The sequence below is a fragment of the Pseudomonas sp. I2 genome (assembly GCF_040984075.1).
GTDB classification, from domain to species: Bacteria; Pseudomonadota; Gammaproteobacteria; order Pseudomonadales; family Pseudomonadaceae; genus Aquipseudomonas; species Aquipseudomonas guariconensis_B.
Window position 1 is genome coordinate 56,225 of sequence record NZ_JBCGFQ010000014.1, and the last position, 54,576, is coordinate 110,800.

Here is a 54,576-nt window from a genome sequence, read left to right on the forward strand (position 1 = left end):
AATCAGCAGCGAAGACAGCCGCGGCACGCATCGCCTGCAACAGCTCGGGATGCGTATCGCGCGGCTGATCTCGCCGATCCTGTGAAGCGGATCAGCGGTAGAGGTCCTCACGGGTCCAGGGCAGGTCGTGGTGCCCATCCGCGTAGGGCTTAACTGCCAGGATCTGGTGCAGGTTGATCCATCCCTTGGAGAACGCATAGGCACAACCGGCCAGGTACAGGCGCCAGATACGCAAGGTCTTTTCCGGCACCAGTGCCGCGGCCTTGTGCAACTGGTTCTCCAGGTTCTCGCTCCAGTGGTTGAGGGTCTTGGCGTAGTGCAGGCGCAAGCTCTCCACATCCACCACCTCGAGCCCGGCCTCGCAGATCCGCGCGCTGATCATCGACAGGTGCGGCAGCTCGCCATGGGGGAAGACATAGCGGTCGATGAAGTCGCCCGCGCCCCGCCCTACCGGCCGGCCATCCACATGCTTGGCGGTGATGCCATGGTTCATCACCAGGCCACCTTCGCGTACGGCGCCGAACAGCTTCTGGCAGTACAGCTCCAGGTTGGCGTGGCCGACGTGTTCGAACATGCCGACACTGACCACCTTGTCGAAACGGCCGTCCTGGGGCAGGTCGCGGTAGTCGAGGATCTGCAGGTCGACCTGGTTGGCCAGCCCCTCCTCCTTGACCCGCTGGCGTCCCAGCTTGAGCTGCTCCTTGCTCAGGGTGATGCCGAACACCTTGGCACCGTACTCACGGGCGGCGAAGCGCGCCAGCCCGCCCCAGCCACAGCCGACATCGAGCAGGTAATCACCGGCCTGCAGGCGCAACTTGCGGCACAGGTGGTCGAACTTGTTCTGCTGGGCCTCGTCGAGGGTATTGTCCGGCTCGCGGAAATAGGCACAGGAATAGGCCATGTCCTGGTCGAGCCAGAGCTGGTAGAAGGCATTGGACACGTCATAGTGATAGGAGATGGCCTCGGCGTCCGTGTCCTTGTCGTGGGCGGTGCGGACCGGTGGAGCCTGGTCTTCGTCGCTGAGCAAAGCTTCGCTGAGCTCGTCGCAGACCCGGATGGCTTCGCCGATATCGCCTTCCAGCTCCAGCTTGCCTTCGACGAAGGCGGTGCCCAGTTCGTCCATGCTCGGATGGGTCAGCTGGCTGATCAGCTGAGGTTCCTTGACCAGGATGGTGACCTGCGGGCTAGGCCCCAGGTCGAACTGGTTGCCGTCCCACAGCTTCAGGCGCAAAGGCAAGTGCAGGCTCTGCAACGCAGGTGGAAGTTGCGCAAGCATGAATGACCCTCCCTTTCATTTTCCGAGCGTCGCCATCAATTTTGGGACGCCACCGGAACAGGGTAGTTCATTCATACGAAGTTTCCGTTAATCGAGACCATAGTCTAGAACTATCTGGCCTAACCAAGTCACGGATTGTATACAATTTTTGGCGCCCGGACTAATCTTGTGCTCCTTCGCTTCCTCACTCCTGGAGTAATCCCATGAAATCCTATGATGTGGTGATCATCGGCGGCGGCCCGGGCGGCTACAACGCCGCCATCCGTGCCGGCCAACTGGGCCTGAGCGTCGCATGCGTCGAAGGCCGGTCGACCCTCGGTGGCACCTGCCTGAACGTCGGGTGCATGCCCTCCAAGGCCCTACTGCACGCCTCGGAGCTCTACGAAGCGGCCAGTGGCGGCGAGCTCGCCCACCTGGGCATCGAGGTCACGCCGACGCTGAACCTGGCCCAGATGATGAAGCAGAAAGACGAGAGCGTGAGCGGCCTGACCAAGGGTATCGAATACCTGTTCCGCAAGAACAAGGTCGACTGGGTCAAGGGCTGGGGCCGCCTCGACGGCGTCGGCAAGGTCATCGTCAAGGCCGAGGATGGCAGCGAAACCACCCTGCAAGCCAAGGACATCGTCATCGCCACCGGCTCCGAACCCACTCCGCTGCCGGGCGTGACCATCGACAACCAGCGCATCATCGACTCCACCGGTGCCCTGGCCCTGCCGCAGGTTCCCAAGCACTTGGTGGTCATCGGTGCCGGCGTGATCGGCCTGGAGCTGGGTTCGGTGTGGCGTCGCCTGGGCAGCGAGGTGACGGTCATCGAGTACCTCGATCGCATCTGCCCCGGCACCGACGAAGAAACCGCCAAGACCCTGCAAAAGGCCTTGGCCAAGCAAGGCATGGCCTTCAAGCTCGGCAGCAAGGTAACCCAGGCCACGGCCTCGGCCGATGGCGTCAGCCTGACCCTGGAGCCGGCCGCCGGCGGTACCGCCGAAACCCTGCAAGCCGACTATGTGCTGGTCGCCATCGGCCGCCGGCCCTATACCCAGGGCTTGAACCTGGAAAGCGTCGGCCTTGCGACCGACAAACGCGGCATGCTGGCCAACGACCACCACCGCACCTCGGTGCCCGGCATCTGGGTGATCGGCGACGTCACCTCAGGCCCGATGCTGGCGCACAAGGCCGAGGACGAGGCAGTGTCGTGCATCGAGCGCATCGCCGGCAAGGCGCACGAGGTCAACTACAACCTGATTCCCGGCGTCATCTATACCCGCCCGGAGCTGGCCAGCGTGGGCAAGACCGAAGAACAGCTCAAGGCCGAAGGCCGTGCCTACAAGGTCGGCAAGTTCCCCTTCACCGCCAACAGCCGGGCCAAGATCAACCACGAGACCGAAGGCTTCGCCAAGGTCATTGCCGACGCCAACACCGACGAAGTGCTGGGCGTACACTTGGTCGGCCCGAGCGTGAGCGAGATGATCGGCGAGTTCTGCGTGGCCATGGAGTTCTCGGCCTCGGCCGAAGACATCGCCCTCACCTGCCACCCGCACCCGACCCGTTCCGAGGCGCTGCGCCAGGCCGCGATGAATGTGGACGGCATGGCGATGCAGATCTGAAATCGAGTGGGAGGCGGGCTCACACCCGCCGTCCTTCACACTACCGCACAGCCAAGGTCGCCACCGTGCAATTGCTGGTCGCCGCTGTGCGGTTTTTCGTTTCAGGCTGTCCGTAACGTGAGCAGCAGCCACCGCCGCGCGGGGCCCCATGACATAACAACGATAAGGAGAGGTCATGAAGCTATCGATCACAGCGGCCACCTGCGCCGCACTGTTGAGCGTCGCCAGCGGAGCCTGGGCCGCCGAGCCGGCCGCCTGCCAGAATGTGCGCATGGGGTCGGTGAACTGGACCGATGTAGTGGCCAGCAGCGCAGTGGCCGAAGCCCTGCTCGACAGCCTGGGCTACAAGGTAAAGCAGACCAGCGCCTCGCAGCAGATCATCCTCGCTGGCATGGCCGAGAAACGCCTCGACCTCTTCCTCGGCTACTGGCAGCCCACCATGCAGTCGGTGGCCAAGCCCTATCTGGACAAGCAGCAGATCGACGTCATCAGCCCCGCCACCCTGAGTGACGCACAGTCTACCTATGCCGTGCCCGCCTATGTCTATGACGCGGGCCTGAAGACCTTCGCCGATATCGCCAAATTCCGCGACAAGCTGAACAACCGGATCTACTTGATCGAGCCGGGCAGCGGCATGAACCGCATCACTGCGCAGATGATCGCCGACGATAAGTTCGGCCTGAAAGGCTTCCAGGGCGTCGAGTCCAGCGAGGCCGGCATGCTCACGGCGGTGAAGCGCGCTGTCAATCAACAGAAGTGGGTGGTGTTCGCCGGCTGGAAACCACACCCGATGAACCTTCAGATCGACATGAAATACCTCTCCGGCAGCGACGATGCATTCGGCCCGAACGAAGGCTCCGCCACGGTCTCGATCATGACCGCCGCAGGCTACCAACAGCAGTGCGGCAACGTTGCCAAACTGCTGCACAACCTGCGCTTCACCAGCGAGGGCGTCAGCCAGGTGATGGAGCCCATCCTGGACCGCACCGCGCCGCTGGACGCCGCCCGAGCCTGGCTCAAGGCCCATCCCGAACAGGTTTCGGCCTGGCTCGCTGGGGTGACCACCTTCGACGGCAAGCCAGCCGATGCGGCGCTGGTCGCCGGTCAGTAATGGCCTGCTACCCGCTATCGACCGGTATGGCGGCCTTCGTCGAGCGCACGCTCGCCTTCGGTGTGGCCGATTCCTCGATCACCGCACAACGTGCCGCCTATTCGCGCATGGCTGCAGCCTTCACCCCGCCTCGCCCGGCAGGTTTGCAGACACGCGACCTGAAGCGGGCCGGGCTGGCACCGTTGCGGCTGTTTCACCCGGCACGCCCGGCACCGCCCAGCGGCTGGCCTGCGGCGCTGTTTCTCCACGGCGGAGGCTGGACGCTCGGCGATCTCGACTCACACATGTTCTTCTGCGCCGAACTGGCCGTACGGCTGGGGCTGCTGGTAGTAGCGGTGGACTACCGACTCGCGCCGGAGCATCCCTTCCCCGCCGCCTTGGACGACAGCCTCGCGGCCTGGCGCGCCCTGCGTGACGGCCTACTTGACGAACCCATCGACCGCACACGGATGGTGGTCGTCGGCGACAGCGCCGGCGGCAACCTTGCCGCCGCCCTGTGCTTGGCGCTGCGTGATGCCGATGAAGAGCAGCCACGCATCCAGGCACTGATCTACCCGGCCCTGGGTGATGAGGACACAGCTTCGCGTCGCGAGTGTGCGGATGCCCCGCTGCTGTCTATCGAGGATATGCAGGCTTGCCTGGACGCCTACCTGCCCGAGCCCATCCAGAGCCACCTGGCCTTGCCACTGCGCGCCCGCCACTTCATCGGGCTGGCGCCAGCCATCATCAGCGTCGCCGAGTTCGACCCTCTACGCGACGACGGCTTGCACTATGCCGAACGGCTACGCCGCGATGGCGTGGCGGTAGACTATTTCCCAGGCCCAGGGCTGGTCCATGGCTGCCTGCGGGCGAGGGATCTACCGGAGGTGGATCGACTGTACGAGGCACTGTTCGATTCGCTGGCAGGCAGACTGGCGTGAGCGGTTAGGGCCTGAGTACCGATACAGGTCGCTCAAGAATGACGGCGAAAGATCGTTGGAACTAAGAGACGAGCGCTACAGGAGGGAGACCAGGGGGCTCACCTCCTGCTGCGACAGTTTTTATGGCTCAGCGGCAGTTTTAACTCTCTAAAACCACCACCACGCCTTCCCTACCCCGTTACTCCACCGTCACCGACTTGGCCAGGTTACGCGGCTGGTCAACGTCAGTGCCCTTGAGCACCGCCACATAGTACGACAACAGCTGCAGCGGAATGGTATAGAGGATCGGTGCCAGGGCATCGACGATGTGTGGCACCTTGATCACATGGGTACCTTCGCCGTTGCTCATGCCCGACTGCTCGTCGGCGAACACCACCAGCTCACCACCCCGGGCGCGCACTTCCTGCAGGTTGGACTTGAGCTTTTCCAGCAGTTCGTTGTTCGGCGCCACGGTGACCACCGGCATGTCGCTGTCCACCAGCGCCAGCGGGCCATGCTTGAGCTCACCGGCCGGGTAGGCCTCGGCGTGGATGTAGGAGATCTCCTTGAGCTTGAGCGCGCCCTCCATCGCCACCGGGTACTGCGCACCACGGCCGAGGAACAGAGTGTGGTGCTTGTCGGCGAACAGCTCGGCGGTCTTCTCGACGATACCGTCCATCGCCAGTGCCTCGCCCAGGCGTGCCGGTAGGCGACGCAGCTCTTCCACCAACTCGGCCTCGACGCCGGCGGCCAGGCTGCCACGCACCTGGCCCAGGGCCAGGGTCAGCAGCATCAGCGACACCAGCTGGGTGGTGAAGGCCTTGGTCGAGGCCACGCCGATCTCGGGGCCTGCCAGGGTCAGCAGGGTCAGGTCGGACTCGCGCACCAGCGAGCTGATGCCGACGTTGCAGATCGCCAGGCTGCCGAGGAAACCCAGCTCCTTGGCATTACGCAGGGCAGCCAGGGTGTCGGCGGTCTCGCCCGACTGGGAGATGGAGACGAACAGGGTGTCCGGTTGCACCACCACCTTGCGGTAACGGAACTCGCTGGCCACTTCCACCTGGCACGGGATGCCGGCCAGGCCTTCCAGCCAGTAACGGGCGACCATGCCAGCGTGGTAGCTGGTGCCGCAGGCGACGATCTGTACATTGCGGACCTTGGCGAACAGTTCGGCAGCCTGCGGGCCGAAGGCCTGGACCATGACATGGTCCTTGCCCAGGCGGCCTTCCAGGGTGCGCTGGACCACGGTTGGCTGCTCATGGATCTCCTTGAGCATGAAGTGGCGATAGGCGCCCTTGTCCGCCGCCTCGGCGCCTTCGTGGTACTGCACGATTTCGCGCTGGACCTTGTGGCCGGCCTGGTCCCAGACGCTCACCTGGTCACGACGGATCTCGGCGATGTCGCCTTCTTCCAGGTACATGAAACGGTCGGTGACCTGGCGCAGGGCCAACTGGTCGGACGCGAGGAAGTTCTCGCCGTGACCCAGGCCGATCACCAGCGGGCTGCCACTGCGCGCGGCGACCAGGCGGTCCGGCTGCTGCGTGCTGATCAGCGCCAGGCCATAGGCGCCGTGCAGGCGCTTGACCGCGGCCTTGAGTGCATCGGCCAGGTCCGCGACGCTCTTGAGGGTGTGGTGGATCAGGTGGACGATGACCTCGGTATCGGTTTCCGAGGCGAAGACGTAGCCCTGGCCCTTGAGCTCCTCGCGCAGGGCCTCGTGGTTCTCGATGATGCCGTTGTGCACCACCGCCACCTCGTGGCCGGAGAAGTGCGGGTGGGCATTGTTCTCGCTCGGCGCGCCATGGGTGGCCCAGCGGGTATGGGCGATGCCCAGCTGGCCGGCCAGGGGCTCGGCGGCCAGGGCGGCCTCCAGTTCGCTGACCTTGCCGATGCGGCGACGCCGCTCCAGTTGGCCCTGCGGGGTGAGAACGGCCAGGCCGGCGCTGTCGTACCCACGGTATTCCAGACGCTTGAGGCCCTCGATGAGGATGGCTGTGACATTGCGCTCGGCTACGGCACCGACGATTCCACACATGGTTATTGCTCCTGGCTGATCGCGGCGCAGATCAGGTTGATGCCGCGGGCTTGAATCTGTTCGCGTGCCTCCATCGGCAGGCGTTCGTCTGTAATCAGGGTGTTGACGCTGCTCCAGGGCAGCTCGAGGTTGGGGATCTTGCGCCCGACCTTGTCCGACTCGACCATGACGATCACTTCCCGGGCAACTTCCGCCATCACCCGGCTGAGGCCGAGCAATTCGTTGAAGGTGGTGGTGCCGCGGTTGAGGTCGATGCCATCGGCACCGATGAACAACTGGTCGAAATCGTATGAGCGTAGTACCTGCTCGGCGACCTGGCCTTGGAAGGACTCGGAATGCGGGTCCCAGGTACCGCCGGTCATCAACAGCACCGGCTCGTGCTCCAGCTCGCTGATGGCACGGGCCACGTTCAGGGAGTTGGTCATCACCACCAGGCCAGGTTGCCGGCCCAGTTCCGGGATCATCGCAGCGGTGGTGCTGCCGCTGTCGATGATGATGCGTGCATGCTCGCGGATACGCCCCACCGCCGCCTTGGCGATCGCTTGCTTGTAGCGCGATACCGGCTGCACGGTTTCGACGAGCATTTCCTGCGGAACGGTGACCGCGCCACCGTAGCGACGCAGCAACAGGCCGTTGGCTTCGAGGGCGGCGAGGTCCTTGCGGATGGTCACTTCCGAGGTTTCGAAACGCTTGGCCAGGGCATCCACACTCACCTCGCCCTGCTCGTTGAGCAAGGCCAGGATGTTGTGACGGCGTTGAGGCGTGTTTCGTTTCGACATGACAGATTAAGTTTCGATTCGAAAGATAATGATCGCAATCAAAACCTAAGAAAGCAGCTTCGTCAAGGCGAATGCATCAGAATGTAGGTTGTGGATAATTTTTCGACCGCGTCGGCTTCTTCGCGGGCAAGCCCGCTCCCACAAGACGCTGCACACCGCATCATTTGCGATGGGCTCGGAGCCTGTAGGAGCGGGCTTGCCCGCGAAGCAGTCGACAAGGCCAACAAAAGCCGACTTATTCACATAAGTCGGCTTTGCATTGAGGCGCCTGTGGATAACTGTCAGTTCTTCTTGATCTTCTCCGGCCGCTTCCAGCCTTCGATATTACGCTGTCGTGCACGGGCCACAGCCAGCTGCCCGGCCTCGACAGCCTGGGTGATGGTGGAACCCGCGGCAGTCGTGGCGCCATCCTTGATTTCCACAGGTGCCACCAGCGAGTTGTTCGAACCGATGAACACATCCTCGCCCATGACCGTCTTGAACTTGTTGGCACCGTCGTAGTTGCAGGTGATGGTGCCGGCACCGATGTTGGTGCGCGCACCGACCTCGGCATCGCCCAGGTAGGTCAGGTGGCCGGCCTTGGCGCCCTCGCCCAGGTGTGCGTTCTTCAGCTCGACGAAGTTACCCACGTGGGCCTTGGCTTCCAGCACGCTGCCCGGACGCAGGCGGGCGAACGGGCCGGCATCGCTGCCCTCGCCCAGCACGGCACCTTCGATGTGGCTGTTGGCCTTGACCACCACGCCCTTGCGCAGGGTGCTGTCCTTGATCACGCAGTTAGGGCCGATCTGCACATCGTCCTCGATCACCACCTTGCCTTCGAGGATCACGTTGATGTCGATCAGCACGTCGCGGCCGACCGTCACCTCACCGCGTACATCGAAACGTGCCGGATCGCGCAGGGTCACGCCCTGAGCCATCAGGCGTCGGCCTTCGCGCAACTGGTAATGGCGCTCGAGCTCGGAAAGCTGGCGGCGATCGTTGGCCCCCTGCACTTCCATCGGGTCATGGGGCTGCTCGGTGGCGACCACCAGCCCGTCGCCTACGGCCATGGCGATCACGTCGGTCAGGTAATACTCACCCTGGGCGTTGTCGTTGGACAACCGCCCCAGCCAGTCGGCCAGGCGTGCGGCAGGCACGGCGAGGATGCCGGTATTGCCTTCCTTGATCGCCTTCTGCGCTTCGCTGGCATCCTTGTGCTCGACGATCGCTGCCACCTGGCCCTGGCCGTCGCGCACGATGCGGCCATAGCCGGTCGGGTCGTCGAGGTTGACGGTGAGCAACCCCAGTTGCGTGTCGCTGACCTTGGCCAGCAGGCGCTGCAGGGTATCGACCTCGATCAGCGGCACATCGCCGTAGAGCACCAGCACCGTCTCGGCACTCAGCGCCGGCAGGGCCTGCGCCACGGCGTGGCCAGTACCGAGCTGCTTGTCCTGCATGACGAAGTTCAGGTCGTCGGCGGCCAGGCGCTCTCGCACCTGCTCGGCACCGTGGCCGATGACCACATGGATGCCCTTGGGCTGCAGCTGGCGTGCGCTGTGGATAACATGGCCAAGCATGGAATTGCCAGCGACGGGGTGCAGTACCTTGGGCAACGCCGAACGCATGCGAGTCCCTTGGCCTGCGGCGAGAATAACGATATCGAGAGACATTGACTGGCTACCAATCCTGGGCGGTCAGTGACATGACCGGCTTTGTGGGGTGACGAAAAAAGAAAAAGGGTAGCCGATGGCTACCCTTTTTCTCAATCTGCCTGAAGCCTGCGGTATCAGCCGCCGAACTTCTTGCGGATCTGCTGGACGGTGCGCAGCTGGGCTGCGGCCTCGGCCAGGCGTGCGGCGGCGGCACTGTAGTCGAAATCCGCGCCTTTTTCATGCAGGGCCTTCTCAGCAGCCTTGACGGCTTCCTGAGCGGAGGCTTCGTCCAGGTCGGCGGCACGTTGCACGGTATCGGCGAGTACCTTGACCATGTTCGGCTGCACTTCGAGGAAACCACCGGAGATGTAGAACACCTCGCGATCGCCACCCTGCTTGGTCAGCGTGATCGGACCTGGCTTCAGATTGGTGATCAGCGGCGCGTGGCCTGGAGCGATACCCAGATCGCCCAGGTTGCCGTGCGCAACCACCATCTCGACCAGACCGGAGAAGATCTCTCCTTCCGCGCTGACGATATCGCAATGGACTGTCATAGCCATCTGCTTGCCTCAACCTGATTAGCGCCCCTTGCGGGGCGCCGGGATTACAGTTTCTTGGCTTTCTCGATCGCTTCGTCGATGCTGCCGACCATGTAGAACGCTTGTTCTGGCAGGTGGTCGTAGTCACCTTTGAGGATGCCGCTGAAGCCAGCGATGGTGTCTTTCAGGGAAACGTACTTGCCTGGCGAGCCGGTGAAGACCTCGGCCACGAAGAACGGCTGCGACAGGAAGCGCTGGATCTTACGAGCACGGGCTACCAGTTGCTTGTCGCTCTCGGACAGTTCGTCCATACCCAGGATCGCGATGATGTCCTTCAGCTCCTTGTAGCGCTGCAGAACATACTGAACGCCACGAGCGGTCTCGTAGTGCTCGTTGCCGATCACGTTCGGGTCCAGCTGACGGGAAGTCGAGTCCAGTGGGTCGACCGCCGGGTAGATACCCAGGGAGGCGATGTCACGGGACAGTACGACGGTGGCGTCAAGGTGGGCGAAGGTGGTCGCCGGCGACGGGTCGGTCAGGTCGTCCGCAGGTACGTATACGGCCTGGATCGAGGTGATCGAGCCTTCCTTGGTGGAGGTGATGCGCTCCTGCAGAACGCCCATCTCTTCGGCCAGGGTCGGCTGGTAACCTACTGCCGAAGGCATACGGCCCAGCAGTGCGGATACTTCGGTACCGGCCAGGGTGTAACGGTAGATGTTGTCGACGAACAGCAGAACGTCGTTACCTTCGTCACGGAACTTCTCGGCCATGGTCAGGCCGGTCAGGGCAACGCGCAGACGGTTTCCTGGTGGCTCGTTCATCTGGCCGTAGACCAGGGCAACCTTGTCCAGAACGTTGGAGTCCTTCATCTCGTGGTAGAAGTCGTTACCCTCACGAGTACGCTCACCCACACCGGCGAACACGGAATAACCGCTGTGCTCGATGGCGATGTTACGGATCAGTTCCATCATGTTGACGGTCTTGCCGACGCCGGCACCACCGAACAGGCCAACCTTACCGCCCTTGGCGAACGGGCAGACCAGGTCGATTACCTTGATGCCGGTTTCCAGCAGGTCGTTGCCGCCTGCCTGGTCAGCGAAGGAAGGCGCGGCGCGGTGGATACCCCAGCGCTCTTCTTCACCGATCGGGCCGGCTTCGTCGATCGGGTTGCCCAGGACGTCCATGATACGGCCCAGGGTCGCCTTGCCGACCGGTACGGAGATGGCGGCGCCGGTGTCGACGACATCCAGACCGCGCTTCAGACCTTCGGTCGAGCCCATCGCAATGGTACGAACCACGCCGTCGCCCAGCTGCTGCTGGACTTCCAGGGTGGTTTCCGCGCCTTGTACTTTCAGCGCGTTGTAGACACTCGGCACGACGTCGCGTGGGAATTCCACGTCGATGACGGCGCCGATGATTTGAACGATACGTCCGCTACTCATAGCTGGATCCTCTGAATATTTGAACCGTTAAACCGCGGCAGCGCCGCCGACGATTTCCGAGATCTCCTGGGTGATCGCAGCCTGACGCGCCTTGTTGTAGATCAGCTGGAGGTCGCTGATCAGGTTACCGGCGTTGTCTGTGGCGTTCTTCATGGCGATCATCCGGGCAGCCTGCTCGGCTGCGTTGTTCTCGACCACCGCCTGGTAGACCTGCGACTCCACGTAACGCACCATCAGGCCGTCCAGCAGCTCCTTGGCGTCGGGTTCGTAGAGGTAGTCCCAGTGGTGCTTGAGCTCCTGATCCGGGGTTGCCACCAACGGTACCAACTGCTCGACCGTCGGTTGTTGCGTCATGGTATTGATGAACTTGTTCGACACCACGGAGAGGCGATCGATGCGGCCGTCCAGGTAGGCGTCCAGCATGACCTTGACGGAGCCGATCAGATCGTTGATCGATGGCTCTTCGCCCAGGTGGCTGATCGCGGCTACGACGTTGCCGCCGAAGTTGCGGAAGAATGCCGCACCCTTGCTACCGATCACGCACAGGTCGATTTCGACGCCCTGCTCGCGGTTGGCGGTCATGTCCTTGACCAGGGCCTTGAACAGGTTGGTGTTCAAGCCACCGCACAGACCACGGTCACTGCTCACCACGATATAGCCGACGCGCTTGATGTCGCGCTCGACCATGAACGGGTGGCGGTATTCCGGGTTGGCGTTGGCCAGATGACCGATCACCTGGCGGATACGCTCCGCATAGGGACGGCTAGCAGCCATGCGCAGTTGTGCCTTGCGCATCTTGCTGACCGCCACTTTCTCCATGGCGCTGGTAATTTTTTGCGTGCTTTTGATGCTCGCAATCTTACTGCGAATCTCTTTTGCGCCTGCCATGTATCACCTATCAGGTTAGCAAGCGGGGGCCAGAAGCCCCCGCTGCGGCTTACCAGGTCTGGGTGGCCTTGAACTTCTCGATACCAGCCTTGATGCCAGCGTCGATTTCGTCGTTGAAGTCACCCTTCACGTTGATCTTGGCCATCAGGTCGGCGTGATCACGGTTGAAGTAGGCGATCAGCGCTTGCTCGAAGCTGCCGATCTTGGCGATTTCGACGTCGGTCAGGAAGCCACGCTCAGCGGCGTACAGCGACAGCGCCATGTCCGCGATGGACATCGGAGCGTACTGCTTCTGCTTCATCAGCTCGGTAACGCGCTGACCATGCTCCAGCTGCTTGCGGGTCGCTTCGTCCAGGTCCGATGCGAACTGGGCGAATGCAGCCAGTTCACGATACTGGGCCAGGGCGGTACGGATACCACCGGACAGCTTCTTGATGATCTTGGTCTGAGCGGCACCACCTACACGGGATACCGAAACACCAGCGTTCACTGCAGGACGGATGCCCGAGTTGAACATGGCCGATTCCAGGAAGATCTGACCGTCGGTGATGGAGATCACGTTGGTCGGAACGAACGCGGAAACGTCGCCAGCCTGGGTTTCGATGATCGGCAGGGCGGTCAGGGAACCGGTCTTGCCAGTGACTGCACCGTTGGTGAACTTCTCGACGTACTCTTCGGAAACGCGCGAAGCACGCTCCAGCAGACGGGAGTGGAGATAGAACACGTCGCCCGGGTACGCTTCGCGTCCTGGCGGACGGCGCAGCAGCAGGGAGATCTGACGGTAGGCAACGGCCTGCTTGGACAGGTCATCGTATACGATCAGCGCGTCTTCGCCGCGGTCACGGAAGTATTCGCCCATGGTGCAGCCGGCGTACGGGGCCAGGAACTGCAGCGCGGCGGATTCCGAAGCACTGGCGGCAACCACGATGGTGTTGGCCAGGGCGCCGTTTTCTTCCAGCTTGCGCACGACGTTGGCGATGGTCGACTGCTTCTGGCCAACGGCCACGTAGACGCAGAAGATGCCGCTGTCTTTCTGGTTGATGATCGCGTCGACCGCCATGGCGGTCTTGCCGATCTGACGGTCACCGATGATCAGCTCACGCTGGCCACGGCCAACCGGGATCATGGCGTCGACCGATTTGTAGCCAGTCTGGACAGGCTGGTCTACCGATTTACGCCAGATAACGCCCGGTGCGACCTTCTCGACCGCATCGGTCTCGGTGTTGTTCAGCGGACCTTTGCCATCGATCGGATTGCCCAGCGCGTCGACGACGCGACCCAGCAGTTCCTTGCCGACCGGCACTTCCAGGATGCGACCGGTGCACTTGGCGCTCATGCCTTCGGCCAGGGTGGTGTACGCACCCAGGACAACGGCACCGACGGAGTCCTGCTCCAGGTTCAGTGCCATGCCATAGACGCCGCCCGGGAACTCGATCATTTCGCCGTACATGGCGTCGGCCAGGCCGTGGATCCGCACGATACCGTCGGAAACGCTGACAACGGTACCTTCGTTGCGGGCTTGGGAGCCGACATCGAGCTTCTCGATGCGACCCTTGATGATTTCACTAATTTCGGAAGGATTGAGTTGCTGCATTGCTCTGCTGCCCCTTCAAACTCAAGATTTCAATGCTTCGGCCAGTTTCGCGATCTTGCCGCGAACCGAGCCATCGATTACCAGGTCGCCGGCGCGGATGACGACGCCGCCGATCAGGCTGGCATCCTCCGACGCGTGCAGGCGTACTTCCCGGCTGAGCCGTGCACTGAGAACCTTGGCGAGTTTGTCTTGCTGTTCTTGGTTCAACGCAAAAGCACTGGTGACTTCCACGTCCACGGATTTCTCTTGCTCGGCCTTGTACAGCTCGAACAATTCCGAAATCTCCGGCAACAGCAGGAGACGTTCGTTTTCCGCGGCAACATGAATGAAATTCTGTGCCTGAGCGTCGAACTTGTCACCGCACACTTCAATGAATGCGGCGGCCTTTTCTGCGCTTGTCAGTCGCGGGGCCTTGAGCAGGCGCTGCATGGTGTCGTCTTGCGACACCGCAGCAGCCAGGCCGAGCATGGCTGACCAATTGGCCAGTTGCTGATGGGCCTGGGCATGCTCAAAGGCAGCCTTAGCGTAAGGTCGGGCCAACGTGGTCAGTTCTGCCATGATCGCCCTCGCTTAAATTTCAGCGGCCAGTTTGTCAACCAGCTCCGCATGCGCGTTTTGATCGATTGTGGCGCCAAGGATCTTTTCAGCACCGCCGACAGCCAGGGCACCCACTTGGGCACGCAGGGCGTCCTTGACGCTGTTGAGTTCCTGTTCGATCTCGGCTTGAGCCTGAGCCTTCACACGGTCAGCTTCGACGCGGGCCTGATCACGGGCTTCCTCGACAAGCTGAGCAGCGCGCTTCTTGGCCTGCTCAATGATTTCGGCTGCCTGTGCCTTCGCTTCACGCAGTTGCTGACCCGCTTTTTCTTGGGCCAGCTCCAGGTCGCGAGCTGCGCGGTTGGCAGCGTCCAAGCCGTCGGCAATCTTCTTCTGGCGTTCCTGCAGGGCGTTGATGACCGGAGGCCATACGAACTTCATGCAGAACAGCACAAAAATCAAGAAAGCAACGGATTGGCCAATCAGGGTTGCATTAATGTTCACGCCAACACCTCGCTCGGTCTTTGTCCATCACACCAATCAACTCGTGGCAACGAGTGATTAGCCGGCGATCTGACCAACGAAGGGGTTTGCGAAGGTGAAGAACAGAGCGATACCAACACCGATCATGGTAACGGCGTCGAGCAGACCGGCGACGATGAACATCTTGACCTGCAGCATCGGGACCATCTCAGGCTGACGAGCAGCACCTTCCAGGAACTTGCCGCCCAGCAGGCCGAAACCAATGGCGGTGCCCAGAGCACCCAGACCGATCAGCAGAGCAACAGCGATAGCGGTAAGACCAACTACAGTTTCCATCTTTCCTCCCGACTTTTACGTCGTATTGGTTAGGTTTTTAGTTTGAAGCGGTAAAACAAATCGTTTGGTACAACTGCCCTTGCGGACTTTTTCAGCCCTCCCCCCAAACGGGCAGGGAAGGCTATCAGACACGCCAGGCGGTCTTAATGGTTATCTTCGTGAGCCATCGACAGGTAGACGATGGTGAGCATCATGAAGATGAAGGCTTGCAGGGTGATGATCAGGATGTGGAACACGGCCCACGCCCACTGCAGCACCACACCCAGGCCGCTGAGCCAGAGGATGCCGGCGCCGAACATCACGGCGATCAGGATGAACACCAGCTCGCCGGCATACATGTTGCCGAACAGACGCAGTGCCAGGGAGATCGGCTTGGCGATCAGGGTGACGAATTCCAGCAGGAAGTTCACCGGGATCAACAGGATCTGGACGAAGATGTTCTTGCTACCGAACGGGTGCAGGGTCAGCTCGCCGATGAAGCCGCCCAGGCCCTTGACCTTGATGCTGTAGAAGATGATCAGGGCGAACACGCAGAAGGCCATGGCCAGGGTCGCGTTCGGGTCGGTGGTCGATACGGCACGGAACGGGATGTGCGGATCGCCCGAGAACAGGATCGCCAGCTGCGGGATCCAGTCGACCGGTACCAGGTCGATGGCGTTCATCAGGAACACCCAGACGAAGATGGTCAGCGCCAGCGGGGCGATCACCGGGCTACGGCCGTGGAAGGAGTCCTTCACGCTGCCGTTGACGAAGTCCACCAGCACTTCGACGAAGTTCTGCAGGCCGCCAGGCTGGCCGGAAGTGGCCTTCTTGGCCGCCATGCGGAAGATGAACAGGAAGATCAGACCCAGCGCGACGGACCAACCCAGGGTGTCCAGGTGGAACGCCCAGAAGCCCATTGCCTTGGCTTCCGCAGCCGAATGGGCGAAGCCCCAGCTGCCGTCTGGTAGTTGACCGTAGGTCAGGTTCTGCAAGTGGTGCTGGATATAGCCCGAAGCGGTTTCTGCTGCCATGGTTGCCTCAAACGCCCTAAGGTCTCGAAAGTCTTTTATTCATCAGCAGGGGCGCGAACCAGCTGACCAGTAGGGTCAGCAGGAAGACGCCGAATACTGCTAGCGGCGCCAATGGCTTCACTCCTGCGAAGGTCAGTGCGAACAGCACTGCCGTCAAAATCAATTTGCCTGCCTCGCCTGCGTAGAACGACTTGACGATGGCCTGCGCTGCCCGGGCCCCGCTATAGCGAAAAGCCTTCCAGGCGAAATACACATTGGGCAGCCAGGCAATCAGACCTCCACAGAGGCCGGAATATCCACTGACCGCGCCTTGCCACTGCCACAACACCAGCGTTGCCAGCAGAAACACGATACATTGAGCCAGCAGTACCGGAAAAACCGCCCAGCGATGGAAAGGCAAGCGGTTTGGCGTGCGGATTTCCATCACAACTGCTCCTCGAAAGTCGACTGTCAAGTCAGCAACGACTTGGCATAATTTGTGCCGACAAAATGCGCGCAGAGTATAGGGGTGGATTAACCCCTATTCAACTATTGGGTAGTGATTTCCGACTGCGCGCTACAACGGGAATTGTTTCAGCGGATGTGAGCAAGGACGCCCTGCAACTCATCTAGCGAGTTGTAGCGAATTACCAACTGGCCCTTGCCCTTGTTGCCGTGACGGATCTGCACCGCCGAGCCCAGGCGCTCTGCGAGACGCTGTTCAAGGCGTGCGATATCCGGGTCAGGTTTGGCCGGTTCCACCGGGTCGGATTTTCCATTGAGCCACTGGCGCACCAGTGCCTCGGTTTGGCGCACGGTGAGGCCGCGTGCGACAACATGTCGCGCCCCCTCTTCCTGGCGATCTTCCTCAAGGCCCAGCAGTGCACGCGCATGCCCCATTTCCAGGTCGCCATGGGCCAGCATGGTCTTGATCGCTTCCGGCAGCGAGATCAGGCGCAGCAGGTTGGCCACGGTCACCCGCGACTTGCCCACGGCATCGGCCACCTGCTGCTGGGTCAGTTCGAACTCCTGCTGCAGGCGCTGCAGCGCCAGGGCCTCTTCCAGCGGGTTGAGGTCTTCGCGCTGAATGTTCTCGATCAGCGCCATGGCGATGGCGGCTTCGTCCGGCACCTCGCGGACCATGGCCGGGATGGTGTCCAGGCCGGCTTGCTGGGTGGCGCGCCAGCGACGTTCGCCGGCGATGATCTCGTAGCGGTTCTCGCCGATCGGACGGACCACGATCGGTTGCATCACGCCCTGGTTGCGAATCGAGTGCGCCAGTTCCTCCAGCGCTTCGGGGTCCATGTCGCGGCGCGGCTGGTACTTGCCACGCTGGATCAGTTCGACCGGCAGGTGTTGCAGTTCCTTCTGGTCGATCTTCACCGCCTGCTCTTCGAGCACGGTGACGGAAGGACCACTGAGCAGTGCATCCAACCCACGTCCGAGACCCCGTTTCTTGATGGCCATGCGGATTCCTTAAGTTGTTTGTGCAGTGCGTGATTGACGGCGTTGACGGCGCACCAGTTCCCCAGCCAGGGCCAGATAGGCCAGCGCGCCACGCGATTGCTTGTCGTACGCCAGGGCCGGCATGCCGAAACTCGGCGCCTCGGCCAGGCGGATGTTACGCGGGATGACCGTGTCGTACAGACGGTCGCCGAAGTGTTCCTTGAGTTGGGCCGAGACATCGTTGTTCAGGCTCAGGCGCGGATCGTACATGGTCCGCAGCAGGCCTTCGATCTTCAGCTCCGGATTCAGCCGGGCAGCGATGCGCTTGATGTTATCCACAAGGTCGCTGAGACCTTCCAGTGCGTAGTACTCGCACTGCATCGGGATGATCACGCCATCGGAGGCGACCAAAGCGTTGAGGGTGAGCATCGACAGCGAGGGCGGGCAGTCGATGAGGATGAAGTCGTAGTTGTCGCGGATCGGCGCCAGCGCGTTGCGCAGGCGGCTCTCCTTCATCTGCATCTCCAGCAGCACCACTTCCGCGGCGGTCAGGTCGCGGTTGGCCGGCAGCAACTGGAAGCCACCGTGCTCGGAGTAGTGCATGGCCTGGGCCAGGTCGCATTCCCCGATCAGCAGGTCATAGACCGAATGTTCCAGGACGTGCTTGTCCACGCCACTGCCCATGGTGGCGTTGCCCTGTGGATCGAGGTCGATCAGCAGCACACGACGCTTGGTCGCGGCCAGCGATGCGGCGAGATTGATGCAGGTGGTGGTCTTGCCCACACCACCTTTCTGGTTCGCGATTGCGAATACCTTAGCCATTGTTGCGTGTGTTCCCAGTCATGCCTTGCGGCGCAGTATCAGCAGATGGCGCTGGCCCTGGCAACCCGGAACGGTCAGGGCCTGCTCGCTTTCCACTGTGAAGTCTGCGGGCAATGCTACCAGTTCATCGGCAGGATGCAGCCCCTTCATTGCAAGCCATTGCGTCCGTGCGTCGCCCAGGTGGCGTGTCCAGTTGGTGAAATTCTCCATGCTGCTGAACGCTCGCGAGACGATCCCGCAGAACGGCTGCGCAGGCTGGAACTCCTCGACCCGGCTGTGGATAACCTGCAGGTTGTCCAGTTTCAGTTCCATCTTCACCTGGGTGAGGAAGCGGGTTTTCTTGCCGTTGCTGTCGAGCAACGTCACTTGCTTGTGCGGATGCAGGATGGCCAGCGGGATGCCGGGCATGCCGCCGCCGCTGCCGACATCCAGCCAGCTTTGCGTGTCGCTGTGGATAAACGGCATGACGCTGAGGCTGTCGAGCAGGTGGCGCGACACCATCTCGTCTGGATCACGCACCGCGGTGAGGTTATAGGCTTTGTTCCACTTGATCAGCAGGGCCAGGTAGCCCAGCAGCTGTTCGTGCTGCTGCGGGCTCAGCTCGACACCGAGCTGGCGCGCACCTGTGGACAACTCTTCTGCGTGTTGCGGGGTGACCAGGGCACTCAAGCGCTTTGCTCCAATTCGCGGCCTGCGCCGCGTTTCTTCAGGTGAATCAGCAACAGGGAAATGGCCGCCGGGGTCACGCCTGGGATGCGCGAGGCCTGGCCCAGGGTCTGCGGACGGGTCTGGCTGAGCTTGCCCTGGATCTCCTTGGACAGGCCGGCGATCGAAGCATAGTCGATATCCACAGGCAGGCGGGTGTCCTCGCTGGCGCGCAGACGGGCGATCTCGTCCTGCTGGCGATCGATGTAGCCGGCGTACTTGGTCTTGATCTCGACCTGCTCGGCCACCTGTGGATCGATGGATTCACCACCGGTCGCCTCCACCAGGCCAGCGTAGTCCACCTCGGGGCGGGCCAGCAGGCTGAGCAGGTTGTACTCATGACTCAATGGCGTGCCGAACTTGTCCACAACCGCCTGGCCTTCGGGTGTGCCCGGGCGCACCCAGGTCGACTTCAGCCGCTGTTCCTCGCGTTCGATGCCTTCGCGCTTGGCGCAGAACGCCGCCCAGCGGGCGTCGTCGATCAGGCCCAGCTCGCGGCCTTTCTCGGTCAGGCGTAGGTCGGCATTGTCCTCGCGCAGGATCAGCCGGTATTCGGCGCGCGAGGTGAACATGCGGTACGGCTCCTGGGTACCGAGGGTGATCAGGTCGTCGACCAGCACACCGATGTAGGCCTCGTCGCGGCGTGGGCACCAACTGTCACGACCCTGGGCACGCAACGCAGCGTTGGTCCCCGCCAGCAGGCCCTGGGCACCGGCCTCTTCGTAGCCGGTGGTGCCGTTGATCTGGCCGGCGAAGAACAGGCCTCCGATGACCTTGGTCTCCAGGCTGTACTTCAGGTCGCGTGGGTCGAAGTAGTCGTACTCGATGGCGTAGCCCGGGCGAACGATGTGCGCATTCTCCATGCCACGGATCGAGCGGACGATCTCCAGCTGCACATCGAACGGCAGCGACGTGGAGATGCCGTTGGGGTACAGCTCATGGGTGGTCAGGCCTTCCGGCTCGATGAACACCTGGTGGCTTTCCTTGTCGGCGAAGCGATGGATCTTGTCTTCGATCGACGGGCAATAGCGTGGGCCAACGCCTTCGATCACGCCCGAGTACATCGGCGAACGGTCGAGGTTCGAGGCGATGATCTCGTGGGTACGGGCGTTGGTGTGGGTGATCCAGCAGCTGACCTGGCGTGGATGCATCTGGGCCTTGCCCATGAAGGACATCACCGGGATCGGCGTGTCGCCTGGCTGCTCGGTCATTACCGAGAAATCCACAGAGCGGCCATCGATACGCGGTGGTGTGCCGGTCTTCAGGCGACCGACACGCAGCGGCAGCTCACGCAGGCGGTGGGCCAGGGCGATCGCGGGCGGATCGCCGGCGCGACCACCGGAATAGTTCTGCAGGCCGATGTGGATAAGTCCACCGAGAAAGGTGCCGGTGGTCAGTACCACAGAGTCGGCGAAGAAGCGCAGACCCATCTGGGTGACCACGCCCTTGACCTGGTCCTGCTCGACGATCAGGTCATCGCACGACTGCTGGAATATCCACAGGTTCGGCTGGTTTTCCAGGACCTCGCGGACCACGGCCTTGTAGATGGCGCGGTCGGCCTGGGCACGGGTCGCACGTACGGCCGGGCCTTTGCGGTTGTTCAGGATACGGAACTGGATGCCGCTCTTGTCGGTGGCCAGCGCCATGGCGCCGCCGAGCGCATCGATTTCCTTGACCAGGTGGCTCTTGCCGATACCACCGATGGCCGGGTTGCAGCTCATGTGACCGAGGGTTTCCACGTTATGGGTCAGCAGCAGGGTTTTCACACCCATGCGTGCGGACGCAAGCGCAGCCTCGGTACCGGCATGGCCGCCGCCGATGACGATCACTTCAAAACGGGAAGGGAAATCCACCACGCACCTCGTGCCTGTTTTGCGAATAGAGAAGGTAAGCGGACAAGTATAGGGACTTCCCCCCTCCTAAAGAAACCTTTTGCGCAAATTTTGACCAGGCTGTGGATGAGTGGCGAATAAAAGAAAACAAAGAGGAAAAATTTAAAAAAGCTTTGTTTTTATGTTTATTCTTAGCCCCGTGCCTGCCTGTGGATAAGCTTCTGTAGGCCTTTCATATCGCCGCCTTGAGGATTTTATAACCCTGTGCCTCAGTGACCCTGAGGGCTCTGGATAACGCCATTTAACCTGTGGATTAAAATGCGTGTTACCCACAGGTGGATTTGTCCTCAGCCAAAACGCCCTGTTATCAACGGCGCTGAGGGCGAGTTTTCCACAGAGCTCAGGCGAGCGAATACGCACCTGTTGATGACTTCTGGTGTCAGGGAATGGAGATAAGGTCAGGGATTGGTCGCCGTACCTGCGGGAGCGGCGTTGTGTCGCGATGGGGCGCAGGGCGCCCCAGAAGAGGACGTTACTTGCCGATGCAGAAGCTGGAGAAGATGCGCCCCAGCAGATCGTCGGAGCTGAACGCCCCGGTGATTTCCCCCAGCGCCTGCTGGGCCTGGCGCAGGTCTTCGGCCAGCAGTTCGCCGGCTCCCGCCAAGGTCAATTGCGCACGGCCATGTTCGAGATGGTCGCTTGCCTGGCGCAGTGCCTCCAGGTGACGCCGGCGAGCGCTGAAACTGCTCTCTGCGGTCTGTTCGTAACCCATGCAGGCCTTGAGGTGTTCCCGCAGCAGCTCCAGCCCCACGTCGTCGCCCTTGGCGCTGAGCGTGAGGGTGACGTGGCCGTCCTCGCTCTGCTCCATGGCCACCGTTTCGCCGCTCAGGTCTGCTTTGTTGCGGATGAGAGTGACCTTGGCCGGATCGGGTCGCAAGTCGAGGAACTCCGGCCACAGCGCAAACGGGTCGCTGGCTTCCGGTGCGGTGGAGTCCACCACCAGCAGGACGCGATCAGCCTCGCCAATGGCCTTGAGTGCACGCTCCACACCGATCTTTTCCACATGATCGTCGGTATCGCGCAGGCCGGCGGTGTCCACCACGTGCAGCGGCATGCCGTCGATGTGGATATGTTCGCGCAGGATATCCCGCGTGGTGCCGGCGATATCCGTGACGATGGCCGCCTCCCGGCCTGCCAAGCGGTTGAGCAGGCTGGATTTGCCGGCATTGGGCCGGCCGGCGATGACCACGGTCATGCCATCGCGCAGCAGGGCGCCCTGCCCGGCCTCGCGCTGCACTGTGGACAACTCGCTGCGCACCGCATCGAGCATGGACAACACATGGCCATCGGCGAGGAAGTCGATCTCTTCCTCAGGGAAGTCGATAGCCGCTTCGACGTAGATCCGCAGCGCGATCAAGGCTTCGGTGAGGTTATGCACACGCTTGGAGAATTCCCCCTGCAGCGAACGCAGGGCATTGCGCGCAGCCTGGGTCGAGCTGGCCTCGATGAGGTCGGCGATCGCTTCGGCCTGGGCCAGGTCGAGCTTGTCGTTGAGAAATGCCCGCTCGCTGAACTCGCCCGGCCGCGCCAGGCGGCAACCCAGTTGCAGGCAGCGCTGCAGCAGCATGTCCATGACCACTGGCCCGCCATGCCCCTGCAGTTCCAGGACGTCTTCGCCGGTGAACGAATTCGGCCCGGGGAAGAACAAGGCGATGCCTTCGTCCAGCACCAGGCCCTGGTCATCGCGGAACGGGCCGTAGTGGGCATGGCGTGGCGTCAGGGAGCGGCCGGTAATGGCCTGCCCCGCCTGGCTGGCCAACGGGCCGGACAGCCTGACGATGCCAACGCCTCCGCGCCCCTGGGCGGTGGCGATGGCTGCGATGGTTTCACGCACAGTGTTCATGCTCGAAAACCTCTACGAAAAATACACAGATAGCAAAAACGCCCCACGAAGGGGCGTTTTTATTCACAGGCTAGCTCAGCAGCCCGTCAAGCAGCCGCTTTCTTGGTCGCGGCTTCGATGGCGCGGGTGATGTACCACTGCTGCGCGATCGACAGGCAGTTGTTCACAACCCAGTACAGCACCAGGCCGGCCGGGAACCACAGGAAGAAGAAGGTGAAGATGATCGGCATCATTTTCATGACCTTCGCCTGCATCGGATCCGGCGGAGTCGGGTTCAGCTTCTGCTGGATGAACATGGTGGCGCCCATGATGATCGGCAGGATGAAGAACGGATCCTTGATCGACAGGTCGGTGATCCACAGCATCCATGGGGCCTGGCGCATTTCCACGCTTTCCAGCAGTACCCAGTACAGGGCCAGGAACACTGGCATCTGCACCAGGATCGGCAGGCAGCCACCCAGCGGATTGATCTTCTCTTTCTTGTACAGCTCCATCATCGCCTGGGACATCTTCTGGCGATCGTCACCGAAGCGTTCCTTGAGCTGCTGCAGCTTCGGCGCCACGGCACGCATGCGCGCCATCGAACGGTAGCTGGCGGCCGAGAGCGGGAAGAACAGGCCCTTGATGAGCATGGTCAGGACGATGATCGACCAGCCCCAGTTGCCCAGCAGGCTGTGGATATGTTGCAGCAGCCAGAAGATCGGCTGGGCGATGAACCACAGGAAGCCGTAGTCGACGGTCAGTTCCAGGCCTGGGGACAACTCCTTGAGCTTGGACTGGATCTTCGGGCCGGCATACAGCATGGCGCTGGTTTCGGCCTTGCCGCCGGCAGGCACGTTCAGCGCCGGGCCGGTGTAGCCGATGATGTAGTTGCCCTGGCTGTCCTTGCGGGTCTGGACGACGTTGTTGTCCGAGGCGTTCGGGATCCAGGCGGTCACGAAGTAGTGCTGCAGCCAGGCGACCCAGCCGCCGGACACATTTTCTTTCAAGCTGCCCTTGTCGATGTCCTTCATCGACACTTTCTTGTACGGCTCCGAAGCTGTCCACAGGGCTGCGCCCAGGTAGGTCGCGGTGCCGGTGGCAGTGCTCGACGACGGGTCGGAGCTGGCGTCACGCTTGAGCTGGGCGAACAGATTGCCGGTCCAGGCCTGGCTGCTCTGGTTGTCGATCAGGTAGCTGACAGCCAGGTCGTATTCGCCGCGCTTGAAGGTGAAGCGCTTGATGTAGTTGACGCCGTTGTCGCTGAACTTCAGGTCGACCACCAGTTGGTCCTGGCCGTCGGCCAGCTGGTAGTGCTTCTGTTCGGTGGCGTACAGCGGGCGACCACTGGCACGGGCATCCGGGCCGTTGGCGCCGGTCAGGCCGCTTTGGGCCAGGTAGACACGCTCGCTGCCGTTGTCGAACAGCTGGAACGGAATGTCCGGATGGTCCTGGCGACGTGGGTATTTCGGCAGGGTCAGCTGGACGATGTCGCCGCCCACCGGGTCGATAGCCAGGTCCAGGACATCGGTCTTGATCCGGACCAGGTCCTTGCTGACCGCGACCGGCGCCAGTTCGGCTGGGCTGGATTCAGCGTTGGCGCTCGGCACATCGGCGCTGGCGCCATCGTTGCCGGCCGGCACGGTGTCCGGCAGCGCCGGGGCAACGTTGCTGGCAGCAGTATTCTGAGTCGGCAAGGCAGCCTGGCCGTAGTCCTGGTTCCACTTGAGGACCAGGACGTAGGACACGATTGCCAGGGCGACGATCAGGATCGTGCGTTTAATATCCATGATTACTCGGCTATCGAAGAAGTTCGGGAGGAAGGAGCTGGTGGAACGGGATCGAAACCACCGTCGTTCCACGGATGACAGCGCCCCAGGCGACGAACGGCTAGCCACCCGCCACGCAAGAGGCCATGGGTTTCGATGGCTTCATAGGCGTAACAGGAGCAACTGGGGTAGAAACGACAGTGACTGGCCATCAGTGGACTAATGGCGTAACGGTAAAACTGGATCGGAACGAGGGCCAGTTTACGCATCGTGGCTGTCTACCCCTGCGGAATCGGCGTTAACCGCTGGAGAGGGCCGACTGCGTACCAGGCGCTTCCAGAGCTTGCCAAAGTGTTGGTGCAATTCTGGGTTCTCGATCTCGCCCAATCCCTTGCGCGCGACGATCACGATGTCCAGGCCAGCGAGCATCTGCTGGTTCAGGCGAAAGGAATCGCGCATCAAGCGTTTGAGGCGATTGCGTTGAACGGCGAGCTTGACGCTCTTCTTGCCGATCACCAGGCCGAGCCGTGGATGATCGAGGCCGTTCTCGCGGGCAAGGATAAGCAGGTTTTTCCCTGGAACCTTGCCGGTTGGGGAGTCGAAGACCGCTTTGAAATGCCGGGGTGTAAGCAGTCGCTTGTCCCGACTGAAGTCCTGACTCACCACCTGTGCCGAAAAATCAAATTGCCAGACGCTTACGGCCTTTGGCACGACGACGCGACAGAACAGCGCGGCCGTTCTTGGTAGCCATACGGGCACGGAAGCCGTGGGTGCGCGCGCGCTTGATGGTGCTTGGTTGGAAAGTACGTTTCATGGCGTTGTTACCTGGGTTCGTCGACAACGGGCCGGAATGGCCCCCTTTTTAAGAGATCGGCGATTCTAGAGAAAGCAAGCCAATAGGTCAATTTCCAACCAGCCTTTCCTTATGGAAGGCGTGACCTGCCCCGATGCCTCTGAAGGCTTGATCAGGCCGACACGAGACGACAACATGAAAAAACAGAAGGACATATAAAAAGCTTTTCTGAAGAACTTATAGATCTTTAGTGGATAACTTTCTGTGGATAACCTCGTTAAGGCAAGAAAACACGCGCTGTACAGAGATTCATAACCCTGTCGGTAAGAGGTGTTCTGGCTGTGCCGGGCCCGCGGAAAAGCTGTGGATCGAAAGGCTGCTTATCCACAGGCGAGTTATCCACTGGTTTCAGGTCAGGGTTGTGCATAGCCCTCAAGGGAGGTTATCCACAGAGCTTATTCACACGGCGTGGGTGGCGTTTTGGTTGTGAATTGACCGATTTGCCACTCGGTGAGTCGTTGCCACATGTGGATAAGTGGTCGCCCGCCCGGTACAATGGCGGTTTGTTTTTGCCTCATCCGGCTTTCAAACTCAGGGGATATCCGTGTCAGTGGAACTTTGGCAGCAGTGCGTGGAGCTTCTGCGCGATGAACTGCCTGCCCAGCAATTCAACACCTGGATCCGTCCGCTACAGGTCGAAGCCGAAGGCGACGAGTTGCGCGTCTATGCGCCCAACCGTTTCGTTCTCGATTGGGTCAATGAAAAGTACCTGGGCCGTTTGCTCGAGCTGTTGGGCGAGCACGGCAACGGCATTGCGCCTGCCCTTTCCTTATTAATAGGCAGCCGCCGCAGCTCCGCTCCGCGTGCCGCCCCCAATGCGCCGGTCAGTGCCGCGGTTGCCGCCAGCCTGGCCCAGCAAGCCCAGGCGCAGCAGCCGGCACAGGTCGTGGTCCACAACGAGCCGATCGCCGAGCCTGCGATCGAGCCGGTACTGGTCAACGAGATCGAGGAGCCGTCTTCGCGCGACAGTTTCGATGCCATGGGCGAAACCGCCCCAGCACCGGCAGCCACGGCTCGAACCGAACAACGCACCGTACAGGTCGAAGGTGCGCTCAAGCACACCAGCTACCTGAACCGGACCTTCACCTTCGAAACCTTCGTCGAAGGTAAGTCCAACCAGTTGGCCCGTGCGGCCGCCTGGCAGGTCGCCGACAATCCCAAGCATGGCTACAACCCGCTTTTCCTGTATGGCGGCGTAGGCCTGGGTAAGACCCACCTCATGCACGCTGTGGGTAACCATCTGCTGAAGAAGAATCCGAATGCCAAGGTGGTGTACCTGCATTCCGAGCGTTTCGTCGCAGACATGGTCAAGGCGCTGCAGTTGAACGCGATCAACGAGTTCAAGCGTTTCTATCGTTCGGTCGATGCCTTGCTGATCGACGACATTCAGTTCTTCGCCCGCAAGGAACGCTCCCAGGAAGAGTTCTTCCACACCTTCAACGCCCTGCTCGAGGGCGGCCAGCAGGTGATTCTCACCAGCGACCGCTACCCGAAGGAAATCGAAGGCCTGGAAGAGCGCCTGAAGTCCCGTTTCGGCTGGGGCCTGACGGTAGCCGTCGAGCCACCGGAACTGGAAACCCGCGTGGCGATTCTCATGAAGAAGGCCGACCAGGCGAAGGTCGAACTGCCGCATGATGCGGCGTTCTTCATTGCCCAGCGCATCCGTTCCAACGTGCGTGAACTGGAAGGTGCCCTGAAACGGGTGATCGCCCATTCGCACTTCATGGGCCGGGATATCACCATCGAACTGATCCGTGAGTCGCTCAAGGACCTGCTGGCATTGCAGGACAAGCTGGTCAGTGTGGATAACATCCAGCGCACCGTGGCCGAGTACTACAAGATCAAGATCGCCGACCTGTTGTCCAAGCGGCGTTCGCGATCGGTGGCCCGTCCCCGGCAGGTGGCCATGGCCCTGTCCAAGGAGCTGACCAACCACAGTCTGCCGGAGATCGGCGACATGTTCGGCGGCCGTGACCACACCACCGTGCTGCACGCCTGCCGCAAGATCAACGAATTGAAGGAATCCGACGCGGACATCCGCGAGGACTACAAGAACCTGCTGCGGACGCTGACGACCTGATGGGTGTCGGTGCAGCTTATTGAAGGCAAGGGACTAGACCATGCATTTCACCATTCAACGCGAAGCCCTGTTGAAACCCCTGCAACTGGTCGCAGGTGTCGTCGAGCGCCGCCAGACCTTGCCGGTCCTGTCCAACGTGCTGCTGGTCGTACAAGGCCAGCAACTGTCGTTGACCGGTACCGACCTGGAAGTCGAACTGGTTGGCCGCGTACAACTGGAAGAGCCGGCCGAGCCTGGCGAGATCACCGTTCCGGCGCGCAAGCTGATGGACATCTGCAAGAGCCTGCCGAACGACGTGCTGATCGATATCAAGGTCGACGAGCAGAAACTGCTGGTCAAGGCCGGTCGTAGCCGCTTCACCCTGTCGACCCTGCCGGCCAACGATTTCCCGACCGTCGAGGAAGGCCCTGGCTCGCTGACCTGCAACCTGGAGCAAAGCAAGCTGCGCCGGCTGATCGAGCGCACCAGCTTCGCCATGGCCCAGCAGGACGTGCGCTACTACCTCAACGGCATGTTGCTGGAAGTCTCCACCGACACCCTGCGTGCCGTGGCCACCGATGGTCACCGCCTGGCCCTGTGCTCCATGCAGGCGCCTATCGGCCAGGCTGACCGCCACCAGGTCATCGTGCCGCGCAAGGGTATCCTCGAGCTGGCCCGCCTGCTCACCGACCCGGAAGGCATGGTCAGCATCGTGCTGGGCCAGCACCATATCCGCGCGACCACTGGCGAATTCACCTTCACCTCGAAGCTTGTAGACGGCAAGTTCCCCGATTATGAGCGCGTACTGCCCAAGGGCGGCGACAAGTTGGTGATCGGTGATCGCCAGGCGCTGCGCGAAGCCTTCAGCCGCACCGCGATCCTGTCCAACGAGAAGTACCGCGGTATCCGCCTGCAACTGGCCGCTGGCCAATTGAAGATCCAGGCCAACAACCCGGAACAGGAAGAAGCGGAAGAAGAAATCAGCGTCGATTACAACGGTAGCTCGCTGGAGATCGGCTTCAACGTCAGCTACCTGCTGGATGTGCTGGGGGTCATGACCACGGAACAGGTTCGCCTGATCCTCTCCGACTCCAACAGCAGCGCCCTGCTCCAGGAAGCCGGTAACGACGACTCGTCCTACGTTGTCATGCCGATGCGTCTGTAACCGTAGCAGGCCAAATGTCCCTTCGACGTATCATGGTCACCGCGGTGCGCAACCTGCACCCGGTGACCCTCTCCCCCTCTCCTCGCATCAACATCCTCTACGGCGACAACGGCAGCGGCAAGACCAGCGTGCTGGAAGCCGTGCACCTACTTGGGCTGGCGCGTTCGTTTCGCAGCACCCGCTTGAACCCGGTCATCCAGTACGAGCAGCCGACATGCACCGTATTCGGCGAGGTCCAGTTGGTAGAGGGAGGAACCAGCAGCCTGGGGATCTCTCGCGATCGCCAGGGAGAATTCACCATCCGCATCGATGGGCAGAATGCCCGCAGCACGGCCCAGTTGGCGGAAATGCTGCCCTTGCAGCTGATCAACCCAGACAGCTTCCGCCTACTCGAAGGGGCGCCCAAGATCCGCCGGCAGTTCCTGGATTGGGGAGTGTTCCACGTGGAACCTCGATTCATGGCGGCCTGGCAACGACTGCAGAAGGCGCTGCGGCAGCGGAACTCATGGTTGCGTCATGGTACACTTGACGCTGCTTCGCAAGCCGCCTGGGACCGGGAATTGTGCCTGGCCAGCGCGGAAATAGATGAATACCGTCGCAACTATATCAAGGCCTTGAAGCCTGTCTTCGAGCGAACCCTGAGCGAACTGGTCGAACTGGAAGGGCTGACCCTTAGCTACTACCGAGGCTGGGACAAGGACCGGGAACTCAACGAAGTACTCGCCTCCTCCCTTCTTCGCGATCAGCAGATGGGTCACACCCAGGCGGGACCACAGCGAGCCGATTTGCGTCTGCGATTGAGCGCGAACAACGCCGCCGACATCCTGTCGCGAGGTCAGCAGAAACTGGTGGTTTGCGCCTTGCGAATAGCCCAGGGCCATCTCGTCAGTCAAGCTCGTCGCGGTCACTGTATTTATCTTGTCGATGACTTGCCGTCCGAACTGGATGAGCAGCATCGCCGTGCGCTGTGCCGCTTGCTCGAAGAATTAAACTGCCAGGTGTTTATCACCTGTGTAGATCACGAATTACTGAGGGAAGGCTGGCAGAAGGAAACGCCAGTTGCTTTGTTCCACGTGGAACAGGGCCGTATCACCCAGACCCACGACCATCGGGAGTGAAGGCATGAGCGAAAATCAAACGTACGACTCCTCCAGCATCAAGGTGCTGAAAGGACTGGATGCCGTGCGCAAACGCCCCGGCATGTACATTGGCGACACCGATGATGGTAGCGGCCTGCACCACATGGTATTCGAGGTGGTCGATAACTCGATCGACGAGGCCCTCGCCGGTCACTGCGACGACATCACTGTCATCATCCACCCGGACGAATCCATCAGTGTTCGCGATAACGGTCGCGGCATTCCGGTCGATGTGCATAAAGAAGAAGGCGTGTCGGCTGCCGAAGTGATCATGACGGTCTTGCACGCAGGCGGTAAATTCGATGACAACTCCTACAAGGTTTCTGGCGGCCTGCACGGCGTAGGTGTTTCCGTGGTGAACGCCCTCTCCGAGAAGCTGGTACTGACCGTACGCCGCAGCGGCAAGATCTGGGAACAAACCTACGTCCATGGTGTTCCACAGGCGCCAATGGAGGTCGTTGGTGAAAGCGAAACCACCGGCACCCACATTCATTTCAAGCCGTCGGCAGAAACCTTCAAGAACATCCACTTCAGCTGGGACATCCTGGCCAAGCGTATCCGTGAGCTATCGTTCCTCAACTCGGGCGTCGGCATCATGCTCAAGGACGAGCGCACCGGCAAGGAAGAGTTCTTCAAGTACGAAGGTGGTCTGCGTGCATTCGTCGAATACCTGAACACCAACAAGACCCCGGTGAACTCCCAGGTCTTCCACTTCAGTGTCCAGCGTGACGACGGCGTGGGGGTCGAGGTAGCCCTGCAGTGGAACGACAGCTTCAACGAAAACCTGCTGTGCTTCACCAACAACATTCCACAGCGTGACGGTGGTACCCACTTGGTGGGCTTCCGCTCGGCGCTGACCCGCAACCTGAACAACTACATCGAACAGGAAGGTCTGGCCAAGAAGAACAAGGTCTCGACCACCGGTGACGATGCGCGTGAAGGTCTGACCGCAATCATCTCGGTCAAGGTGCCGGATCCCAAGTTCAGCTCGCAGACCAAGGACAAGCTGGTTTCCTCGGAGGTGAAGACCGCCGTGGAACAGGAGATGAACAAGTACTTCGCCGACTTCCTGTTGGAGAACCCCAACGAGGCCAAGGCCGTCGTCGGCAAGATGATCGATGCTGCCCGTGCCCGTGAAGCGGCACGCAAGGCTCGTGAAATGACCCGCCGCAAAGGCGCCTTGGATATCGCGGGCCTGCCAGGCAAGCTCGCCGACTGCCAGGAGAAGGACCCTGCCCTTTCCGAACTGTACTTGGTGGAGGGTGACTCCGCGGGTGGCTCGGCCAAGCAAGGCCGCAACCGTCGTACCCAGGCGATCCTGCCGCTCAAAGGCAAGATCCTCAACGTCGAGAAAGCACGTTTCGACAAGATGATCTCGTCCCAAGAGGTCGGCACCCTGATCACCGCCCTGGGCTGTGGCATTGGCCGCGAAGAGTACAACATCGACAAGCTGCGTTATCACAACATCATCATCATGACCGATGCTGACGTTGACGGTTCGCACATCCGTACCTTGCTGCTGACCTTCTTCTTCCGCCAACTGCCCGAGCTGGTCGAGCGTGGCTACATCTACATCGCCCAGCCGCCGCTGTACAAGGTGAAGAAAGGCAAGCAGGAGCAGTACATCAAGGACGACGACGCCATGGAGGAATACATGACGCAGTCGGCCCTGGAAGATGCCAGCCTGCACCTGGACGAGTCGGCGCCACCGGTTTCCGGTGTGCAGCTCGAAGGTCTGGTGAATGAATTCCGTGGTGTGATGAAGACCCTCAAGCGCCTGTCGCGTCTGTACCCGCAGGAGCTGACCGAGCACTTCATCTACCTGCCGGAAGTCACCCTGGAGCAATTGGGCGACCACGCTGTCATGCAGGCCTGGCTGGGCAAGCTCCAGGAGCGCCTGAACAACAGCCAGAAGTCCGGCCTGATCTACCAGGCCAGCCTGCGCGAGGACAAGGAGCGCAACGTCTGGCTGCCGGAAGTGGAAATCACCTCTCACGGCCTGGCCAGCTACGTCACCTTCAACCGCGACTTCTTCGGCAGCAACGACTACCGTTCGGTCGTGAACCTGGGCGCCAAGCTCAGTACCCTGTTGGGCGAAGGTGCCTACGTGCAGCGGGGTGAGCGTCGCAAGGCGGTCAGCGAGTTCAAGGAAGCCCTGGACTGGCTGATGAACGAAACCGCCAAGCGCCACACCATCCAGCGATACAAAGGTCTGGGTGAGATGAACCCGGATCAGCTGTGGGAAACCACCATGGACCCGAACGTCCGTCGCATGCTCAAGGTGACTATCGAAGATGCGATCGCAGCCGATCAGATCTTCAACACCTTGATGGGGGATGCGGTGGAACCACGTCGTGAGTTCATCGAAAGCAATGCGCTGTCGGTGGCTAACCTGGATTTCTGATCAGGTCGGCGAACGAAAAAAGGGGCTGCTTTTGCAGCCCCTTTTTTCGTTCAGATCCCCAACTCTCGCAAGCGTCGATACAGGGTACGTTCACTCATACCCAGATACCGAGCCAGCTCGCTACGCGATCCTTGGAAGCTTTCCAGGGCGTGCGCCAGGTCGCTCAACTCATTGCGGCCACGACGGCGTGGCGCCACCTGCCCTGCCCCTGCACTGGGGCCAATGTCTTCCGGCAAATGCTCAGGACGAATCAGGCCGTCGTCGGCGAACAGGCGCGCCCGTTCGAGTATGTTGCGCAGCTCGCGGATATTGCCCGGGAACGGATGCAAGCTGAGCCGCTCGAGCGCCTTCGGCGTCAGCCGGGGTGGTTGCTTGCCCATGCGTTGCAACAAGCTCTCGGCCAGCAAGGGCAGGTCTTCGACCCGCTCCCGCAGGGCTGGCAGGCGAATGGGGAAACCGCTGATGCGGTAGTAAAGATCTTCGCGGAAGGTCCCGGCCGCGACCATCTCCTTCAGCGGCTTGTGCGTCGCTGACACCAGGCGAAAGTCCGAATGCACCGTGCGCAAGCTGCCAACCGGGCGAAAGCTGCCCGACTCGATCAGGCGCAGCAACTTCACCTGCATGGCCAGCGGCACTTCACCGATTTCGTCGAGGAACAGGGTGCCGCCATGGGCCGCCTCGGCCAGGCCGATCTTGCGCTGGGTCGCGCCGGTGAATGCGCCCTTCTCGTAGCCGAACAGCTCGCTCTCGAACAGCGACTCGGTAAGCCCCGTGCAATCGACCACCACCAGCGGCCCGTTGGCCCGAGGACTGCCCAGGTGCAGGGCGCGGGCGAACAGTTCCTTGCCGGTACCGGACTCGCCCTGCAGCAGCACCGGGATCTGCGCCGGCGCTGCCCGCTGCAGGCTGGCAAGGGCCGTCTTGAAGGCAGGGGCGCGCCCGACCAGGCCTTGCTGTTGGGGTTGTGCGGAGGCCAGGGTGACGCTGGTCAGGCGTTCGACGAAGGCCACCACCCTGCCCTGCTCATCGAGGATCGGTCGCAGTTCCACGTCCACGTGCTCGGGCCCACGGGGGGTGTGGTGGATGTGCAGGACGCGCTCCGGCACCTTGCTGTCCAAGGCCTTGCGCAGGGGGCAATGCTCACCGGCCTGGTCGCACGGCACGGCATAGTGGTGGGAGACACGGTGGCACTTTTCACCCAACGGTGCCTGGTCGTCCGTGCCGAACTGCCGGCGGTAGGCGGCGTTGGCGGCGAGGATGTTGTAGTCGGTGTCGAGGATGATGCTTGGGTGCACATCGTGTTCCAGGTAGGACACCAGGGCGAGGATGGCGGGATGGTCGGGATACACGGAAAGCGCGGACATGAAGGTGGCCGATGGGAAGTACCCGGCGAGGGTAGCAGGGACTGCCAAACACTGCCATTGGCTGTCAGTCGACTGCCAGAAGGGACTGCCAGAGCTGGCATGGAATGCTTGGGCTGGGTGAGCCGAATCCTCGGTGCACGCCTTTTCGCGGGCAAGCCCGCCCCTACAGGATGCCCTGTTCTAGGGGCCTGCACCTGACCCTGTGGGAGCGGGCTTGCCCGCGAAAAGGACGGCGCAGATGCCCAATTATTGCTGGCATGCATCTTGATAAACCCCGGGACACTGCCTACGCCTCTATGAAGGCACGGTGGATAAACCCTGGAGAGCGCAATGATCATCGGCAGCAACCTTCATGTGGAAGCCTTGTTCGACGAGGTGACCTCGACCATCAGTTACCTGGTGATGGACGGCGAGACGCGCCACTGCGCGCTGATCGACAGCGTGTTGGACTACGACCCCAAGTCCGGGCGCACCTGCAGCGAGTCGGCGGACAGGTTGATCGCTCGGGTCGAGGCGCTGGGGGCCAAGGTCCAGTGGATCCTGGAGACCCATGTACACGCCGATCACCTGTCGGCCGCGGCCTACCTCAAGGACAAGCTCGGCGGCCATGTGGCCATCGGTGCGCGGATCACCCAGGTGCAGAAGACCTTCGGCGCGCTGTTCAACGCCGAGCCGGGCTTTGCCCGTGATGGCAGCCAGTTCGACGTGCTGCTCGAAGACGAGGAAGTCTTCCTGATCGGTAACCTGCGTGCCCGTGCCTTGCATACGCCCGGCCATACCCCGGCCTGCATGAGCTACGTGGTCGAGGATGGCGGCGAGATCGCTGTGTTCGTCGGCGACACCCTGTTCATGCCTGACTACGGCACAGCCCGCTGCGACTTCCCGGGGGCCGATGCGCGCACCCTGTACCGCTCGATCCGGCGCCTGCTGGCGTTCCCCGACCAGACCCGCCTGTTCATGTGCCACGACTACCTGCCCGGTGGGCGTGAGCTGCGCTACGTCACCACCGTGGCCGAGCAGCGCGCCAGCAATATCCACATTCACGAAGGCGTCAGCGAGGACAGCTTCGTGACCATGCGCGAAGCCCGCGATGCCACCCTCGACATGCCTGTGCTGATCCTGCCGTCGGTGCAGGTCAACATGCGCAGCGGCCAGTTGCCCGAGCCCGAAGACAACGGCGTGCGCTATCTGAAGATCCCGCTGAATGTGCTCTGAGCACCTTGGCCCTATAACGACTATTTCAAGGAAACACCGCCATGCCTGCCTTGCAGTCCCCTGCCGATGCCTCATGCACCGACCACCACAAGGTGGTCATCGTCGGTGCCGGTGCCGCCGGTATCGCCACCGCCTCCAGCCTGGTCAGCCGTGACCCGTCCCTCGATATCGCGCTGATCGACCCGGCCGACGTTCATTACTACCAGCCTGGCTGGACCATGGTCGGTGCCGGTGTGTTCCAGGCCCCGGCCACCGCCCGTACCATGGCCTCGACCATGCCGCGGGGCGTACGCTGGATCAAGGCGAGGGTCGCAGGTTTCGACCCCCACGGACAAACGGTCCGCCTCGAAGATGGTCGCGCCGTCAGCTACGAACAGCTGGTGGTGTGCCCCGGCCTCAAGCTCGATTGGAACGCCATCGAGGGCTTGAACGAAACCCTGGGCCGCAACGGCGTCACGTCCAACTACCGATACGATCTGGCGCCTTACACCTGGCAGTTGGTGAGCAACCTCAAGCAAGGCCGAGCCCTGTTCACCCAGCCGCCGATGCCGATCAAGTGCGCGGGTGCGCCACAGAAGGCCCTGTACCTGTCTTGCGACCATTGGTTGCGCCAAGGCCACCTGGGCGCGGTCAAGGCGAGTTTCTTCAATGCCGGCACCGTGCTGTTCGGCGTGGCCGACTATGTGCCGGCCCTGATGGCCTACATCGACAAGTACGGCGTCGACCTCAACTACGCCCATCGCCTGGTGGCCGTGGACGGGCCCGGCAAGCGCGCCACGTTCGTGCGTACCCTGCCCGACGGCAGCACGCAAACCCACGTCGAGGCCTTCGACATGCTCCACGTGGTGCCGCCACAGGTGGCACCGGATTTCATCCAGCAAAGTCCGCTGGCCGATGCCGCGGGCTGGGTCGATGTCGATCCGCACAGCCTGCGCCATCGTCGGTTCGCCAATATCCACGCCCTGGGGGACGTGACCAACACCAGCAATGCCAAGACCGCCGCCGCAGCGCGCAAACAGGCACCGGTCGTGGCCAACAATGTCCTGGTCGCCCTGGGCCGTCTGCCGACCTTGGCCCAGTACGATGGCTATGGCTCCTGCCCATTGACCGTCGAGCGCGGCAAGATCGTCCTGGCCGAATTCACCTATGGCGGCAAGGTGGCGCCGAGCTTCCCTCGCTGGCTGCTCGATGGGCGCCAGCCGACCCGCCTGGCCTGGCTGCTCAAGGCGCGAGTACTGCCGCCATTGTACTGGCAGGCCATGCTCAAGGGCCGGGAGTGGCTGGCGCGGCCGCAACCCATGAAGGCCGAGGCTGTGCAGTGATCGAACATCAATTCCTCGGGGCAGGCCTGGGGGCGATCATTGGCGCGGTGCTGGCGCTGACCGGTGCCGGTGGCGGCATCCTGGCGGTGCCCTTGCTGGTGTTCGGCCTGGGCCTGAGCATGGTCGAGGCAGCGCCCATCGGCTTGCTGGCGGTGGGCCTGGCGGCGGCGGTCGGCGCCGGGTTGGGCCTGCGCCAGGGCCTGGTGCGCTACCGGGCGGCGCTGTTCATTGCCGCCATTGGCATCGTCACGGCACCGTTCGGGCTGATGCTGGCGCATCGTTTGCCCAATACGCCCCTGGCCCTGGTGTTCGCCGCAGTGCTGGTGTACGCCTGTCTGCGCATCTGGCGCAAGGCCAGGCGCCAGATGCGTGGCGATTCGCCCTGTGGCGAGCGGCAGATCATGCCCTGCGTGCTCAACCCACAGCAGGGACGGCTGCGCTGGACCCTGCCCTGCGCACGCGCCCTGGCCTTCACGGGTGTGCTCTCGGGCTTGCTGTCCGGCCTGCTCGGCGTGGGGGGCGGCTTCGTCATCATCCCAGCGTTGAACCGCTACACCAACCTGGACATGAAGAGCATCGTCGCCACCTCGCTGGCGGTGATCGCCCTGGTGTCTGCCGGTAGCGTGGCCAGTGCCAGCCTGGCAGGCGTGGTGCACTGGCGGCTGGGTGCCCCGTTCGCCGTCGGTGCGGTGCTCGGCCTGCTGCTGGCGCGGCCGCTGGCGGCGAAACTGGCCGGGCCGCGGCTGCAGCAACTGTTCGCCTTGGCAGGGATCGGTGCCGCCGTGTTGCTGGCCGGCAAGGCGCTACTCGGCTAGCAGCTCGGCCTGCTCCGCCGCGCACAGGGCCAGCAGGTAGTCCCAGACCACCCGCAGGCGAACCGACTTGTGCAGCTCGCGGCGGGTGCAGATCCAGTAGCTGCGCTGGATGGTTTCGCTAGGCAGCACCCGCACCAAGGTGGGGTCGTGCCGGGCCATGTAGTTGGGCAGCACGGCGATGCCCAGGCCTGCGCGGGCGGCATGCTGCTGGGCGATCACGCTGGTGCTGCGAAACGCTACGTTGGGGGCCCGGCAAAAACTGTTGAGAAACAGCAGCTCCTGGCTGAACAGCAGGTCGTCGACGTAGCCGATCCAGCTGTGCCGGGCCAGGTCCTCGCGGTTGCGCAGGGGCGGAGCGTGGTCGAGGTATTCCTGGCTGGCGTAAAGGGCCAGGCGGTAGTCGGTGAGCTTGCGGGTGATGAGCAAATCGGCGCTGGGCCGTTCCAGGTGGATGCTGATTTCCGCCTCGCGGTTGAGGATGCTGACGAAGCGCGGCACCGCCACCAACTCCACCTCGAGCCCCGGGTAGCGCTCGAACAGCGCGCTCATGCGTGGGGTGAAGAACATGATGCCGATGCCTTCGGTGACCCCCAGGCGGATCTTGCCCAGGGGCGTGATGGCCTGGGTGATTTCCTCCTGAGCCAGCAAGGCGACGTTCTCCATCGCCTCGGCATGCTTGAGCAAGGCCTGGCCGGACGGGGTGAGTTCATAGCCCTGGGCGTGCTGGACGAACAGGGCGGTACCCAGGCTCTTCTCGATGCTCTCGATGTGCCGGGCCACGGTGCTGTGGGTGGTGTTGAGGCGTTTGGCGGCAGTGAGCAGGCGGCCACTGCGCTGTAACTCGAGGAAAAACCGCAGATCATTCCAGTCGAACATGCTTGTCCCTGTGCATTTCGGACGGTGCGGCTTCGTTTTGCAGGAGCGGCGCCGTGGCTGTGAGCGCTGTGCTAAAACGCACAGCGGCTGCGCGAAATCTCGTGTTTCCCCGGCGAAATTAATCAATAAGATGGTCCGGGACAAGAATAAAAATCAGGCGCGAGGTTGCACATGCCATCAGCCGATTCTGTCTTCGACTACGTGGTCGTAGGCGCTGGCCCTGCCGGTTGCCTGTTGGCCAACCGCTTGTCCGCCGACCCTGCCTGCCGCGTGCTGCTGCTCGAGGCCGGTGGCCGCGACACCTATCCCTGGATCCACATTCCCGTCGGTTACCTCTACTGCATCGGCAACCCGCGCACCGACTGGTGCTTCAAGACCGAGGCGCAGCCCGGCCTGGGCGGTCGCAGCCTGGGGTATCCACGGGGCAAGGTGCTGGGAGGCTGCTCGTCGATCAACGGCATGATCTACATGCGCGGCCAGGCTGCCGACTATGATCGCTGGGCCGAGCAAGGCAACGAGGGCTGGGCCTGGAAGGACGTGCTGCCGCTGTTCAAGGCCAGCGAGCACCACTTCGCCGGCGCCAGCGACAGCCACGGTGCCGAGGGTGAATGGCGGGTCGAACAGCAGCGCTACAGCTGGCCGATCCTCGATGCCTTCCGCGATGCCGCCGAACAGAGCGGCATTGCCAAGGTGCCCGACTTCAATACCGGCGACAACGCTGGCTGCGGTTACTTCCAGGTCAACCAGCGCAGCGGCGTGCGCTGGAACTCCGCCAAGGCCTTCCTGCGGCCGGTGCAACGGCGCCCCAACCTCACCGTGCTGACCGACGTGCAGGTCGACCAGGTGCTGCTGGACAACACCCGCGCCACGGCGGTCAAGGCGCGCTGGCAAGGCGCCTGGCATGAGTTCAGGGCGCGCCGCGAGATCATCCTCTGCGCGGGCGCCGTCGGTTCCCCCGGGATCCTGCAACGTTCCGGCATCGGCCCGCGCAAGCTGCTCGAAGGCCTCGGCATCGGTGTGCGCCACGAGCTGGCCGGTGTCGGCGGAAACCTGCAGGACCACCTGCAATTGCGCCTGATCTACGAGGTGCGCAATACCCGCACCCTCAACCAGATGGCTAACAGCTTGTGGGGCAAGCTGGGCATGGGCCTGCGCTACCTCTACGATCGCAGCGGCCCGTTGGCCATGGCGCCGAGCCAGCTGGGCGCGTTCGTGCGCTCCGGGCCCGAGCAGGCCACCCCCAACCTGCAATACCACGTGCAGCCGCTGTCGTTGGAGCGCTTCGGCGAACCCTTGCACCGTTTCCCGGCGTTCACCGCCTCGGTATGCAACCTGCGCCCGGCCAGCCGGGGCCGTATCGACATCCGTTCGGCAGACATGAACGCCGCGCCGCTGATCGATCCCAACTACCTGAGCGACCCGTACGACCTGCGCGTGGCCGCCGAGGCCATCCGTATCACCCGGCGCATCGTCCAGGCCCCTGCCCTGGCCGCCTTCGAGCCTCGCGAGTACCTGCCCGGCCCGGCCCTGCACACCGAAGAACAACTGCACGAAGCCGCTGGCCGGATCGGCACCACCATCTTCCACCCGGTCGGTACCTGCCGCATGGGCAATGGCCCGCTGGACGTCGTCGACAGCCAGCTGCGCGTCCATGGCGTCCCTGGCCTGCGGGTGGCCGACGCCTCGATCATGCCGCAGATCGTCTCCGGCAATACCTGTTCACCCACATTGATGATCGCCGAGAAGGCGGCACAACTGATCCTCAAGGGGGCTGCTACCCAGATCAACTTCAACGACGCAAACGCGATACCGACGCCCTGACCCGGGTGCGTGCAACACCGGCGGCTTGCGGTCAGAGGCCGCCGACAGTGGACAACAAGAATAATCACTGTGGCCTGCGGGCCGAGGACAGCAACGATGTCGGATTACATCCAAGAGCAAGGCGCGGCGGCGACCAGCGACAGCCGACGCGAGGAACGCAAGATCATTTTCGCGTCATCCCTCGGGACGGTGTTCGAGTGGTATGACTTTTTTCTCTACGGTGCGCTGGCCGCGGTGATCAGCAAGCAGTTCTTCGCCGGCGTCAACGACACCACCGCCTTCATCTTCGCCCTCATGGCCTTCGCTGCCGGCTTCCTGGTGCGGCCCTTCGGCGCCTTGGTGTTCGGCCGCCTGGGCGACATGATCGGGCGCAAGTACACCTTCCTGGTGACCATCGTGCTGATGGGCCTGTCGACCTTCGCCGTCGGCCTGCTGCCCACCTACGCCAGCATCGGCATCGCCGCACCGATCATCCTGGTGGTGCTGCGCATGCTCCAGGGCCTGGCCCTGGGCGGTGAATACGGTGGCGCGGCGACCTACGTGGCCGAACATGCGCCGCCCGGCAAGCGCGGTTTCCATACCGGGTTCATCCAGTCCACCGCCACCCTCGGCCTGCTGCTGTCGCTGGTCGTGGTGCTGGGCAGCCGTTATATCAGCGGCGACCAGTTCGAAACCTGGGGCTGGCGGCTGCCGTTCCTGCTGTCGATCGTGCTGCTGGGGATTTCCACCTGGATCCGCATGAGCATGCACGAGTCCCCAGCCTTCGTGAAAATGAAAGCCCAGGGCAAGGTGAGCAAGTCGCCGATCCGTGAGTCGTTCACCTCCTGGCCGAACCTCAAGGTGGTGCTGACCGCGCTGTTCAGCATCAACGCCGGCCAGGCCGTGACCTTCTACACGGCACAGTTCTACGTGCTGTTCTTCATGACCCAGATGCTCAAGATGGACCCGGCCCAGGCCAACACGCTGCTGATCATCAGCGTGGTGATCGGGGCACCGTTCTTCGTGTTCTTCGGCTGGTTGTCGGACCGGGTCGGGCGCAAGCCGATCCTGATGCTTGGCCTGCTCCTGGCCACGCTGGCCTACTTCCCACTGTTCAAGGGCCTGAGCTATTACGCCAACCCGCAGATCGATGCCGCCAGCCGCCAGGCCCCCATCGTCGTCACGGCCGATCCGCAGGGCTGCACCTTCCAGTTCGACCCGGTCGGCAAGGCGCGCTTCGACAGCCCTTGCGACAAGGTCAAGACCTTCCTGGTCAAGCAGGGCCTGCCCTACAGCTCGGTGGATGCCACCGGGTCCGACGTGGTGGTGAGCATCGGCGACAAGACCATCACCGGCTTCGACGAGGCAGCCATGCGCGCGGCCATCGACCTGGCTGGCTACCCGGCCACGGCGGATCCGGAACAGGTCAACCAGGTGATGGTGGTGGTGCTGATCGTGGCCATGATCCTCATTGCCACCATGACCTACGGGCCGTTGGCGGCGGTGATGGTCGAACTGTTCCCGACCCGCATCCGCTACACCTCCATGTCACTGCCCTACCACATCGGCAATGGCTGGTTCGGGGGCTTCCTGCCGACCGTGTCGTTCGCGCTGGTGGTGTATACCGGGGATATCTTCTACGGGCTTTGGTATCCGGTGCTGATCACCGGGGTGAGCCTGGTGGTGGGGATCTTCTGCCTGAAGGAGACTCGGGATGTGGATATCGACAAGGTCTGATGGCCAATAGCGGCCGCTAAAAAAAACCGGCTGTAAAAGCCGGTTTTCTTATGCCTGCGAAAAAACTTATGCACGATTTCCAGAAAAATGACGCTCGTTGAAATAAGTAATGAATTCAACGAGTTGCATTATTTTCTACACCGCTAATCCAAAAATTGCTCACAAGTTATCCACAGATCGTCAGGCACTCTGCTGCGCCGGATTTTCCGCCACCGGCGGCAGCGAACCCATGGCCCGCTGGGCCGCTTCGTTCCAGGCCTGGGCACGCTCGTTGAGTTCGGCAATCGCCCGTGGGCCGGTACCTACCGGATACATCGGTTCGCCAATCACCACCTCGATGGTACCCGGGCGCTTGCCCCAGCCATCACGTGGCCAGAACTTGCCGGCGTTATGCGCCACTGGCAGCACCGGTAGCCCGGCGTTCACCGCCAGGGCGGTACCGCCGCGGGAGAACTTGCCGACCTGGCCATGGGGCACGCGGGTACCCTCGGGGAAGATCAGCACCCACACGCCCTGCTTGAGCAGTTCGTCGCCTTTGCTGGCGACGTGGCGCAAGGCCTCTTTCGGGTTGTTCCGGTCGATGGCGATGGGCCGCAGCATGGCCATGGCCCAGCCGAAGAACGGTACATAGAGCAGCTCGCGCTTGAGCACCTGGCTCAAGGGCTCGAAGTAGGCCGAGAGGAAGAACGTCTCCCAGGTGCTCTGGTGGTTGGAGAGGATCACGCAGGGCTCTTTCGGCACGTTCTCGGCGCCGGTGATCTTGTAGCGGATCCCCAGCACGACCCACGCCAGCCCAACGGCGAAACGGCACCAGTAGACGTTGATGAAGCGGTAGCGTTTACGGAACGGCAAGAAGGGCGCGACAAAGAAGCTCAGGGTGCACCACAGCAACGAACTGGTGCCCAGCAGCAGGTAAAAAAGAAAGACTCTGATCGCCTGCAGGATCGACATAGTGGCATGTACCGCCTTATGAAAAAGTGCGCCAGGCGGCGCACTATCGAGTAAGTTCTCTGGCGATGGCCGCCAAATCATCAAAAACCAGTGTGGCTTGGGGGACGCCTTTTTCCAGCGTCCGTTCACCCTTGCCGGTCTTCACCAGCACCGGTTGTGCACCGACGGCCAGGGCGGCCTCCAGGTCACCTTGGCTGTCGCCGACGAACCAGACGCCGGAGAGGTCGGCCTGGTAGTGCTCGGCGATCGCCCGCAGCATGCCGGGCTTGGGCTTGCGGCAATCGCAGCCATCATCCGGCCCGTGCGGGCAATGCACGATGTAGCCCACCTCGCCGCCCTGCTCGGCCACCAGCGCGCGCAGGCGCGCATGCATGGCCTCGAGGGTTTCCAGCGGGTAGTAGCCGCGGGCAATGCCGGACTGGTTGGTGGCCACGGCCACCGTCCAGCCCGCCTTGCTCAACTGCGCGATGGCCTCGATCGAGCCGGGGATGGGGATCCACTCCTCCAGCGACTTGATGTAGGCGTCGGAGTCGAAGTTGATCACTCCGTCCCGATCAAGAATCAGCAGCTTCAAGGCCTTACCCCAGCATCGAGATGTCGGCCACGCCCAGGAACAGGCCGCGCAGGCGGCTGAGCAGGGCATAACGGTTGGCGCGCACCTTGGCGTCCTCGGCGTTGACCATCACCGCCTCGAAGAAGGCGTCGACCGGGTCGCGCAGGGCTGCCAGGCGAGCCAGGGTCTCGCTGTACTGGCGCGCCGCAGCCATGGGCTGCACGGCCTGGTCGGCCTGCTGGATCGCCGAGTACAAGGAGAACTCGTTGGCATTGTCGAAGTACTTCGGCTCGACCTGTTCGGCGATGGCGCCTTCGGCCTTGCCCAGCAGGTTCGACACGCGCTTGTTCACCGCTGCCAGGGCCTCGGCCTCCGGCAGCTTGCGGAACGCCTGCACAGCCTGCACACGTTGGTCGAAGTCGAGCGCCGAACCTGGCTTGAGGGCCCGTACCGCGAGGTAGGTGGCGACATCGATGCCTTCGTCCTCGTAACGCGCACGCAGGCGGTCGAAGACGAACTCCAGCACCTGCTCGGAAAGGCCAGCGGCCTTGACCTTGGCGCCGTACTGGGCGACGGCGAAGTCCACGGCTTCGGTCAGGTCCAGGTCCAGCTGCTTCTCGATCAGGATGCGCAGCACGCCCAGGGCGGCACGGCGCAGGGCGTACGGGTCCTTGCTGCCGGTGGGCAGCATGCCGATGCCGAAGATGCCGACCAGGGTGTCGAGCTTGTCGGCCACCGCCACGGCGGCGCCGGTCAGGGTCTGTGGCAGCTCGGCGCCGGCACCGCGCGGCATGTACTGCTCGTTCAGGGCCAGGGCGACGTCTTCCGGCTCGCCATCGTTGAGGGCGTAGTAGTAGCCGGCGATCCCCTGCATTTCAGGGAATTCGCCGACCATCTCGGTGGCCAGGTCGCACTTGGACAGCAAGCCCGCGCGGCCAGCACGCTGGGCATCGCCGCCGATGCGCGGGGCGATGAACGCGGCCAGCTTGGAAACGCGCTCGGCCTTGTCGTAGACCGTGCCCAACTGGGCCTGGAACACCACGTTCTTCAGGCGCTCGTTGAAGGTTTCCAGCGGCTGCTTCTTGTCTTGCTTGAAGAAGAACTCGGCGTCGGTCAGGCGCGGACGCACGACCTTCTCGTTGCCCAGCACGATCTGCTTCGGATCGTGGCTCTCGACGTTGGCCACGGTGATGAAGCGCGGCAGCAGCTTGCCTTCGCTGTCCAGCAGGCAGAAGTACTTCTGGTTGTCCTGCATGGTGGTGATCAGCGCTTCCTGCGGCACCTCGAGGAAACGCTCCTCGAACGAGCAGACCAGCGGCACCGGCCACTCGACCAGGGCGGTCACTTCGTCCAGCAGCGCCGGCGGCACGATGGCGCTGCCTTCCTGCTGCAGGGCCAGCTCGGCGACACGCTTGGCGATCAGTTCGCGGCGCTCGGCGAAATCGGCCAGCACGTAGGCCTTGCGCAGGTCCTCGACGTAGTTGGCCGGGGTGGTGATGACCACATTCTGCGGGTGGTGGAAACGGTGGCCACGGGACTCGCGACCGGCCTGCTGGGCGAGGAGGGTGCAGTCGACCACCTGGTCACCGAGCAGCATCACCAGCCACTGGGTCGGGCGCACGAACTCTTCGCGGCTGGCGCCCCAGCGCATGCGCTTGGGGATCGGCAGGTCGTTGAGCGAATCCTCGACGATGGTCGGCAACAGGCTGGTGGTCGGCTTGCCCGGGATGTGCTGGGAGAAGCGCAGCTTGGCGCCGCTCTGGTCGATCTCGGCGAGGTCGACGCCGCACTTCTTGGCGAAGCCCAGGGCGGCCTGGGTCGGGTTGCCCTCGGCGTCGAAGGCGGCCTGGCGGGGCGGGCCGTCGATATTGATGCTGCGGTCAGGCTGCTGCACGTCCAGCTGGCGGATCAGCACGGCCAGGCGACGCGGGGCGGCATAGACCTGCTTGCCGGTGTAGTTCAGGCCAGCGGCCTGCAGGCCTTTCTCGATACCGGCCAGGAAGGCGTCGCCCAGGCTGGCGAGGGCCTTGGGTGGCAGCTCTTCGGTGCCCAGTTCGACCAGAAAATCTTGAGCACTCATTGTGCAGCCTCCAGCTTAGCCAACACTTCGTCACGCAGTTCAGGGGTGGCCATCGGGAAGCCCAGGCGCGCACGGGCTTGCAGATAGCTTTGCGCCACGTCCCGGGCCAGGGTACGCACGCGCAGGATGTAGCGCTGACGCTCGGTCACCGAGATGGCGCGGCGGGCGTCGAGCAGGTTGAAGGTATGGGAAGCCTTCAGGACCATTTCGTAGGTCGGCAGCGGCAGTTCCAGCTTGATCAGGCGGTTGGCTTCGCTTTCGTAGAAGTCGAACAGTTCGAACAGCTTGTCGACGTTGGCGTGCTCGAAGTTGTAGGTCGACTGCTCCACCTCGTTCTGGTGGAACACATCGCCGTAGGTGACCTTGCCGAACGGGCCATCGGCCCAGACCAGGTCGTACACCGAGTCGACGCCCTGGATGTACATGGCCAGGCGCTCCAGGCCATAGGTGATCTCACCGGTGACCGGGTAGCACTCGATGCCGCCGACCTGCTGGAAGTAGGTGAACTGGGTGACTTCCATGCCGTTGAGCCAGATTTCCCAACCCAGGCCCCAGGCACCGAGGGTCGGCGATTCCCAGTTGTCTTCGACGAAGCGGATGTCGTGGACCAGCGGATCCAGGCCGATCGCCTTCAGCGAGCCCAGGTACAGCTCCTGGAAGTTGGCCGGGTTCGGCTTGAGCACCACCTGGAACTGGTAGTAGTGCTGCAGGCGGTTGGGGTTCTCGCCATACCGCCCGTCGCCTGGACGACGGCTGGGCTGCACATAGGCGGCGTTCCAGGTTTCCGGGCCGACGGCGCGCAGGAAGGTAGCGGTATGGAATGTGCCGGCGCCTACTTCCATATCGTAGGGCTGAAGCACCACACAACCTTGCTCCGCCCAGTACTGCTGCAGGGCGAGGATCAGGTCTTGGAAGGTACGCACGGCTGGCGTAGGCTGGCTCACGAAATTCACCTGTATCTGGGGATGCGGATGTAAAGAGCGGGAGTATAACCTGATTCGCCTCGCCCTCTACTCATTGGAGCCTTATGCCACGCTGCTTTTGGTGTACCGACGATCCGTTGTACCAGGCCTATCACGACCAGGAGTGGGGAACGCCGCAGCGTGACCCGGCGTTGCTCTTCGAGATGCTTTTGCTCGAAGGGTTCCAGGCCGGGCTCTCCTGGATCACCGTATTGAAGAAGCGCGAGCGCTACCGGCAAGTGCTGCACGGCTTCGACCCGGTGCAGCTTGCGCAGATGAGCGACGAACGGATCGACGCACTGATGCTCGACCCTGGCATCATCCGCAACCGCCTCAAGCTCAACGCCGCCCGGCGCAATGCCCGGGCCTGGCTGGCTGTGGATAACCCTGGCGAATGGCTGTGGTCGTTCGTCGGCGGTGTGCCGAAGGTCAACCATTTCAAGGACCGTAGCGAAGTGCCGGCGGTCACCGACGAGGCCAGGGCCATGAGCAAGGCCCTGCAGAAAGCCGGTTTCACCTTTGTCGGCCCGACCATCTGCTACGCCTTCATGCAGGCCACCGGCATGGTCATGGACCACACCACCGACTGTGATCGCTACGCCGCCCTGCTGCGCTGAAAGGTTACAATGCGCGCCTTGCAGAAATAAGGAATCGGCCTGTGGAAAAATTCAAGGGCGCCCTGATGGTCGGGGTGCTGCGACTGTTCGCCAAGCTGCCCTGGAGCGCGGTACAGCGCGTCGGCGCGGGTATCGGCTGGCTCATGTGGAAGGTCCCCAACGGCTCGCGCAACGTGGTGCGCATCAACCTGGCCAAGTGCTTCCCGGAGATGGACCCGGCCGAACGCGAGAAGCTCGTCGGCCGTGCGCTGATGGACATCGGCAAGTCCTTCGTCGAGAGCGCCTGTGCCTGGATCTGGCCACCGCAGCGTTCGCTGGAGCTGGTCAAGGAGGTGCACGGCCTGGAAGTGCTGGAGCAGGCCCTGGCCTCGGGCAAGGGCGTGGTCGGCATCACCAGCCACCTGGGCAACTGGGAGGTGCTGAACCACTTCTATTGCAGCCAGTGCAAGCCGATCATCTTCTACCGCCCGCCCAAGTTGAAGGCGGTGGACGACCTGCTGCGTGAGCAGCGGGTGCAGATGGGCAACCGGGTGGCGCCTTCGACCAAGGAAGGCATCCTCAGCGTGATCAAGGAAGTGCGCCGTGGCGGCCAGGTGGGCATTCCCGCTGACCCGGAGCCGGCCGAGTCCGCCGGGGTGTTCGTGCCGTTCCTCGGCACCCAGGCCCTGACCAGCAAGTTCGTGCCGAACATGCTGGCCGGCGGCAAGGCCGTGGGGGTGTTCCTGCATGCCCTGCGCCTGCCCGATGGGTCGGGGTTCAAGGTGTTCCTGGAGGCGGCGCCGCAGGAGATGTACAGCGAGGACGTGACGGTGTCGGCGGCGGCCATGAGCAAGGTGGTCGAACGCTATGTGCGCGAGTACCCGAGCCAGTATATGTGGAGCATGAAACGCTTCAAGAAGCGCCCGGCGGGCGAGGCGCGCTGGTACTGAGTGGCGCTGGGCCCGATGCCTGCCATTTGGGGCTGCTTTGCAGCCCATCGCCGGCAAGCCGGCTCCCACAGGGGCCGCGTAAAGCCACTATCAGTTCTCTGCGTGACAGCGCAGCCCAAAGGTTGGGTAATCTCCCACAGCGTCCTCTGCATGCCACATGATTTGCGCGCAGCACTGGCCACCCCTGTGGGAGCCGGCTTGCCGGCGATGGGGCGCGAAGCGGCCCCAAAGGCAACTGAACGTTCTGAAGCGGCACGGCGCCCTGCAAGGTTTTTCAGGGCTTCGACGCTTTATCCAGCCTCTTGAGATACACCATCATCTCCCGCTCGGCCTGCTTGTCGCCATGGCCCTGCGCCGCCACGATCCCCTCCTCCCAGGCCTTGCGCGCCGCCGCCAGGTCGCCCTGCAGCTGGTACGCCTTGCCCAGCAGCTTCCATGCCGCCGAATACTTCGGATCATGCTCGACGCAACGCGCCAGGTGCACGGCCGCCTCGGCACCGTTGCCTTCGTCGAGCCAGGCCTTGCCCAGGCCGAATCGCAGCAGGGCGTTGTCCACACCCTTGGCCAGCATCTTCTCCAGTGATTCGCGCATGCTGCTTCCTCCTAGAAGAAACTCAGCCCCACGTGGAACAGCTTCTCCACGTCACGGATATGCTTCTTATCCACAACGAACAGGATCACATGGTCGCCCGCCTCGATCACCGTGTCGTCGTGGGCGATCAGCACTTCCTCGTCGCGGATGATCGCGCCGATGGTGGTGCCCGGCGGCAGGGCGATGTCCTCGATGGCCTTGCCGATCACCTTGCTCGACTTCGAGTCGCCATGGGCCACCGCTTCGATGGCCTCGGCCGCACCACGGCGCAGGGAATGCACGCTGACGATGTCGCCACGGCGCACGTGGGCCAGCAGGGTGCCGATGGTGGCCAACTGCGGGCTGATGGCGATATCGATGTCGCCGCCCTGGACCAGGTCGACATAGGCCGGGTTGTTGATCAGCGTCATCACCTTGCGTGCACCCAGGCGCTTGGCCAGCAGCGAGGACATGATGTTGGCCTCGTCGTCGTTGGTCAGGGCCAGGAACACGTCGGCGTCGGAGATGTTCTCCTCGAGCATCAGGTCCTTGTCCGAGGCGCTGCCCTGCAGGACCACGGTGCTTTCCAGGGTGTCGGAGAGGTGGCGGCAACGCGCCGGGCTCATCTCGATGATCTTCACCTGGTAGCGGCTCTCGATGGCCTCGGCCAGGCGTTCGCCGATCTGTCCACCACCGGCGATGACCACGCGCTTGTTGGTTTCGTCGATACGGCGCAACTCGCCCATCACCGCGCGGATGTGGCCCCTGGCGGCGATGAAGAAGACTTCGTCGTCGGCCTCGATCACCGTGTCGCCATGGGGCTTGATCGGCCGGTCGCGGCGGAAGATCGCCGCCACGCGGGTATCGATGCTCGGCATGTGGGCGCGGATCTGGCGCAGTTGCTGGCCCACCAGGGGGCCACCGTAGTAGGCCTTGACCGCCACCAGCTGGGCCTTGCCCTCGGCGAAGTCGATCACCTGCAGGGCACCGGGGTGCTCGATCAGGCGCTTGATGTAGTTGGTCACCACCTGCTCGGGGCTGATCAGCACGTCCACCGGGATGGCTTCGTTGTCGAACAGCTCGGCGCGCGTCAGGTAGGCGGATTCACGCACCCGGGCGATCTTGGTCGGGGTGTGGAACAACGTGTAGGCGACCTGGCAGGCCACCATGTTGGTCTCGTCGCTGTTGGTCACCGCCACCAGCATGTCGGCATCGTCGGCACCGGCCTGGCGCAGCACCGTGGGCAGCGAGCCACGGCCCTGCACGGTACGGATGTCGAGGCGGTCGCCGAGGTCGCGCAGGCGGTCGCCGTCGGTGTCGACCACGGTGATGTCGTTGGCTTCGCTGGCCAGGTGTTCTGCCAACGTACCGCCTACCTGCCCTGCGCCGAGGATGATGATCTTCATCGCGAGTCCTGGTCCTTGTGCTTGCTTATCCGCGCGAGGCGGCGATCTTGATCAGCTTGGCATAGTAGAAGCCGTCGTGGCCGCCTTCCTGGGCCAGCAACTGGCGACCATGGGGTTGGCGCAGGCCAGCCTCGGTCGCCAGGTCCAGCTCGCGGGCGCCTGGGGTGCGGGCGAGGAAGGCGTCGATCACGTCGGTGTTTTCCGTCGGCAGGCTCGAGCAGGTCGCGTAGAGCAGCATGCCACCGACTTCGAGGGTCGGCCACAGGGCATCGAGCAGCTCGCCTTGCAGGGCGGCCAGGGCCGGAATGTCGTCGGCCTGGCGGGTCAGCTTGATGTCCGGGTGGCGGCGGATCACGCCGGTGGCCGAGCACGGAGCGTCCAGCAGGATGCGCTGGAACGGCTTGCTGTCCCACCAACTGGCTGTGTCGCGGGCATCGCAGGCGATCAGCCGGGCGTCGAGGCCCAGGCGCTCGAGGTTCTCGCGGACCCGCGCCAGGCGCTTCTCTTCCAGGTCGATGGCCACGACCTCGCCCAGGCCGGCCTCGGCTTCGAGCAGGTGGCAGGTCTTGCCACCCGGTGCGCAGCAGGCATCCAGCACGCGCTGCCCGGGTGCCAGCTCCAGCAGGTCGGCGGCCAGTTGCGCGGCTTCATCCTGCACGCTGACCCAGCCTTCGGCGAAACCCGGCAGGCCGCGTACGTCGCAGGCCTCGGCCAGCAGGATACCGTCGCGGCTGTACCGGCAGGGGCTGGCGGCGATACCGGCCTCGGCCAACAGGGCCAGGTAGGCGTCGCGGCTGTGGTGGCGACGGTTGACCCGCAGGATCATCGGCGGATGGGCATTGTTGGCGGCGCAGATGGCCTCCCACTGCTCGGGCCAGAAGGCCTTGAGCGACTTCTGCAGCCAGCGTGGGTGAGCGGTGCGTACCACTGGGTCGCGCGCCATGCCCGCGAGGATGCCCTCGCCTTCGCGCTGGGCGCGGCGCAGCACGGCATTGAGCAAGCCCTTGGCCCAAGGCTTCTTCAGTTTGTCGGCGCAGCCGACGGTCTCGCCGATGGCGGCGTGGGCCGGGATGCGCGTATAGAACAGCTGGTACAGGCCGACCAGCAGCAACGCCTGCACGTCGCTGTCGGCGGCCTTGAAGGGCTTTTGCAGCAACTGCGCGGCCAGCAGCTCCAGGCGTGGTTGCCAGCGGGCGGTGCCGAAGGCCAGGTCCTGGACCAGGCCCCGGTCACGGTCCTCGACCTTGTCCAACTGCGCCGGCAACGAGCTGTTCAGCGAGGCCTTGCCACTGAGCACGGCGGCCAGGGCGCGGGCGGCGGCCAGGCGTGGGTTCATTGGCCGAGTACCTTGTGGCTGGCGAACTTCTCGCGGCGGCTGTTGAACAGGTCGCTAAAGCCCAGGGCCTTGCCGCCGGGCAGTTGCAGGCGGGTCAGGCACAGCGCCTGCTCGCCGCAGGCGACCACCAGGCCATCCTTGCTGGCGCTGAGGATCTCGCCGGGGGTGCCCGTGCCTGTGGACAAGGTCGCGGCCAGGACCTTCACGCTTTCCCCGTCGAGGGTGCTGTGGCACACCGGCCACGGGTTGAAGGCGCGGATCAGACGTTCCAGCTCGACAGCCGGGCGGCTCCAGTCGATGCGCGCCTCGTCCTTGTTCAGCTTGTGTGCATAGGTGGCCAGGGCATCGTCCTGCACCTCGCCTTGCAGGCTGCCATCGGCAAGGCCGGCGATGGCCTGCACCACGGCGGGTGGGCCCATCTCGGCGAGGCGGTCGTGCAGGCTGCCGCCGGTGTCCTCGGCGCCGATGGGGGTAACCACCTTGAGCAGCATCGGGCCTGTGTCCAGGCCGGCCTCCATGCGCATCACGGTGACGCCGCTCTCGGCGTCGCCCGCTTCCACGGCGCGCTGGATCGGCGCCGCGCCGCGCCAGCGCGGCAGCAAGGAGGCGTGGCTGTTGATGCAGCCCAGGCGCGGGATATCGAGCACCGCCTGGGGCAGGATCAGGCCATAGGCGACCACCACCATCAGGTCTGGGGCGAGCGCGGCGAGCTCTGCCTGGGCCTCGGCGCTGCGCAGGGTCGGCGGCTGGAACACCGGGATGTCGTGGGCCATGGCCAGTTGCTTGACCGGGCTGGGCATGAGCTTCTGGCCACGCCCGGCCGGGCGGTCCGGCTGAGTGTAGACGGCCACCACGTCATAGGGGCTGTCGAGCAAGGCATTGAGGTGTTCGGCGGCAAACTCTGGTGTGCCTGCGAAGACGATGCGCATGGAGTTCTCGCTTCAAAAAAGAAAAAGGCTTGCCGTGGCAAGCCTTCTGGAAGGGGTGGATCAGGCTTGCTGGCGGTGCTGCTTTTCCAGCTTCTTCTTGATCCGGTCGCGTTTGAGCTGTGACAGGTAATCGACGAACAGCTTGCCGTTGAGGTGGTCGCACTCATGCTGGATGCACACCGCCAGCAGGCCCTCGGCCTCCAGCTCGTAGGGCTTGCCATCGCGGTCCAGGGCCTTGACCCGGACACGCAGCGGGCGGTCGACGTTCTCGTAGAAGCCAGGCACCGACAGGCAACCTTCCTGGTACTGGCCCATGTCGTGGGTCAGTTCCTCGATCTCGGGGTTGATGAACACGCGCGGCTCGCTGCGGTCCTCGCTCAGGTCCATGACCACCACGCGCTTGTGCACGTTGACCTGGGTGGCGGCCAGGCCGATGCCGGGGGCTTCGTACATGGTTTCAAACATGTCATCGATCAGCTGGCGCAGGGCGTCGTCGACTTCCGTCACCGGTTTGGCGATGGTGCGCAGGCGCGGGTCCGGGAATTCGAGAATGTTCAGAATGGCCATAGGGGTCAGGCAGTCACTGTGCGTTCGGTTGAAAACTGAACATACATAATAAAGGGAAACGGGGAATTCGGCACCTGGCAAAGCTCGGCTAGGGTGTGAAAGGACGCCTCGTCCCTCATTCGATGGACAGGTTGTCAAAGTATTATCAACAAAGTTATCCACAGGTTGTGCCACGTGGATACCCCTCTGTCGATCAAGGATGATCCGTCATGACCCCACCCCTTTGCGCCGCTTGCCCACCTGCCGAACTGGAGGCGCGATTGCGCCTGCATCGTCTTCCCGAAGTGGGGGCGCGGCGCTTGCGTACCCTGATCGAAGCCTTCGGCAGCGCCTCGTCGGCACTCACGGCGCCGGCCAGCGCGTGGCGTTCGCTGGGGTTGCCCGCAGCCTGTGCCGAGGCCCGCCGCAGCGCCGAGGTGCGTAACGGTGCCAACGCTGCAATGGCCTGGCTAGAGCGGCCCGAGCAGCATTTGCTGATGTGGGACGACCCTGCCTATCCGGCCTTGCTGGCCGAAACGGACGATGCTCCACCGCTGCTTTTCGTCGCGGGCAACCCGGCTTTGCTGGAGCGGCCACAGCTGGCTATCGTTGGGAGTAGACGTGCTTCACCCCCTGCCCTGGATACCGCTGCTGCGTTTGCCCGGTGCCTGGCCCGGGCTGGTTTCACCATCACCAGCGGGCTGGCGCTGGGGGTGGATGGCGCCGCTCATCGGGCCGCGCTGGAGGCCGAAGGGCAGACGATCGCCGTGCTTGGCACGGGCCTGCAAAAACTTTATCCACAGCGCCACCGTGAGTTGGCCCAGGCGATTATCGACAGGGGCAGCGCGCTCGTTTCCGAGTATCCCCTCGATGCCGGGCCGCTCGCTGGCAACTTCCCCCGGCGCAATCGGATCATCAGCGGCTTGTCGTTGGGCGTGCTGGTGGTGGAGGCGAGCCTGGCCAGCGGCTCGCTGATCACTGCCCGGCTGGCTGCCGAGCAGGGGCGGGAGGTCTATGCGATTCCAGGTTCGATCCATCATCCCGGTGCCAAGGGCTGTCACCAACTGATCCGCGACGGCGCGCTGCTGGTGGAAAGCGTGGAACAGATCCTGGAAAGCCTGCGCGGCTGGCAGAACCTGCCTCCCGCGCCTGTGGACGAACCCGATCATCCGTTGCTCGCCCTGCTCCTGGCGGCCCCCCAGACCAGCGAAGGGCTCGCCCAGCGCAGCGGCCAGCCGCTGGCCCAGGTGCTGGCCAGCCTCACCGAGCTCGAACTGCAGGGGCGGGTCGGTAATGAAGCCGGGCGTTGGTTTGCCCGGGCCGGCTAAGTAAACTGCGCGTCAGCCTTTATGCGGAGAGACGACGATGGTGAGCAGTTGGCGTGTGCAACAAGCCGCACGTGAGATTCGGGCGGGCGCGGTGATCGCCTATCCGACGGAGGCGGTCTGGGGCCTGGGCTGCGACCCGTGGAACGAAGACGCGGTGTATCGCCTGCTGGCGCTCAAGTCGCGGCCTGTGGACAAGGGGCTGATCCTGGTGGCCGACAATATCCGCCAGTTCGATTTCCTGTTCGAGGATTTTCCACAGGACTGGATCGACCGCATGGGCAGTACCTGGCCGGGGCCGAACACCTGGCTGGTGCCGCATCAGGACCTGTTGCCCGAGTGGGTGACCGGGGAGCATGACACCGTGGCGCTGCGGGTCAGCGATCATCCGCTGGTGCGGGAGCTGTGCGCGTTGGTAGGGCCGCTGATCTCGACCTCCGCCAACCCCGGCGGGCGCCCGGCGGCCAAGAGCCGGTTGCGGGTGGAGCAGTATTTCCATGGCCAGCTGGACCTGGTGCTGGGTGGGGCGCTGGGGGGGCGCAAGCATCCGAGCGTGATTCGCAATCTGGCGACTGGGGAAGTCGTTCGACCGGGGTAACCGGTTGTTCTCGGCGGGGGCTACGCCCCCGATTCGTGGGCAAGCCCCGCCCAGAAAACCCCGCAGACTTTTCTGATTCTGGCCTGAATAGCTATCTGACTCGCAATTCGGGAAGTATCCTACGAACCTTGTCGACCGCCATCACCTTCTCAGTGGGAACTCCTGCCTCTAGGCTCCAGACCGTCGCCGAACAACTTGGCGATCGGGTGTGGTAACCCGGGCAGGGGAGATCTTGACAGTCAATGGTGGCTGTACGCGGGAGGCTTCGTGCCTACCGGGCATCCGAGATCTCCCCCGGTTTACCACCCCGTGTACAGCTACCACCTATCCGTGTGGTAACGGATGCGTGTCGGCCTTGATGCGAGATCTCATGATGAAAAAAATAGTACCCGACCCACCTTTACCCTCCACCACCACCCACC

50 protein-coding genes (1 of these 50 running past the window's edge) are annotated in these 54,576 nt (G+C 63.0%); 17 read left to right on the forward strand and 33 right to left on the reverse strand.

The features are described 5' to 3' along the window. Positions 1–85 carry the 3' end of a cardiolipin synthase gene (gene cls, locus WCE05_RS09400; protein ID WP_225786825.1) on the forward strand. The gene continues 1,355 nt to the left of window position 1, outside the view, so the window shows 85 of its 1,440 coding nt (coding positions 1,356–1,440); its start codon lies off the left edge, out of view; it ends in the stop codon at positions 83–85. A 6-nt stretch (positions 86–91) separates the two neighbouring features. On the opposite strand, the gene cfaB is transcribed toward cls, so the two are convergent. Further along, on the reverse strand, positions 92–1,276 hold the full coding sequence (gene cfaB, locus WCE05_RS09405) for a C17 cyclopropane fatty acid synthase CfaB (RefSeq protein WP_225786826.1): 1,185 nt from the start codon (positions 1,274–1,276) through the stop codon (positions 92–94). Between the two features lie 203 nt (positions 1,277–1,479). Between cfaB and lpdA the strand changes: the two genes are divergently transcribed. The 3 genes from lpdA to WCE05_RS09420 all read left to right on the forward strand — a co-directional run bounded on the left by lpdA (position 1,480) and on the right by WCE05_RS09420 (position 4,911). Next, on the forward strand, positions 1,480–2,880 hold the full coding sequence (gene lpdA / locus WCE05_RS09410) for a dihydrolipoyl dehydrogenase (protein WP_368815806.1): 1,401 nt from the start codon (positions 1,480–1,482) through the stop codon (positions 2,878–2,880). A gap of 175 nt (positions 2,881–3,055) precedes the next feature. Then, complete coding sequence (gene choX, locus WCE05_RS09415) at positions 3,056–3,991, forward strand: choline ABC transporter substrate-binding protein (protein ID WP_253167633.1); 936 nt, start codon at positions 3,056–3,058, stop codon at positions 3,989–3,991. Continuing rightward, positions 3,991–4,911, forward strand: a complete 921-nt coding sequence (locus WCE05_RS09420; protein WP_225786829.1) for an alpha/beta hydrolase — start codon at positions 3,991–3,993, stop codon at positions 4,909–4,911. The genes choX and WCE05_RS09420 overlap by 1 nt, the downstream gene beginning before the upstream one ends. A gap of 178 nt (positions 4,912–5,089) precedes the next feature. On the opposite strand, the gene glmS is transcribed toward WCE05_RS09420, so the two are convergent. The 21 genes from glmS to rpmH form a co-directional block, all read right to left on the reverse strand. After that, a complete protein-coding gene (gene glmS, locus WCE05_RS09425) occupies positions 5,090–6,925 on the reverse strand; it encodes a glutamine--fructose-6-phosphate transaminase (isomerizing) (RefSeq protein ID WP_225786830.1) in 1,836 nt (611 codons plus the stop codon). A 2-nt stretch (positions 6,926–6,927) separates the two neighbouring features. Beyond that, positions 6,928–7,704 carry a DeoR/GlpR family DNA-binding transcription regulator gene (locus WCE05_RS09430; protein WP_225786831.1) on the reverse strand — a complete coding sequence of 259 codons (777 nt, stop codon included), beginning with the start codon at positions 7,702–7,704 and terminating at the stop codon, positions 6,928–6,930. Between the two features lie 281 nt (positions 7,705–7,985). Further along, positions 7,986–9,353: a bifunctional UDP-N-acetylglucosamine diphosphorylase/glucosamine-1-phosphate N-acetyltransferase GlmU gene (gene glmU / locus WCE05_RS09435; protein WP_225786832.1), complete on the reverse strand. Its 1,368-nt coding sequence runs from the start codon at positions 9,351–9,353 to the stop codon at positions 7,986–7,988. A gap of 116 nt (positions 9,354–9,469) precedes the next feature. Next, the gene (locus tag WCE05_RS09440; RefSeq protein WP_225786833.1) at positions 9,470–9,895 is read right to left on the reverse strand and encodes a F0F1 ATP synthase subunit epsilon; all 426 of its coding nucleotides are present in this window, start codon (positions 9,893–9,895) and stop codon (positions 9,470–9,472) included. 44 nt (positions 9,896–9,939) lie between these two features. Further along, positions 9,940–11,316 (reverse strand): F0F1 ATP synthase subunit beta, encoded by a 1,377-nt coding sequence (atpD, locus tag WCE05_RS09445; RefSeq protein WP_225786834.1) that lies wholly within the window; start codon positions 11,314–11,316, stop codon positions 9,940–9,942. Between the two features lie 27 nt (positions 11,317–11,343). Continuing rightward, the gene (gene atpG / locus WCE05_RS09450) at positions 11,344–12,204 is read right to left on the reverse strand and encodes a F0F1 ATP synthase subunit gamma (protein ID WP_225786835.1); all 861 of its coding nucleotides are present in this window, start codon (positions 12,202–12,204) and stop codon (positions 11,344–11,346) included. A 49-nt stretch (positions 12,205–12,253) separates the two neighbouring features. Further along, positions 12,254–13,798, reverse strand: coding sequence for a F0F1 ATP synthase subunit alpha (gene atpA, locus WCE05_RS09455; RefSeq protein ID WP_253080400.1), 1,545 nt, complete (start codon positions 13,796–13,798; stop codon positions 12,254–12,256). A 21-nt stretch (positions 13,799–13,819) separates the two neighbouring features. Then, positions 13,820–14,356, reverse strand: a complete 537-nt coding sequence (locus WCE05_RS09460) for a F0F1 ATP synthase subunit delta (protein ID WP_225786837.1) — start codon at positions 14,354–14,356, stop codon at positions 13,820–13,822. 12 nt (positions 14,357–14,368) lie between these two features. Continuing rightward, a complete protein-coding gene (locus WCE05_RS09465) occupies positions 14,369–14,839 on the reverse strand; it encodes a F0F1 ATP synthase subunit B (protein WP_225786838.1) in 471 nt (156 codons plus the stop codon). 57 nt (positions 14,840–14,896) lie between these two features. Further along, on the reverse strand, positions 14,897–15,154 hold the full coding sequence (atpE, locus tag WCE05_RS09470; protein ID WP_003097235.1) for a F0F1 ATP synthase subunit C: 258 nt from the start codon (positions 15,152–15,154) through the stop codon (positions 14,897–14,899). 143 nt (positions 15,155–15,297) lie between these two features. Next, on the reverse strand, positions 15,298–16,167 hold the full coding sequence (atpB, locus tag WCE05_RS09475; protein ID WP_225786839.1) for a F0F1 ATP synthase subunit A: 870 nt from the start codon (positions 16,165–16,167) through the stop codon (positions 15,298–15,300). Between the two features lie 16 nt (positions 16,168–16,183). Further along, complete coding sequence (locus WCE05_RS09480; protein ID WP_084855261.1) at positions 16,184–16,591, reverse strand: F0F1 ATP synthase subunit I; 408 nt, start codon at positions 16,589–16,591, stop codon at positions 16,184–16,186. 149 nt (positions 16,592–16,740) lie between these two features. Next, the gene (locus WCE05_RS09485; protein ID WP_253080402.1) at positions 16,741–17,613 is read right to left on the reverse strand and encodes a ParB/RepB/Spo0J family partition protein; all 873 of its coding nucleotides are present in this window, start codon (positions 17,611–17,613) and stop codon (positions 16,741–16,743) included. Between the two features lie 9 nt (positions 17,614–17,622). Beyond that, entirely contained in the window at positions 17,623–18,414 is a 792-nt protein-coding gene (locus WCE05_RS09490) for a ParA family protein (RefSeq protein ID WP_253080403.1), read from the reverse strand. An 18-nt stretch (positions 18,415–18,432) separates the two neighbouring features. Further along, positions 18,433–19,083, reverse strand: a complete 651-nt coding sequence (rsmG, locus tag WCE05_RS09495; RefSeq protein ID WP_225786842.1) for a 16S rRNA (guanine(527)-N(7))-methyltransferase RsmG — start codon at positions 19,081–19,083, stop codon at positions 18,433–18,435. Further along, positions 19,080–20,972, reverse strand: coding sequence for a tRNA uridine-5-carboxymethylaminomethyl(34) synthesis enzyme MnmG (gene mnmG / locus WCE05_RS09500; protein WP_225786843.1), 1,893 nt, complete (start codon positions 20,970–20,972; stop codon positions 19,080–19,082). The genes rsmG and mnmG overlap by 4 nt, the downstream gene beginning before the upstream one ends. A 511-nt stretch (positions 20,973–21,483) precedes the next feature. Then, positions 21,484–22,854 (reverse strand): tRNA uridine-5-carboxymethylaminomethyl(34) synthesis GTPase MnmE, encoded by a 1,371-nt coding sequence (gene mnmE, locus WCE05_RS09505; RefSeq protein ID WP_368815807.1) that lies wholly within the window; start codon positions 22,852–22,854, stop codon positions 21,484–21,486. 86 nt (positions 22,855–22,940) lie between these two features. Beyond that, positions 22,941–24,623, reverse strand: a complete 1,683-nt coding sequence (yidC, locus tag WCE05_RS09510; protein ID WP_225786845.1) for a membrane protein insertase YidC — start codon at positions 24,621–24,623, stop codon at positions 22,941–22,943. A gap of 2 nt (positions 24,624–24,625) precedes the next feature. After that, complete coding sequence (yidD, locus tag WCE05_RS09515; RefSeq protein ID WP_166890638.1) at positions 24,626–24,871, reverse strand: membrane protein insertion efficiency factor YidD; 246 nt, start codon at positions 24,869–24,871, stop codon at positions 24,626–24,628. Further along, positions 24,864–25,268: a ribonuclease P protein component gene (gene rnpA, locus WCE05_RS09520; protein WP_084855253.1), complete on the reverse strand. Its 405-nt coding sequence runs from the start codon at positions 25,266–25,268 to the stop codon at positions 24,864–24,866. Before rnpA ends, yidD begins: the two co-directional genes overlap by 8 nt. A gap of 13 nt (positions 25,269–25,281) precedes the next feature. Continuing rightward, positions 25,282–25,416, reverse strand: a complete 135-nt coding sequence (gene rpmH, locus WCE05_RS09525; RefSeq protein WP_003253163.1) for a 50S ribosomal protein L34 — start codon at positions 25,414–25,416, stop codon at positions 25,282–25,284. A 583-nt stretch (positions 25,417–25,999) separates the two neighbouring features. On the opposite strand from rpmH, the gene dnaA reads away from it, so the two are divergent. The 4 genes from dnaA to gyrB are packed head-to-tail and all read left to right on the forward strand — an operon-like array spanning position 26,000 to position 32,222. Then, entirely contained in the window at positions 26,000–27,535 is a 1,536-nt protein-coding gene (gene dnaA / locus WCE05_RS09530) for a chromosomal replication initiator protein DnaA (RefSeq protein ID WP_225786846.1), read from the forward strand. Positions 27,536–27,575: 40 nt separating this feature from the next. Then, the gene (gene dnaN / locus WCE05_RS09535; RefSeq protein WP_225786847.1) at positions 27,576–28,679 is read left to right on the forward strand and encodes a DNA polymerase III subunit beta; all 1,104 of its coding nucleotides are present in this window, start codon (positions 27,576–27,578) and stop codon (positions 28,677–28,679) included. A gap of 14 nt (positions 28,680–28,693) precedes the next feature. Further along, positions 28,694–29,797, forward strand: coding sequence for a DNA replication/repair protein RecF (gene recF, locus WCE05_RS09540; protein ID WP_225786848.1), 1,104 nt, complete (start codon positions 28,694–28,696; stop codon positions 29,795–29,797). 4 nt (positions 29,798–29,801) lie between these two features. Next, entirely contained in the window at positions 29,802–32,222 is a 2,421-nt protein-coding gene (gyrB, locus tag WCE05_RS09545; RefSeq protein WP_253080405.1) for a DNA topoisomerase (ATP-hydrolyzing) subunit B, read from the forward strand. Positions 32,223–32,272: 50 nt separating this feature from the next. Here gyrB and WCE05_RS09550 read toward each other — a convergent pair whose 3' ends face one another. Then, positions 32,273–33,586, reverse strand: a complete 1,314-nt coding sequence (locus WCE05_RS09550) for a sigma-54 interaction domain-containing protein (protein ID WP_368815808.1) — start codon at positions 33,584–33,586, stop codon at positions 32,273–32,275. Positions 33,587–33,916: 330 nt separating this feature from the next. Between WCE05_RS09550 and WCE05_RS09555 the strand changes: the two genes are divergently transcribed. The 3 genes from WCE05_RS09555 to WCE05_RS09565 are packed head-to-tail and all read left to right on the forward strand — an operon-like array spanning position 33,917 to position 36,938. After that, positions 33,917–34,801 (forward strand): MBL fold metallo-hydrolase, encoded by an 885-nt coding sequence (locus tag WCE05_RS09555; protein ID WP_225789924.1) that lies wholly within the window; start codon positions 33,917–33,919, stop codon positions 34,799–34,801. Positions 34,802–34,842: 41 nt separating this feature from the next. Further along, positions 34,843–36,123, forward strand: a complete 1,281-nt coding sequence (locus WCE05_RS09560) for an FAD/NAD(P)-binding oxidoreductase (RefSeq protein WP_368815809.1) — start codon at positions 34,843–34,845, stop codon at positions 36,121–36,123. Then, on the forward strand, positions 36,120–36,938 hold the full coding sequence (locus WCE05_RS09565) for a sulfite exporter TauE/SafE family protein (protein WP_225789926.1): 819 nt from the start codon (positions 36,120–36,122) through the stop codon (positions 36,936–36,938). The genes WCE05_RS09560 and WCE05_RS09565 overlap by 4 nt, the downstream gene beginning before the upstream one ends. Here WCE05_RS09565 and WCE05_RS09570 read toward each other — a convergent pair. Next, a complete protein-coding gene (locus WCE05_RS09570) occupies positions 36,927–37,814 on the reverse strand; it encodes a LysR family transcriptional regulator (RefSeq protein ID WP_225789927.1) in 888 nt (295 codons plus the stop codon). The two genes, WCE05_RS09565 and WCE05_RS09570, sit on opposite strands and share 12 nt — an antisense overlap. A gap of 171 nt (positions 37,815–37,985) precedes the next feature. On the opposite strand from WCE05_RS09570, the gene WCE05_RS09575 reads away from it, so the two are divergent. Both WCE05_RS09575 and WCE05_RS09580 read left to right on the forward strand, forming a co-directional pair. Beyond that, entirely contained in the window at positions 37,986–39,635 is a 1,650-nt protein-coding gene (locus tag WCE05_RS09575; RefSeq protein ID WP_225789928.1) for a GMC family oxidoreductase, read from the forward strand. Between the two features lie 96 nt (positions 39,636–39,731). Further along, positions 39,732–41,351, forward strand: a complete 1,620-nt coding sequence (locus WCE05_RS09580) for an MFS transporter (protein WP_225789929.1) — start codon at positions 39,732–39,734, stop codon at positions 41,349–41,351. Positions 41,352–41,531: 180 nt separating this feature from the next. On the opposite strand, the gene WCE05_RS09585 is transcribed toward WCE05_RS09580, so the two are convergent. From WCE05_RS09585 to glyQ, 4 genes are read right to left on the reverse strand one after another with little or no spacing between them, the layout of a single operon-like run. Further along, positions 41,532–42,302 (reverse strand): 1-acyl-sn-glycerol-3-phosphate acyltransferase, encoded by a 771-nt coding sequence (locus tag WCE05_RS09585; protein ID WP_225789930.1) that lies wholly within the window; start codon positions 42,300–42,302, stop codon positions 41,532–41,534. 43 nt (positions 42,303–42,345) lie between these two features. Beyond that, entirely contained in the window at positions 42,346–42,876 is a 531-nt protein-coding gene (gene gmhB / locus WCE05_RS09590; RefSeq protein ID WP_225789931.1) for a D-glycero-beta-D-manno-heptose 1,7-bisphosphate 7-phosphatase, read from the reverse strand. A 4-nt stretch (positions 42,877–42,880) separates the two neighbouring features. Then, positions 42,881–44,935 (reverse strand): glycine--tRNA ligase subunit beta, encoded by a 2,055-nt coding sequence (glyS, locus tag WCE05_RS09595; protein WP_253091324.1) that lies wholly within the window; start codon positions 44,933–44,935, stop codon positions 42,881–42,883. Next, the gene (gene glyQ, locus WCE05_RS09600) at positions 44,932–45,879 is read right to left on the reverse strand and encodes a glycine--tRNA ligase subunit alpha (RefSeq protein ID WP_225789933.1); all 948 of its coding nucleotides are present in this window, start codon (positions 45,877–45,879) and stop codon (positions 44,932–44,934) included. Before glyQ ends, glyS begins: the two co-directional genes overlap by 4 nt. Before the next feature lie 83 nt (positions 45,880–45,962). Between glyQ and WCE05_RS09605 the strand changes: the two genes are divergently transcribed. Continuing rightward, complete coding sequence (locus tag WCE05_RS09605) at positions 45,963–46,514, forward strand: DNA-3-methyladenine glycosylase I (protein ID WP_225789934.1); 552 nt, start codon at positions 45,963–45,965, stop codon at positions 46,512–46,514. Between the two features lie 41 nt (positions 46,515–46,555). Next, complete coding sequence (locus WCE05_RS09610) at positions 46,556–47,443, forward strand: lysophospholipid acyltransferase (RefSeq protein ID WP_225789935.1); 888 nt, start codon at positions 46,556–46,558, stop codon at positions 47,441–47,443. Between the two features lie 274 nt (positions 47,444–47,717). On the opposite strand, the gene WCE05_RS09615 is transcribed toward WCE05_RS09610, so the two are convergent. The 5 genes from WCE05_RS09615 to def are packed head-to-tail and all read right to left on the reverse strand — an operon-like array spanning position 47,718 to position 52,252. Next, positions 47,718–48,035, reverse strand: a complete 318-nt coding sequence (locus WCE05_RS09615; protein WP_225789936.1) for a tetratricopeptide repeat protein — start codon at positions 48,033–48,035, stop codon at positions 47,718–47,720. 11 nt (positions 48,036–48,046) lie between these two features. After that, entirely contained in the window at positions 48,047–49,420 is a 1,374-nt protein-coding gene (trkA, locus tag WCE05_RS09620) for a Trk system potassium transporter TrkA (protein ID WP_225789937.1), read from the reverse strand. Between the two features lie 25 nt (positions 49,421–49,445). Continuing rightward, positions 49,446–50,756, reverse strand: coding sequence for a 16S rRNA (cytosine(967)-C(5))-methyltransferase RsmB (rsmB, locus tag WCE05_RS09625; RefSeq protein WP_368815810.1), 1,311 nt, complete (start codon positions 50,754–50,756; stop codon positions 49,446–49,448). Continuing rightward, the gene (fmt, locus tag WCE05_RS09630; protein WP_368815811.1) at positions 50,753–51,685 is read right to left on the reverse strand and encodes a methionyl-tRNA formyltransferase; all 933 of its coding nucleotides are present in this window, start codon (positions 51,683–51,685) and stop codon (positions 50,753–50,755) included. Before fmt ends, rsmB begins: the two co-directional genes overlap by 4 nt. Before the next feature lie 60 nt (positions 51,686–51,745). After that, positions 51,746–52,252 (reverse strand): peptide deformylase, encoded by a 507-nt coding sequence (gene def, locus WCE05_RS09635; protein ID WP_225789940.1) that lies wholly within the window; start codon positions 52,250–52,252, stop codon positions 51,746–51,748. Positions 52,253–52,461: 209 nt separating this feature from the next. Here def and dprA point away from each other — a divergent pair, with 209 nt between their 5' ends. Together dprA and WCE05_RS09645 are read left to right on the forward strand one after the other, a co-directional pair. Further along, positions 52,462–53,559 (forward strand): DNA-processing protein DprA, encoded by a 1,098-nt coding sequence (gene dprA / locus WCE05_RS09640; protein WP_368815812.1) that lies wholly within the window; start codon positions 52,462–52,464, stop codon positions 53,557–53,559. Positions 53,560–53,596: 37 nt separating this feature from the next. Next, positions 53,597–54,154, forward strand: a complete 558-nt coding sequence (locus WCE05_RS09645; protein WP_225789942.1) for an L-threonylcarbamoyladenylate synthase — start codon at positions 53,597–53,599, stop codon at positions 54,152–54,154. Positions 54,155–54,576: the final 422 nt, after the last annotated feature.

Excerpts from the sequence above, each read along its gene's own strand:
- cfaB (WP_225786826.1), bottom strand. The coding sequence starts at position 1,276 with ATGCTTGCGCAACTTCCACCTGCGTTGCAGAGCCTGCACTTGCCTTTG.
- lpdA (WP_368815806.1), top strand. The coding sequence starts at position 1,480 with ATGAAATCCTATGATGTGGTGATCATCGGCGGCGGCCCGGGCGGCTAC.
- choX (WP_253167633.1), top strand. The coding sequence starts at position 3,056 with ATGAAGCTATCGATCACAGCGGCCACCTGCGCCGCACTGTTGAGCGTC.
- WCE05_RS09420 (WP_225786829.1), top strand. The coding sequence starts at position 3,991 with ATGGCCTGCTACCCGCTATCGACCGGTATGGCGGCCTTCGTCGAGCGC.
- glmS (WP_225786830.1), bottom strand. The coding sequence starts at position 6,925 with ATGTGTGGAATCGTCGGTGCCGTAGCCGAGCGCAATGTCACAGCCATC.
- WCE05_RS09430 (WP_225786831.1), bottom strand. The coding sequence starts at position 7,704 with ATGTCGAAACGAAACACGCCTCAACGCCGTCACAACATCCTGGCCTTG.
- glmU (WP_225786832.1), bottom strand. The coding sequence starts at position 9,353 with ATGTCTCTCGATATCGTTATTCTCGCCGCAGGCCAAGGGACTCGCATG.
- WCE05_RS09440 (WP_225786833.1), bottom strand. The coding sequence starts at position 9,895 with ATGGCTATGACAGTCCATTGCGATATCGTCAGCGCGGAAGGAGAGATC.
- atpD (WP_225786834.1), bottom strand. The coding sequence starts at position 11,316 with ATGAGTAGCGGACGTATCGTTCAAATCATCGGCGCCGTCATCGACGTG.
- atpG (WP_225786835.1), bottom strand. The coding sequence starts at position 12,204 with ATGGCAGGCGCAAAAGAGATTCGCAGTAAGATTGCGAGCATCAAAAGC.
- atpA (WP_253080400.1), bottom strand. The coding sequence starts at position 13,798 with ATGCAGCAACTCAATCCTTCCGAAATTAGTGAAATCATCAAGGGTCGC.
- WCE05_RS09460 (WP_225786837.1), bottom strand. The coding sequence starts at position 14,356 with ATGGCAGAACTGACCACGTTGGCCCGACCTTACGCTAAGGCTGCCTTT.
- atpE (WP_003097235.1), bottom strand. The coding sequence starts at position 15,154 with ATGGAAACTGTAGTTGGTCTTACCGCTATCGCTGTTGCTCTGCTGATC.
- atpB (WP_225786839.1), bottom strand. The coding sequence starts at position 16,167 with ATGGCAGCAGAAACCGCTTCGGGCTATATCCAGCACCACTTGCAGAAC.
- WCE05_RS09480 (WP_084855261.1), bottom strand. The coding sequence starts at position 16,591 with ATGGAAATCCGCACGCCAAACCGCTTGCCTTTCCATCGCTGGGCGGTT.
- WCE05_RS09485 (WP_253080402.1), bottom strand. The coding sequence starts at position 17,613 with ATGGCCATCAAGAAACGGGGTCTCGGACGTGGGTTGGATGCACTGCTC.
- WCE05_RS09490 (WP_253080403.1), bottom strand. The coding sequence starts at position 18,414 with ATGGCTAAGGTATTCGCAATCGCGAACCAGAAAGGTGGTGTGGGCAAG.
- mnmE (WP_368815807.1), bottom strand. The coding sequence starts at position 22,854 with ATGAACACTGTGCGTGAAACCATCGCAGCCATCGCCACCGCCCAGGGG.
- yidC (WP_225786845.1), bottom strand. The coding sequence starts at position 24,623 with ATGGATATTAAACGCACGATCCTGATCGTCGCCCTGGCAATCGTGTCC.
- yidD (WP_166890638.1), bottom strand. The coding sequence starts at position 24,871 with ATGCGTAAACTGGCCCTCGTTCCGATCCAGTTTTACCGTTACGCCATT.
- rpmH (WP_003253163.1), bottom strand. The coding sequence starts at position 25,416 with ATGAAACGTACTTTCCAACCAAGCACCATCAAGCGCGCGCGCACCCAC.
- dnaN (WP_225786847.1), top strand. The coding sequence starts at position 27,576 with ATGCATTTCACCATTCAACGCGAAGCCCTGTTGAAACCCCTGCAACTG.
- recF (WP_225786848.1), top strand. The coding sequence starts at position 28,694 with ATGTCCCTTCGACGTATCATGGTCACCGCGGTGCGCAACCTGCACCCG.
- gyrB (WP_253080405.1), top strand. The coding sequence starts at position 29,802 with ATGAGCGAAAATCAAACGTACGACTCCTCCAGCATCAAGGTGCTGAAA.
- WCE05_RS09550 (WP_368815808.1), bottom strand. The coding sequence starts at position 33,586 with ATGTCCGCGCTTTCCGTGTATCCCGACCATCCCGCCATCCTCGCCCTG.
- WCE05_RS09555 (WP_225789924.1), top strand. The coding sequence starts at position 33,917 with ATGATCATCGGCAGCAACCTTCATGTGGAAGCCTTGTTCGACGAGGTG.
- WCE05_RS09560 (WP_368815809.1), top strand. The coding sequence starts at position 34,843 with ATGCCTGCCTTGCAGTCCCCTGCCGATGCCTCATGCACCGACCACCAC.
- WCE05_RS09570 (WP_225789927.1), bottom strand. The coding sequence starts at position 37,814 with ATGTTCGACTGGAATGATCTGCGGTTTTTCCTCGAGTTACAGCGCAGT.
- WCE05_RS09575 (WP_225789928.1), top strand. The coding sequence starts at position 37,986 with ATGCCATCAGCCGATTCTGTCTTCGACTACGTGGTCGTAGGCGCTGGC.
- WCE05_RS09580 (WP_225789929.1), top strand. The coding sequence starts at position 39,732 with ATGTCGGATTACATCCAAGAGCAAGGCGCGGCGGCGACCAGCGACAGC.
- WCE05_RS09585 (WP_225789930.1), bottom strand. The coding sequence starts at position 42,302 with ATGTCGATCCTGCAGGCGATCAGAGTCTTTCTTTTTTACCTGCTGCTG.
- glyS (WP_253091324.1), bottom strand. The coding sequence starts at position 44,935 with ATGAGTGCTCAAGATTTTCTGGTCGAACTGGGCACCGAAGAGCTGCCA.
- WCE05_RS09605 (WP_225789934.1), top strand. The coding sequence starts at position 45,963 with ATGCCACGCTGCTTTTGGTGTACCGACGATCCGTTGTACCAGGCCTAT.
- WCE05_RS09615 (WP_225789936.1), bottom strand. The coding sequence starts at position 48,035 with ATGCGCGAATCACTGGAGAAGATGCTGGCCAAGGGTGTGGACAACGCC.
- trkA (WP_225789937.1), bottom strand. The coding sequence starts at position 49,420 with ATGAAGATCATCATCCTCGGCGCAGGGCAGGTAGGCGGTACGTTGGCA.
- rsmB (WP_368815810.1), bottom strand. The coding sequence starts at position 50,756 with ATGAACCCACGCCTGGCCGCCGCCCGCGCCCTGGCCGCCGTGCTCAGT.
- fmt (WP_368815811.1), bottom strand. The coding sequence starts at position 51,685 with ATGCGCATCGTCTTCGCAGGCACACCAGAGTTTGCCGCCGAACACCTC.
- def (WP_225789940.1), bottom strand. The coding sequence starts at position 52,252 with ATGGCCATTCTGAACATTCTCGAATTCCCGGACCCGCGCCTGCGCACC.
- dprA (WP_368815812.1), top strand. The coding sequence starts at position 52,462 with ATGACCCCACCCCTTTGCGCCGCTTGCCCACCTGCCGAACTGGAGGCG.
- WCE05_RS09645 (WP_225789942.1), top strand. The coding sequence starts at position 53,597 with ATGGTGAGCAGTTGGCGTGTGCAACAAGCCGCACGTGAGATTCGGGCG.